Origin of the sequence: Micromonospora sp. RV43 (assembly GCF_001029515.1) — a bacterium.
GTDB lineage: Bacteria > Actinomycetota > Actinomycetes > Mycobacteriales > Micromonosporaceae > Micromonospora > Micromonospora aurantiaca.
In genome coordinates this window covers 1-50,301 of sequence record NZ_LEKG01000075.1, presented here as the reverse complement: position 1 = coordinate 50,301, position 50,301 = coordinate 1, and the positions used below count along the sequence as shown (strand labels likewise).

At 74.6% G+C, this 50,301-nt stretch carries 45 protein-coding genes and 1 pseudogene; 16 read left to right on the top strand and 30 right to left on the bottom strand.

Annotated features, from left to right (window positions below; genetic code table 11):
- Window positions 1–165: 165 nt before the first annotated feature.
- The 4 genes from ABD52_RS19095 to ABD52_RS19080 all read right to left on the bottom strand — a co-directional run bounded on the left by ABD52_RS19095 (window position 166) and on the right by ABD52_RS19080 (window position 4,443).
- On the bottom strand, window positions 166–582 hold the full coding sequence (locus ABD52_RS19095) for a protein-tyrosine phosphatase family protein (protein ID WP_013286550.1): 417 nt from the start codon (window positions 580–582) through the stop codon (window positions 166–168).
- A 98-nt stretch (window positions 583–680) separates the two neighbouring features.
- Window positions 681–1,301: a hypothetical protein gene (locus ABD52_RS19090; protein ID WP_013286551.1), complete on the bottom strand. Its 621-nt coding sequence runs from the start codon at window positions 1,299–1,301 to the stop codon at window positions 681–683.
- Window positions 1,302–1,314: 13 nt separating this feature from the next.
- Window positions 1,315–3,099 (bottom strand): DUF4012 domain-containing protein, encoded by a 1,785-nt coding sequence (locus ABD52_RS19085; RefSeq protein ID WP_047892705.1) that lies wholly within the window; start codon window positions 3,097–3,099, stop codon window positions 1,315–1,317.
- 102 nt (window positions 3,100–3,201) lie between these two features.
- The gene (locus tag ABD52_RS19080; RefSeq protein ID WP_047892704.1) at window positions 3,202–4,443 is read right to left on the bottom strand and encodes a glycosyltransferase family 4 protein; all 1,242 of its coding nucleotides are present in this window, start codon (window positions 4,441–4,443) and stop codon (window positions 3,202–3,204) included.
- A gap of 123 nt (window positions 4,444–4,566) precedes the next feature.
- On the opposite strand from ABD52_RS19080, the gene ABD52_RS19075 reads away from it, so the two are divergent.
- A complete protein-coding gene (locus tag ABD52_RS19075; RefSeq protein ID WP_235437496.1) occupies window positions 4,567–5,142 on the top strand; it encodes a low molecular weight phosphatase family protein in 576 nt (191 codons plus the stop codon).
- Here the strand turns inward: ABD52_RS19075 and ABD52_RS19070 are convergent.
- Window positions 5,123–6,571 (bottom strand): polysaccharide biosynthesis tyrosine autokinase, encoded by a 1,449-nt coding sequence (locus ABD52_RS19070; RefSeq protein WP_013286555.1) that lies wholly within the window; start codon window positions 6,569–6,571, stop codon window positions 5,123–5,125. The genes ABD52_RS19075 and ABD52_RS19070 overlap by 20 nt on opposite strands.
- Window positions 6,572–6,756: 185 nt before the next feature.
- Between ABD52_RS19070 and ABD52_RS19065 the strand changes: the two genes are divergently transcribed.
- The gene (locus ABD52_RS19065; RefSeq protein ID WP_047892703.1) at window positions 6,757–8,604 is read left to right on the top strand and encodes a nucleoside-diphosphate sugar epimerase/dehydratase; all 1,848 of its coding nucleotides are present in this window, start codon (window positions 6,757–6,759) and stop codon (window positions 8,602–8,604) included.
- Between the two features lie 160 nt (window positions 8,605–8,764).
- Window positions 8,765–9,979, top strand: a pseudogene (gene nhaA, locus ABD52_RS19060) (Na+/H+ antiporter NhaA); the annotation flags it as partial.
- 18 nt (window positions 9,980–9,997) lie between these two features.
- Here nhaA and ABD52_RS40870 read toward each other — a convergent pair.
- The 8 genes from ABD52_RS40870 to ABD52_RS19030 all read right to left on the bottom strand — a co-directional run bounded on the left by ABD52_RS40870 (window position 9,998) and on the right by ABD52_RS19030 (window position 17,048).
- Entirely contained in the window at window positions 9,998–10,201 is a 204-nt protein-coding gene (locus ABD52_RS40870; protein WP_082171327.1) for a hypothetical protein, read from the bottom strand.
- Window positions 10,202–10,333: 132 nt separating this feature from the next.
- Window positions 10,334–10,921 carry a TMEM165/GDT1 family protein gene (locus ABD52_RS38330; RefSeq protein WP_013286559.1) on the bottom strand — a complete coding sequence of 196 codons (588 nt, stop codon included), beginning with the start codon at window positions 10,919–10,921 and terminating at the stop codon, window positions 10,334–10,336.
- Window positions 10,922–11,148: 227 nt separating this feature from the next.
- Window positions 11,149–12,114 (bottom strand): L-histidine N(alpha)-methyltransferase, encoded by a 966-nt coding sequence (egtD, locus tag ABD52_RS19055; protein WP_013286560.1) that lies wholly within the window; start codon window positions 12,112–12,114, stop codon window positions 11,149–11,151.
- Window positions 12,111–12,893 carry an ergothioneine biosynthesis protein EgtC gene (gene egtC, locus ABD52_RS19050; RefSeq protein ID WP_013286561.1) on the bottom strand — a complete coding sequence of 261 codons (783 nt, stop codon included), beginning with the start codon at window positions 12,891–12,893 and terminating at the stop codon, window positions 12,111–12,113. Before egtC ends, egtD begins: the two co-directional genes overlap by 4 nt.
- Window positions 12,894–12,902: 9 nt before the next feature.
- On the bottom strand, window positions 12,903–14,210 hold the full coding sequence (egtB, locus tag ABD52_RS19045) for an ergothioneine biosynthesis protein EgtB (RefSeq protein WP_047892702.1): 1,308 nt from the start codon (window positions 14,208–14,210) through the stop codon (window positions 12,903–12,905).
- Complete coding sequence (egtA, locus tag ABD52_RS19040; RefSeq protein WP_047892701.1) at window positions 14,207–15,442, bottom strand: ergothioneine biosynthesis glutamate--cysteine ligase EgtA; 1,236 nt, start codon at window positions 15,440–15,442, stop codon at window positions 14,207–14,209. Before egtA ends, egtB begins: the two co-directional genes overlap by 4 nt.
- A 156-nt stretch (window positions 15,443–15,598) precedes the next feature.
- The gene (locus tag ABD52_RS19035) at window positions 15,599–16,411 is read right to left on the bottom strand and encodes a hypothetical protein (protein ID WP_047892700.1); all 813 of its coding nucleotides are present in this window, start codon (window positions 16,409–16,411) and stop codon (window positions 15,599–15,601) included.
- A gap of 1 nt (window position 16,412) precedes the next feature.
- A complete protein-coding gene (locus ABD52_RS19030) occupies window positions 16,413–17,048 on the bottom strand; it encodes an RNA polymerase sigma factor (protein WP_013476621.1) in 636 nt (211 codons plus the stop codon).
- Window positions 17,049–17,509: 461 nt separating this feature from the next.
- Here ABD52_RS19030 and ABD52_RS19025 point away from each other — a divergent pair, with 461 nt between their 5' ends.
- Complete coding sequence (locus ABD52_RS19025; RefSeq protein ID WP_013286566.1) at window positions 17,510–18,898, top strand: serine/threonine-protein kinase; 1,389 nt, start codon at window positions 17,510–17,512, stop codon at window positions 18,896–18,898.
- A gap of 148 nt (window positions 18,899–19,046) precedes the next feature.
- Here the strand turns inward: ABD52_RS19025 and ABD52_RS19020 are convergent, their stop codons facing one another.
- Window positions 19,047–19,742, bottom strand: a complete 696-nt coding sequence (locus ABD52_RS19020) for a DUF305 domain-containing protein (RefSeq protein WP_047892699.1) — start codon at window positions 19,740–19,742, stop codon at window positions 19,047–19,049.
- 138 nt (window positions 19,743–19,880) lie between these two features.
- Here ABD52_RS19020 and ABD52_RS19015 point away from each other — a divergent pair, with 138 nt between their 5' ends.
- Both ABD52_RS19015 and ABD52_RS19010 read left to right on the top strand, forming a co-directional pair.
- Window positions 19,881–21,332 carry an LVIVD repeat-containing protein gene (locus tag ABD52_RS19015; protein ID WP_013286568.1) on the top strand — a complete coding sequence of 484 codons (1,452 nt, stop codon included), beginning with the start codon at window positions 19,881–19,883 and terminating at the stop codon, window positions 21,330–21,332.
- A gap of 79 nt (window positions 21,333–21,411) precedes the next feature.
- Window positions 21,412–22,032 carry an HD domain-containing protein gene (locus tag ABD52_RS19010; RefSeq protein ID WP_047892698.1) on the top strand — a complete coding sequence of 207 codons (621 nt, stop codon included), beginning with the start codon at window positions 21,412–21,414 and terminating at the stop codon, window positions 22,030–22,032.
- Window positions 22,033–22,056: 24 nt separating this feature from the next.
- Here the strand turns inward: ABD52_RS19010 and ABD52_RS19005 are convergent, their stop codons facing one another.
- Both ABD52_RS19005 and ABD52_RS19000 read right to left on the bottom strand, forming a co-directional pair.
- The gene (locus tag ABD52_RS19005; RefSeq protein WP_047892697.1) at window positions 22,057–23,052 is read right to left on the bottom strand and encodes a carcinine hydrolase/isopenicillin-N N-acyltransferase family protein; all 996 of its coding nucleotides are present in this window, start codon (window positions 23,050–23,052) and stop codon (window positions 22,057–22,059) included.
- 48 nt (window positions 23,053–23,100) lie between these two features.
- Window positions 23,101–23,574: a DUF1203 domain-containing protein gene (locus ABD52_RS19000; RefSeq protein WP_013286571.1), complete on the bottom strand. Its 474-nt coding sequence runs from the start codon at window positions 23,572–23,574 to the stop codon at window positions 23,101–23,103.
- 122 nt (window positions 23,575–23,696) lie between these two features.
- Between ABD52_RS19000 and ABD52_RS18995 the strand changes: the two genes are divergently transcribed.
- The gene (locus ABD52_RS18995) at window positions 23,697–24,572 is read left to right on the top strand and encodes a transglutaminase domain-containing protein (RefSeq protein WP_047892696.1); all 876 of its coding nucleotides are present in this window, start codon (window positions 23,697–23,699) and stop codon (window positions 24,570–24,572) included.
- 6 nt (window positions 24,573–24,578) lie between these two features.
- Here the strand turns inward: ABD52_RS18995 and ABD52_RS18990 are convergent, their stop codons facing one another.
- The 5 genes from ABD52_RS18990 to ABD52_RS18970 form a co-directional block, all read right to left on the bottom strand.
- Window positions 24,579–26,189 carry an asparagine synthetase B gene (locus ABD52_RS18990; protein ID WP_047892695.1) on the bottom strand — a complete coding sequence of 537 codons (1,611 nt, stop codon included), beginning with the start codon at window positions 26,187–26,189 and terminating at the stop codon, window positions 24,579–24,581.
- Window positions 26,190–26,193: 4 nt separating this feature from the next.
- The gene (locus ABD52_RS18985; RefSeq protein ID WP_013476610.1) at window positions 26,194–27,153 is read right to left on the bottom strand and encodes a hypothetical protein; all 960 of its coding nucleotides are present in this window, start codon (window positions 27,151–27,153) and stop codon (window positions 26,194–26,196) included.
- 102 nt (window positions 27,154–27,255) lie between these two features.
- The gene (locus ABD52_RS18980; protein ID WP_047892694.1) at window positions 27,256–28,050 is read right to left on the bottom strand and encodes an isocitrate lyase/phosphoenolpyruvate mutase family protein; all 795 of its coding nucleotides are present in this window, start codon (window positions 28,048–28,050) and stop codon (window positions 27,256–27,258) included.
- A complete protein-coding gene (locus tag ABD52_RS18975) occupies window positions 28,047–29,051 on the bottom strand; it encodes a cytochrome P450 (protein WP_235437495.1) in 1,005 nt (334 codons plus the stop codon). The genes ABD52_RS18980 and ABD52_RS18975 overlap by 4 nt, the downstream gene beginning before the upstream one ends.
- A 105-nt stretch (window positions 29,052–29,156) precedes the next feature.
- Window positions 29,157–29,900, bottom strand: a complete 744-nt coding sequence (locus tag ABD52_RS18970; RefSeq protein ID WP_047892692.1) for a helix-turn-helix transcriptional regulator — start codon at window positions 29,898–29,900, stop codon at window positions 29,157–29,159.
- Window positions 29,901–30,025: 125 nt separating this feature from the next.
- Here ABD52_RS18970 and ABD52_RS18965 point away from each other — a divergent pair, with 125 nt between their 5' ends.
- On the top strand, window positions 30,026–32,221 hold the full coding sequence (locus ABD52_RS18965; protein ID WP_047892691.1) for a family 43 glycosylhydrolase: 2,196 nt from the start codon (window positions 30,026–30,028) through the stop codon (window positions 32,219–32,221).
- Between the two features lie 37 nt (window positions 32,222–32,258).
- Here ABD52_RS18965 and ABD52_RS18960 read toward each other — a convergent pair whose 3' ends face one another.
- Genes ABD52_RS18960 through ABD52_RS18950 form a run of 3 tightly spaced genes read right to left on the bottom strand, consistent with a single transcriptional unit; the run spans window position 32,259 to window position 34,584 of the window.
- The gene (locus ABD52_RS18960; RefSeq protein ID WP_047892690.1) at window positions 32,259–32,792 is read right to left on the bottom strand and encodes a 2'-5' RNA ligase family protein; all 534 of its coding nucleotides are present in this window, start codon (window positions 32,790–32,792) and stop codon (window positions 32,259–32,261) included.
- Window positions 32,793–32,836: 44 nt separating this feature from the next.
- On the bottom strand, window positions 32,837–33,442 hold the full coding sequence (locus ABD52_RS18955; RefSeq protein ID WP_013286580.1) for a response regulator transcription factor: 606 nt from the start codon (window positions 33,440–33,442) through the stop codon (window positions 32,837–32,839).
- The gene (locus ABD52_RS18950; protein WP_047892689.1) at window positions 33,439–34,584 is read right to left on the bottom strand and encodes a sensor histidine kinase; all 1,146 of its coding nucleotides are present in this window, start codon (window positions 34,582–34,584) and stop codon (window positions 33,439–33,441) included. Before ABD52_RS18950 ends, ABD52_RS18955 begins: the two co-directional genes overlap by 4 nt.
- A gap of 132 nt (window positions 34,585–34,716) precedes the next feature.
- Here ABD52_RS18950 and ABD52_RS18945 point away from each other — a divergent pair, with 132 nt between their 5' ends.
- Both ABD52_RS18945 and ABD52_RS18940 read left to right on the top strand, forming a co-directional pair.
- Window positions 34,717–35,544 carry a hypothetical protein gene (locus tag ABD52_RS18945; RefSeq protein ID WP_030272540.1) on the top strand — a complete coding sequence of 276 codons (828 nt, stop codon included), beginning with the start codon at window positions 34,717–34,719 and terminating at the stop codon, window positions 35,542–35,544.
- A gap of 118 nt (window positions 35,545–35,662) precedes the next feature.
- A complete protein-coding gene (locus ABD52_RS18940; protein WP_047892688.1) occupies window positions 35,663–37,420 on the top strand; it encodes a DEAD/DEAH box helicase in 1,758 nt (585 codons plus the stop codon).
- Between the two features lie 60 nt (window positions 37,421–37,480).
- Here ABD52_RS18940 and lon read toward each other — a convergent pair whose 3' ends face one another.
- The gene (gene lon / locus ABD52_RS18935; RefSeq protein ID WP_047892687.1) at window positions 37,481–39,817 is read right to left on the bottom strand and encodes an endopeptidase La; all 2,337 of its coding nucleotides are present in this window, start codon (window positions 39,815–39,817) and stop codon (window positions 37,481–37,483) included.
- Window positions 39,818–40,051: 234 nt separating this feature from the next.
- Between lon and ABD52_RS18930 the strand changes: the two genes are divergently transcribed.
- On the top strand, window positions 40,052–40,399 hold the full coding sequence (locus ABD52_RS18930; protein ID WP_013286585.1) for an Lsr2 family protein: 348 nt from the start codon (window positions 40,052–40,054) through the stop codon (window positions 40,397–40,399).
- A 206-nt stretch (window positions 40,400–40,605) separates the two neighbouring features.
- Here ABD52_RS18930 and ABD52_RS18925 read toward each other — a convergent pair whose 3' ends face one another.
- Together ABD52_RS18925 and ABD52_RS18920 are read right to left on the bottom strand one after the other, a co-directional pair.
- The gene (locus ABD52_RS18925; protein WP_036311104.1) at window positions 40,606–41,868 is read right to left on the bottom strand and encodes a hypothetical protein; all 1,263 of its coding nucleotides are present in this window, start codon (window positions 41,866–41,868) and stop codon (window positions 40,606–40,608) included.
- 314 nt (window positions 41,869–42,182) lie between these two features.
- Window positions 42,183–43,049: a DUF2726 domain-containing protein gene (locus tag ABD52_RS18920; RefSeq protein ID WP_047892686.1), complete on the bottom strand. Its 867-nt coding sequence runs from the start codon at window positions 43,047–43,049 to the stop codon at window positions 42,183–42,185.
- A gap of 106 nt (window positions 43,050–43,155) precedes the next feature.
- On the opposite strand from ABD52_RS18920, the gene ABD52_RS18915 reads away from it, so the two are divergent.
- Window positions 43,156–44,247: a DICT sensory domain-containing protein gene (locus ABD52_RS18915; RefSeq protein ID WP_047892685.1), complete on the top strand. Its 1,092-nt coding sequence runs from the start codon at window positions 43,156–43,158 to the stop codon at window positions 44,245–44,247.
- Between the two features lie 31 nt (window positions 44,248–44,278).
- Window positions 44,279–45,001, top strand: coding sequence for a helical backbone metal receptor (locus ABD52_RS18910; RefSeq protein WP_047892684.1), 723 nt, complete (start codon window positions 44,279–44,281; stop codon window positions 44,999–45,001).
- A gap of 24 nt (window positions 45,002–45,025) precedes the next feature.
- Here ABD52_RS18910 and ABD52_RS18905 read toward each other — a convergent pair whose 3' ends face one another.
- Complete coding sequence (locus ABD52_RS18905; protein ID WP_013286590.1) at window positions 45,026–45,724, bottom strand: CBS domain-containing protein; 699 nt, start codon at window positions 45,722–45,724, stop codon at window positions 45,026–45,028.
- A 227-nt stretch (window positions 45,725–45,951) separates the two neighbouring features.
- Between ABD52_RS18905 and ABD52_RS18900 the strand changes: the two genes are divergently transcribed.
- Window positions 45,952–46,524, top strand: coding sequence for a DoxX family protein (locus ABD52_RS18900; RefSeq protein WP_013286591.1), 573 nt, complete (start codon window positions 45,952–45,954; stop codon window positions 46,522–46,524).
- A gap of 152 nt (window positions 46,525–46,676) precedes the next feature.
- The gene (locus ABD52_RS18895) at window positions 46,677–47,045 is read left to right on the top strand and encodes an FKBP-type peptidyl-prolyl cis-trans isomerase (RefSeq protein WP_013286592.1); all 369 of its coding nucleotides are present in this window, start codon (window positions 46,677–46,679) and stop codon (window positions 47,043–47,045) included.
- Window positions 47,046–47,144: 99 nt separating this feature from the next.
- Here ABD52_RS18895 and ABD52_RS18890 read toward each other — a convergent pair whose 3' ends face one another.
- Window positions 47,145–47,606, bottom strand: coding sequence for an STAS domain-containing protein (locus ABD52_RS18890; protein ID WP_047892683.1), 462 nt, complete (start codon window positions 47,604–47,606; stop codon window positions 47,145–47,147).
- 185 nt (window positions 47,607–47,791) lie between these two features.
- On the opposite strand from ABD52_RS18890, the gene ABD52_RS18885 reads away from it, so the two are divergent.
- Window positions 47,792–48,811 (top strand): SMP-30/gluconolactonase/LRE family protein, encoded by a 1,020-nt coding sequence (locus tag ABD52_RS18885; RefSeq protein ID WP_053065416.1) that lies wholly within the window; start codon window positions 47,792–47,794, stop codon window positions 48,809–48,811.
- Between the two features lie 60 nt (window positions 48,812–48,871).
- On the opposite strand, the gene ABD52_RS18880 is transcribed toward ABD52_RS18885, so the two are convergent.
- Window positions 48,872–50,143: an Ig-like domain-containing protein gene (locus ABD52_RS18880; protein ID WP_047892682.1), complete on the bottom strand. Its 1,272-nt coding sequence runs from the start codon at window positions 50,141–50,143 to the stop codon at window positions 48,872–48,874.
- Window positions 50,144–50,301 lie beyond the last annotated feature (158 nt).

Here is a 50,301-nt window from a genome sequence, read left to right as displayed (position 1 = left end):
GTCGCCGGCCCCGCTGGCCGCACCCCGGTAGAGCGCGCCGGCGAGCACCAGCCCGGGCTCTCATGAGAAGGCACCCTACCGAGCCCGATGATCAGGTCGGGACGGCTCACCGGTGTCGTGACGCCGCGCCGACCGGACGCTCCCGGTGGGTGACCGGCCGGGATGTCAGCGCACGCCGCGCAGCCACCACCGCTGCCACGGCGTCTCCACCGCGCGCCGGTGGTAGTGGGAGCGGACCCAGGCCACTGCCCGCGCGGGCGGCAGCCCGTCCAGCACGGCGAGCGCGGCGAGTGCGGTGCCGGTGCGCCCGACGCCGCCGTGACAGGCCACCTCGACCCGCTCCCCCGCGTACGCGCGCCGCCACGCCTCCCGCAGCGCGTCGAGGGCGTCGGCGCGGTCGGCCGGGATCCAGAAGTCGGGCCAGCGGACCCGCCGGACCGGCCATTCCGGCTCGGGACCGGGCGCCAGCAGCAGGGCGAAGTCGGCGGGCGAACCGGGCTCGGCGACCCGGCGTCCGCGCACGGTGGCACCCCCGGGCAGCGTGAGCAGGCCGGCCTGGTCGGTCCACGGTGTCGCGTCCATGGCTCATTGTGTCGTGTCGGCCGGACACGTGAGTGCCCGCCGGACCGGGTCCGGCGGGCACTCACGATCGAGCCGGGTCGTCCCCGGCGCGCCTCGGATCAGCCGAGGCGACGGCGGCGCCAGGCCATGGAGGCCAGGAGCAGCACCGCACCGGCGGCGGCGAGGCCTCCACCGAGCTTCAGCGGCGTGCCGATGCTGTCACCGGTGACCGGCAGTCCACCCTTGTGCGGCGGCCGGGTCGGCCGCGGCGGCAGGACGGTGCCGGTGGCGCTGGCGATCCGTCCGGACGTCAGACCGGTGGCGGTGAACGTGTACCGGCCCGGCCGGGTCGGCCGGTAGGTGACGGTGAAGTTGCCGCTGGCGTCGGCCGTCACGGTGAACGTGGTCGGCGCCGGCTGCGGCTGGGCACGGTTGGGCGTATAGGCGACAGGCGCCATCGCCACCGTGCTGCCGTCGCTGCGCCGCGCGGTCCCCTCGGCCGGGGCGGCCGCGGGCAGGCCCGAGATCGCCACGTCGATCCGCACCGACTCGTTCGGCGCGAAGTTCGAACCCCGCAGGGTGAACGTCTCGCCGAGCCGGATGGTGGTCGGTGAGACGGTCAGCGACGCGACCTCGGGCGGGTAGACCGGGGGCTGCGGCTGCGCCGCCCCGGCCGCGGTCGGCACGGCCGCTACGGCCAGGCCCACCGTGAGCGCCATGATGATGCGGGATAGCCGCATGATGGTTTCCCTCCTACTGTTCACAGCTTGGTGCGTTGACTACTTGGGTGGTCCATGGGGTGACGGTGGGCGTGTGCACCAGCTCGGCCGTCCCGGCGCCGGTCTTGCCGGTGAGCACCGTGACGTCGAGCGTCCGGGTCTGCCCCGGGCGCGTCTCCACGTTCGCCACCGCAACCTGGCGGCGGCCGTGGGTGCCACTGCCCATCGCGGTGTCCCGCCCGTCCAGCCGGCCGGTGAGCACGGCGCCGCCGGTGGGCGTGTGGACGGAGACGAAAGTGCGTGCGGTGTACTTGTCGCCGGCCAGAGCAAGCCCGGTGACCGACTTGCTCAGGCCCGACTTCGGGGCGGTGGAGTGCACCGTGACCCGCAGCCGCAGCTCACGGCGCCCGTCCGGGTGGCATTCGCCGACCGTCACGGTGGCCGAGAACCTGAGGTAGTAGCCGAGCTTCGCGCCGCTGCCGTCGTTGAGGAACACGCCGACAGTCGGCACGGAGTCCTTCTCCGGGAGCTGACCGGCCAGTCGGCTGCCGGCCATTGCGCGTTGCTCCTCAGATCGGACACTCCAGAACAATATCCGACGTTCATTGATTGAACGGGTAAAAACGGTCAAAAGTGCGCGCGGGTCGACCGTCTTGGTGAACAGGGTGTCGAAGACGCCCGAGGCGGCCTTGGTGAAGTACTCGTCCTGGTCCTTCGTGTCCAGGTCCCGGTACGAGTCACTGAGGAGCGTCCGTACGGCGGTGGCGGCGCCCAGCGACGGCCCGTCCGGCACGTTCACCGGACCCACGACGCCGAGCAGGTACGACAGGACCACCGGGTCGACCGCCAGGACCCCGTCCACAGTGGTGCCGGTCCGGCGGCGCACCATGTCCCGGTAGAGCGCGGCGGCGGCCGGGAAGTCCGGGTTGAGGTTCACGTCCGCCGGATAGATGCCCGGCAGCTCGCCCCAGAGCCGCTGCGCCTCCGCGTCGACCTTGAGTGGCGGGTCGAAGAAGCGCAGGTCCGACGAGCTGCCCTGCTTCACGAGGCGGATCCGCCCACCCTCGGCGCGCAGGACGGCGTACGCGCCGAACATGCCACCGGTGGCGCGCAGCTCGGCCGGGTTCTGCGAGACCAGCAGATAACTGCGCGGTCCGTCCGCGCCGAGCAGCGGCGGCAGCAGCCGGGCGCCGCGGTCAGCCGCCGAGGTCAGCTCGCCGAGCTGGTCCAGCTCGGCGCGCAGCGCGGTGACCGCGTCGCGTACCTGCGTCACGAGGTCACCGGTGGGCACCTGCCGCAGCCGGTCGGCGGTCCGGCGTACCGCCTGGTCGGCGGCGGAGACCTCGGCCGAGACGGCGCGCAGGCGGGCCAGATCCAGCTTGCCCTGCTTCGGCACCAGCGAGGCGAGGTCGACGCGCAGCAGCGTGGGGAACGCCAGCCGGGCCAGATCGTCCACCGCCACCGAGATCTGCCGCACCGCGGCGAGGTTGTCCCCCGCGTACGGCGTCTGCTGGCCGACCCACCACACCGGATCCCCGGTCTCGCCGCGCGCGGCGGCGGCCTGCTCCTGCAATGCGGCGAGCGTGCGCTGGGCCCGGGCCACGTCGCCGTCGAGCACCTGGGCGCTGAGTTCCCGGGCCAGCCCGGCGGCGTTCACCAGGTGAGCGCGGGCCTGCCAGCCCCGGAACGCGACCCAGCCACCGGCGCTGAGCAGCACCGACACGACGACCAGCCCGGTCAGCAGGATCCGGCGGACCCGGGTGCGCCGGCGCCGTCGCGAGCGGCGCCGCCGGACGGGCGTGGCACCAGGTCCGCTCACGGATTCCCCCTATGCGTCGGTCGAATCAGACACAATTCGCGATCGAGTGCTTTTTAGCATGAAAAAGTGCCTGTTCGGGGCGTTATTCGATACTCTGGCGATTTAACTGCTGTGTGCGAACTTTGTTCGGTTCGACGGTCGCTCGGCCGCCTCGTGCAGCAGCGCCTCGATCCGGTCCACACCGGCCCGCATCGACATGTCCCGCAGGTACGCGTCACGTCCCCGCCTGCCCATGTCGAGCCGGGCGGCCGGCGGGATGGCGGCGGCCAGCCAGAAGCGGTCGGCCAGCGCCGCCCAGTCCTCCGGCGGGCAGGACAGACCGGCGCGGGCCCGCTCCACCACCTCCGCCGTCTCCCCCGCCGCGGAGGCGACCACCGGCGCGGCGCAGGAGAGCGCGGCCTGGAGCTTGCCGGGCACCCGGCCACGCAGCTCCGGCAGGTCGCGCTGGGCCACGAGCTGGTAGTCGGCGGCGGCGTAGAGCTGCGGCATGTCCACCGCGGACCGTCGCTCCAGGAACCGGACGTTGTCCGCGCCGAGGTCGGCGGCGAGCCCTCGCACCCGCCGCTCCTGCGGACCCGAACCCACGAGCACCAGATCCATCCGGTCGCCGAGCGCCGCCGCCGCGCGGACCGCCGTCTCCAGATCCTGGCGCCCGCCGATCGTCCCGGCGTGCATCACCACGCAGCGGTCGTCCCGGCGGACCAGCCGCCGCACGGCCGGACCGGCCTGGGTGGGCCGGAAGATCCGCTCGTCGGTCCAGTTCGGCGCGGCGCGCACCCGGGCCGGGTCGGCCCCACCGGCGCGGACGAGATCCGCCATGAACGGCGAACCGACAGCCACCACCGCCGACTCCCGGTAGAGGCGGCGGGTGGCGGCCTCCAGCCGCGCCGGCCACCCGCTGTCCTGCGCCGAGCGCCCGTCCCGCTCCGTCCACACGTCCTGCACGTGCAGCACGGTCGGCGTACGGCCGAGCAGCCGCAGCAGCCCGGTGGCCGCGAACGTGACCGCCGGATGGCCGTAGACGTAGAGCACGTCGACGTCGCGCAGCAGGCCCCGGCCGGCGAGCGCGGCGCTACCGGCGAAGGAGAGCCAGCTCGCGGCGCGGGCACGGGCGGAACCGTCGCCCGCGGCGTACCGGGGCACCCGGCGCACGGTCAGCCGCTCGCTGTGCGTCTGGTGCCGCCAGCGCTGCCGCCAGCCGGGATAGACGTGGCCGCCCGGGTAGTCCGGGAAGCCGGTGAGCACCCGTACCTCGTGGCCCCGGGCCACCAGCTCCTCGGCCAGGCTGCCCGGGACGAACGCCGGCTCCGGCGGGAAGTGGTAGGTGAGGATGCCGACCCTCATGACCGCGCTCCCGGCGCGGCTTTCCGGACGGCCGGGCACCGCAGCGCGTACCATTCCCGCATCCCCTCTGCGTCCGGCCGCGACCGCCGGAAGAACGCCGTCGCGGCACCCTCCGTCGCGACCGTGCCGACGAGAGGGGTGCAGATGGTCGACGAGGTGCTCTTCGTCTGCCACGCGAACATGTGCCGGTCACCGATGGCGGAGTTCATCGCCCGCCGGATGCTGGCCGGCCTGCCGCTGGCGGTGGCCAGCGCGGGGACCGACGCGATCGACGGTGCTGCCATGCACCCGTACGCGGTCGAGGTGACAGCGGCCACCGGCGCGGACCCGGCGGCCTTCCGCACCCGCCGGCTGCGCGCCGAGCACCTGACCGGGGCGGCGCTGGTGCTGACCGCGACCCGCCGGCAACGCTCGGCCTGCACCTCGCTGGCGCCGGCCGCGCTGACCCGGACGTTCACGCTGCGGCAGTTCGCCCGGCTGGCGGCCGAGGCCCGCCCCGCCGAGGCGGAGGCGGGCACGCCGTTGCGGGCAGCGGTGTCGGCCGCGGTCCGCGCCCGGGGGCGGCTGCAACCCGCCGCCCCCGACGCGGAGGACCTGCGCGACCCGATCGGCGGTTCGCCCGCCGACTTCCGGCGCTGTGCCGAGGAGATCGAGCGGTCGATCCGGCCCGTGCTCGCACTCATCGCGACAGCCGGGTGAGTTCCTGCGTCCGGTCGCCCACGGCCTTCGCGCCCCGCCGGGTGCCGGCCCGGTCGGCCGGTACGGAGGGCGCCGCTGGCGGCACGACCACCTTGTACGCCTCGTACTGGTAGGCGTCCGACTTGGCCACCTTGGCCATGTTCAGCACGCAGCCGAGCAGGCGCACCGAGACCGAGCTGAGCGCGTGCGCCGCCGCCGCGACCTGGCTGCGGGAGGTACGCCCCTGCTGGGTGACCAGGAGCGCGCCGTCGGCCTGCACGGCCACCACCACGCCGTCGGTGACCGCCAGCAGCGGCGCGGTGTCGATGACCACGATGTCCGCCGAGTCCCGCAGCGCGACCAGCAGGTCCGCCATGGACTTGGAGCCGAGCAGCTCGCTCGGGTTGGGCGGGGTGGCGCCGCTGGGCAGCACCAGCAGGGACTTCTCCCCCCAGCGCTGCACCACGTCACCGACCTGGACGTCGCCGACGAGCACGTCGGTGAGGCCGACGCCGCCGTCGAGCCCGAGGTAGTCGGCGACCTTGGGGCGGCGCAGGTCGGCGTCGATCAGCAGCACCCGCCAGCCCGCCTCGGCCAGCGCGATGGCGGTGTTGCAGGCCATCGTGGTCTTGCCCTCGCCCTGCAACGCGCTGGTCACAGCGATGACCCGGGCCGGCTCGTGCACGTCCACGAAGCGCAGGTTGGTACGCAGCTTGCGGACCGCCTCGGCCCGGGCGGAGGTGGCCGCGTCGCCGACGATCAGCGGCGCCGACCGCGCGCCGGTCTCGTACGGGATCTCGCCGAGCAGCGGACTGCCGGTCACCCGTTGCAGCCCGGCGCCGTCGCGCATCCGGACGTCGGCCACCCCGCGCAGCACTGCGAGGCCGACGCCGAGCAGCAGGCCGAGCAGACCGCCCAGGACCAGGTTGCGGGTGGGCTGCGGCGAGACCGGGTTGGAGGTGACGCGGGGACCGCTGACCACCTCGATCTTGATCGGCGGGGCCTTGCCGTCCGGCGGCGTCTCGACCTTGCGGACCAGATCGGTGAACTTCGTCGCGAGCGTCTCGGTGGTCTTCAACGCCCGGGTCTGGTCGGTGTCGGTGATCGTCGCCTGGAGCAGGACCGTGCCGGCCGTGGCGGTGGTGTGGATCCGGCTGCGCACCTGGTCGGCGGTGAGGCCGAGCGGCGCGTCGGCGACCACGCTCTGCGCCAGCCGGTCGCTGGTGAGCAGGTCACCGTAGGACTTCACCCGCTGCTGGAGGAAGAGGCTGCCCTGGTAGGCGTCGGTGACCCCCTGGCTGGGCGTGGTGACGAAGAACGTCACCGAGGCCTCGTACCGAGGCGCCGTCCGGACCGTCACCAGCGCGGCGGTGCCCAGACCGAGCATCACCGTCACCAGCACGATCCACCAGTGGCGTCGGACCAGGCGCAGGTAGCCGAGAACGTCCATCACGCTCCCCCTCGCGACACGCCGGTCTGCCGATGAAACTGCACGAAAGCCCCCTAAAAACACCAGTCGCCGTGCCAGGATCGAATCGCCTATTCACGACGTTACGTGACTGGACGACAGTAAACGACCGAACAGGCACAGACGGTCTAATCCTTTCAATACGGATAGGACGTAGAGGGCAGCCCATGGATCGTGACGCGATCACAGCCGTTCGACCCGCCGGCCGGATCACCCACCGCGCCGCCACCCTTTCCCTGTTAACGCTGGACACGGCCGCGTGGTGCGGAGGTTTTCTCGGCGCCGCCTGGACGCGGTACGAATTCGACCTCACCGCCGCCGCCAGCGCCCGTACGCTCGGCATGGCGCTGGCCTGCGCCGCGCTGTACGCCGTGCTCACGCTGCTGCGGTCCCGGCTCTACGGCCGGTATCCGATCGGCAGCGCCGGCGACGCGCAGGGCCTGGCCACCACCGTCGCGCTCGTCGCGGCCGTCGGTTTCGTCGCCCTGCTGCCGTGGACGCAGCACCCGGTGCCGGCCAGCACGCCGCTGATCGGCGGCTCGGTCGCACTCGTGGTGATGGCGACCGCCCGGGGAATCTGGCGGGCCCACGCCGACCGCCGGCCGCCCGCCGCACGACACGCCGAGCGCTGCCTGATCTACGGGGTGGACGCGGCGAGCGAGCGGCTCGTCCGGGTGCTGCTGCACGACCCGGACAGCAGCTACCGGCCGGTGGGCCTGCTCGACGACGCGCCCGACAGCCGCGGACTGCGGCTGGAGCGGCTGCGCGTGCTCGGCGGCCGGGAACAGATCGCCGCCGCCGTCCGTGCCACCCGGGCGAGCACAGTCATCTTCTCGATGAGCGGCTCGGATCCGCAGCTGCTGCGCGACGTCCGGACCCGCACGCTGGAGGCCGGCGCGGCGTTCAAGGTCCTGCCGCCGGTACGCGAGGTCCTCGACCGCCCGGTCGCCGCCACCGACGTACGCGACCTCCAGCTCACCGACCTGCTGGGCCGCGCGCACCGGGTGGCGGAGCTGAGCGTGGAGCGCGGCGGGCTGGCCGGGCGCCGGGTGCTCGTCACCGGCGCCGGCGGCTCGATCGGCTCGGAACTGTGCCGGCAGATCGCCCGCTGCGAGCCGGACGAGCTGATGATGCTCGACCGGGACGAGTCCGCGCTGCACGCCTTGCAGATGTCCCTGCACGGGCGCGCGCTGCTGGACGGGCCGGAGCTGATCCTCGCCGACATCCGCGACGCCGAGGGCATCGCCCGGGTGATCGCCGACCGGCAGCCCGACGTGGTGTTCCACGCCGCGGCGCTCAAGCACCTCACGCTGCTCCAGCGCCATCCCGGCGAGGCGATCAAGACCAACATCCTGGGTACGCTGAACGTGCTGGAGGCGTGCCGGGATGTCGCCGAGTTCGTGAACATCTCCACCGACAAGGCGGCCAACCCGGCGAGCGTCCTCGGCTACTCCAAGCGGATCACCGAACGGCTCACCGCCTACCACGCGCAGCGCCTGGACGGCCGATACCTGAGCGTCCGGTTCGGCAACGTGCTCAGCAGCCGCGGCTCGGTGCTCACCGCGTTCCAGGCGCAGATCCGGGCCGGGGTGCCGATCACCGTCACCCACCCCGATGTGACCCGCTACTTCATGACCGTGCAGGAGGCGGTGCACCTGGTGCTCCAGGCCGCGACGATCGGCCGGGGCGGCGAGGCGCTGGTGCTCGACATGGGCGAGCCGGTCCGGATCGCCGACGTGGCGCGCCGGCTGGCCGCCGAGGCGGACCGCCCTACGGAGATCGTCTTCACCGGCCTGCGACCGGGCGAGAAGCTGCACGAGCACCTGTTCGGCGCCGACGAGGTGGACAGCCGGCCGCTGCACCCACTCATCTCCCACGTCCCCGTGCCCGAACTGGACCCGGACGAGGTGCGCGGGCTCGACCCGTACGCCGACCCGGACGAGCTGATCAAGCGGATGGCCGCGTTCTGCGACCCGGTCGGGGCCACCCTGCCGGCCCTGCCCGGACAGCGCTGACCCGCCGGCCGACGGGACGCCCACCCAGGTGGTGAGACGGGCGTCCCATCGGCCGGCTCGGCTCGCCGCCGGTGGCGGCGCCCGTTAGGGTTGATCCAGGTGTGCCGGGAAGCCTGGTCGGCGATGGTTCCGCCGACCCCAGCTTCCGAACGGACGCCGCATGCCCCAGCACACCCCGCACCGCTCCCGCCTGCTGTCCCGCCGCTCCTGGCCGGAGGCCCGCTTCCTGGCCGACGTGCTGCGCACCGAGACCGTCGGCGGCGGCCTGCTGCTGCTCGGCGCGGTGCTCGCCCTGATCTGGGCCAACTCGCCGTGGCGCGCCACGTACGCCGAACTGAGCCACTGGGTGCCCTGGCCCGGCGGCGCCGGCCTGCACCTCGACCTCGACCTGCGCACCTGGGCCGCCGACGGGCTGCTGGCGATCTTCTTCTTCGTGGTCGGCCTGGAACTCAAGCGCGAGTTCGTCGCCGGTGACCTGCGCGACCCCCGGCGGGCCGCATTGCCGGTGGTCGCCGCGCTCGGCGGCATGATCGCGCCCGCGCTGGTCTACCTCGCGGTGACGCTCAGCGCCGGCGGCACCGGCCTGCGCGGATGGGCCATCCCCACCGCCACCGACATCGCCTTCGCGCTCGCCGTGCTCGCCGTCATCAGCTCCCACCTGCCGCAGGGGCTGCGCGCCTTCCTGCTGACCCTCGCCGTGGTCGACGACCTCTTCGCGATCACCATCATCGCGGTCTTCTACACCGACGGGTTCCACCCGCTGCCGCTGCTCGCCGCGCTGCTGCCGATCGCCGCGTTCGGGCTGCTCGTGCAGCGGCGGCGGACCTGGTGGTGGGCGCTGATCCCGCTCGCGGTGACCGCCTGGGCGCTGGTGCACGCCTCCGGTGTGCACGCCACGGTGGCGGGCGTGCTGCTCGGCTTCACCGTGCCGGTGCTGCGCGGACGCGACGGCGCACCCGGTCTCGCCGAGCGGCTGGAGCACCGCTGGCGGCCGGTCTCCGCGGGCCTGGCCGTACCGGTCTTCGCCTTCTTCGCCGCCGGGGTGACGCTGGTCGGGGTGGACCTGGGCGGCGTGCTCACCAGCCCCGTGGTGCTCGCGGTGGCCGCCGGGCTGGTGCTCGGCAAGGTGATCGGCGTGTTCGGCTCGACGTACCTGCTCGCCCGGTTCACCAGGGCCGAACTGGACGAGGAGATCACCTGGGCCGACCTGGCCGGGCTGGCGCTGCTGGCCGGAATCGGGTTCACCGTGTCGCTGCTCATCGGCGAGCTGGCGTTCGGCGCCGGCAGCCCGGAGGAGGACGGCGTCAAGGTGGCGGTACTGCTCGGCTCGCTCACCTCCGCGCTGCTGGCCTCGGTGGTGCTGGTCCGCCGCAACGGGTCGGCGCGGTACGCCTCAGCGCCGGCGCTCGGCCGGGCGCGGCTCGCGCCTGCGCTCCGGTTCCTCGAGCGCCTCGGCGGCCGGGGCGGTGAGGTCGTCACCGGGCACGGCCACCTGCTCGGCGCGGTCCTGCTCGTCCTCGCGCCCGCCCGGCGGCGGCTCCGGCGCGGTGGCGCCCCCGGCGAAGCCGTACTCGTTGGGCTCGTCGTGCCTGCTCATGGGCGGAACCTCCCGGTCGTGCCGATTCGTCCTCCGCCGGGCGGTCACCGCCACGGCGCTCACCCGGGCTACTTACCCACCGATGCGCTCTCCGATCATCGGGCGCCGCCGCACTACTCACGTCGGTTCCGCTCACGTCAGCTCGGAGACCGCCTCGAAGATCAGCCAGAGGCCGCAGATGGCGAACAGCACCGCCGCGCCGTAGCGGATGGTCCGCTCCGGCAGGTGCCGGCCGAGCATCCGGCCCACCAGGATCGCCAGCGCGTCCGCTGCGACCATGCCGAGCGTCGACCCGAGCCAGGTGCCGAACCAGCCGTACTTGGTGGCCAGCGTGATGGTGGCGAGCATGGTCTTGTCGCCCAGCTCGGCCAGGAAGAACGCCACACCCACGGCGATGACGGCGGACCGGCCGCCGCGCTCGGCCTTGCGCTTCTCCTCCTCGGTCAGCCGGTCGCCGCGCAGCGTCCAGGCGCCGAAGCCGAGGAACGCCAGACCGGCGATGAGCGAGATCCAGTCGGTGGGCAGTGCGGCGTTCAGGCCGTACCCGATGGCCACCGAGGCCAGGTGGACGACGGCGGTGGCGATCGTGATGCCGATGAGCACCGGCACCGGCTTGAACCGCGTGGCGAACGTCAGTGCCATGAGCTGGGACTTGTCGCCCAGCTCGGCGACGAAGATGACGCCGAAGCTGACCACCAGCGCGACGAGGAAACCCTCCATGTGAACCTTCCCGATCAAGCCGGGAGGAGGAACGGGGGCGCCCTCGACCCGGCTGCGACAGCCTGAGTCGAAGGTCTCGCCCGCCCCGGAGACCGGGGCCGCGTGGCCGGATGCGGAACGCACCAGTGTGTCGACCACGACATTGGGGGCTACTCCCCTTCGCGCCGCCAGCCTAGCCGATCACCGGCCGCCCCGGTCACCGGGTGTGGGCGGGGCCACGGCGGCCCTCAGTCGGCCCGGGCCAGGCTCACCCCGAACAGCCCGTCCGGGTCGGTCCAGAACGCCCGCCGGTCGAACCCGGCGGCGGTCAGCTCGGCTGCGATCCCCTCCGGCCGGAACTTGGCCGACACCTCGGTCCGCAGTTCCTCGCCGGCGGCGAACACCACGTCGGTGTCCAGGACCCGCACCCGGGCCGGGTGCTCGGCGCGCAACCGCATCTCGATCCACTCCCGGTCGGGATCCCAGACCGCCACGTGCCGGAACGCGTCGACGTCGAAGTCCGCGCCCAGCTCACGGTTGATCACCCGGAGCACGTTGCGGTTGAACTCGGCGGTCACGCCCGCCGCGTCGTCGTACGCGGGCACGATCACGCCCGGGTCCTTGACCAGGTCGGTGCCGACCAGCAGCCAGTCGCCGGTCTCCAGCGCCGCGCGCATCGCGGTGAGGAACTCGGCCCGCTCCACCGGCAGCAGGTTGCCGATCGTGCCGCCGAGGAACGCCACCAGACGACGGCCGCCGGTGGGCAGCCGGTCCAGGTGACGGGTGAAGTCACCGACGATCCCCCGCACCCGCAGCCCCGGGTACGCGGCGGCGATCTGCTCGGTGGACGACCGCAACGCGCTCACCGAGACGTCCAGCGGCACGAACGTGCCCAGGTCGCCGTGGCGGGTGAACGCGTCGAGCAGCAGCCGGGTCTTCTCCGACGAGCCCGAACCCAGCTCGATCAGCGTCTTCGCCCCGGTCATGGTGGCGACGTCGTCGGCGTGCGCGGCCAGCACCGCCCGCTCGGCCCGCGTCGGGTAGTACTCCGGCAGGCGGGTGATCTCCTCGAACAGCTCGCTGCCCCGAGCGTCGTAGAACCACTTCGGCGGCAGCCACTTCGGCGTCGCGGCCAGCCCGACCCGCACGTCCTCCCGCAACCCACGGTCGAGGTCCTGCTGCTCCAGGTGGATCTCCAGCGGCTCCGCGCTCATCGAGTGTCCTCTCTTGCGGTGGGTACGGATCGTCGGACGGCGGTCGTCTCCCGCACGTCGAGCCCGCCCGTGGTCGCCACCACGAGCCGGCCGTCCGGCACGGCCCGCCAGGCCGGGTCGTCGTCGAACGGTTCGGACGCCAGCAGCACCGAGTCCGGGCCGCGGCGCACCGACAGCGCGTGCCCGGCCGTGCTCGCCACCACAGTCGTACCGTCGGTGAGCAGCAGGTTCAGCCGCGAGCCGGGAGCGGCGGCGGCGACCGCCGCGACGGTGTCCGCCACCGCCTCGTCGGGTGGCGCGCCGGCCCGCAGCCGGTGCCGGACCAGCGCCCACAGCAGCGCCGAGTCGGTCGGCACGTCGAGTGTGATCAGGTCGCGCACGGGCAGGCCGGCGGCGAGCGGGACCAGGCTGTCCGGCCAGCCCTTCACCACGCCGTTGTGGCTGAACAGCCACCGCCCCTCGGCGAAGGGCGCCGCGGCGGTCTCGTGCAGCGGCATGCCGACGGTGGCGGATCGGACCGCGGCCAGCACCGCCCGCACCCGCGTCACGGCGGCCAGCTCCGGCAGCGTGGTGTCGCTCCACATCGGCTGGGCCCGCCGGTAGCGGACCGGGTCGCCGTCGTCGGGATACCAGGCGACGCCGAAGCCGTCGGCGTTTATCGTGCCGCCACCACGCATGTCACGCGGTGCCCACGACTGGCGCAGCAGCCCGTACGGCGGGTCGGACAGCAGGCTGCGCAGGAGCACGGGTGGACCGAGGTACGCGAGGTGACGGCACATCGGGCCGGCTCACTCCTCGGGTCCGGTGTCACGGGCGCAGCGGAAACCGCTGAAGATCTGCCGCCGGATCGGGTAGTCCCAGTTGCGGAACGTGCCCCGGCAGGCGGACCGGTCGGTGCCGAACGAGCCGCCGCGCAGCACCCGGTGGTCGTCGCCGAAGAAGACCTCCGAGTACTCCCGGTACGGGAACGCGGTGAAGCCCGGGTGGCCCCGGAACGGCGAGGAGGTCCACTCCCACACGTCGCCGACGAGCTGGTGCACGCCCAGCGGCGAGGCGCCCGCCGGGTACGCGCCCACCGGCGCCGGCCACAGGTGCCGCTGGCCCAGGTTGGCGTGCTCGGTGGCCGGGTCCTCGTCGCCCCACGGGTAGCGGCGGGACCGGCCGGTCGCCGGATCCCAGCGGGCCGCCTTCTCCCACTCCGCCTCCGTCGGCAGCCGCTTGCCGGCCCACGCCGCGTACGCCTGCGCCTCGTACCAGCAGACGTGCACCACCGGCTCGTCGTCGCGTACCGGCGACCAGCGGCCGAACCGGCGGTACGCCCAGCCGTCCCCGTCGCGCCGCCAGTGCATCGGCGCGCTCAGGTCCGCCTCGATCCGGTGCCGCCAGCCGGCCTCGCTCCACCAGCGCGGCTCGTCGTACCCGCCGTCGGCGATGAACGCCCGGTACTGCCCGTTCGTCACCGGCGCGGCGTCGATGACGTACGCGGGCAGGTCGACGGTGTGCGCCGGGCGCTCGTTGTCCAGCGCCCACGGGTCGGTGGAGGTGCCCATGGTGAACGGCCCGGCCGGCACCCGCACCTCCCCGCCGACCCGGGCCCGGGGCTCCGGCGGGGGCGGCGCGTCCAGCACCGGGGCGCCGGCACGCAGCTGGTGGGTGGCGAGCATGGTCTCGTCGTGCTGCTGCTCGTGCTGCACGATCATGCCGAACGCGAACCCGTCGGCGACGAGGGGACGCTCGGTGAAGCGGATGCCGTCGAGCAGGTCGAACACCTTGTCCCGTACCGTACTCACGTACGCGCGGGCCTCGGCCGGGGGCAGCAGCGGCAGCGCCGGCCGGTCCTTGCGGGGCTGCTTGAACGCGTCGTAGAGGTCGTCGATGTCGTGGCGCACCGGGTCGCGGCCGCCGACGTCGCGGACCAGCCACAGCTCCTCCTGGTTGCCGACGTGCGCCAGGTCCCAGACCAGCGGCGACATCAGCGTGGAGTGCTGCCGGACCAGGTCGTCGTCGTCCACCGCGCCGGTCAGCAGCGCGGTACGGGCCCGGGTCCGCTCCAGTTCCGCGGCGATCCGGTCGCGTAGTCGCTCGGTGGTGGTCACCGGTGTCCCCTCTCCGCGGCGGCGCGGTGCCGCCGGATCGCTCGCTGGGTCTCGTCGTGGATGCCGGCCGGCAGGTCGAGCCGGGGCAGGGCTGTCAGGGCCAGGTCGAACAGCGCCGCCGCGGCGGTGGCCAGCGGACGCTCGGCCAGCCCGCACCGGGCCGCCGCGCGCCACCGGTCGGCGACCGGGCCGGCCGCCGCCAGCGCGTCCCGGGTGGTGGCCGGGTCGGCGAAGAGCGCCGCCAGCACCGCCAGCGGCACGGTCCACTCCGGGCCGGGCTGGGTGTCCAGGTAGCGCAGCTCCAGGTAGCCGCGCGGGCGTACCGGCGGGAACAGCGTGCTGAGGTGGTATTCCAGGTCGTCGGTGGTCGGTGGGCGGGGCAGCGCCCCGGCCAGCCAGTCGGCGAACGTGACACCGGGCGGCGCGGTCCAGTCCGGGCCGTCGCCGCGTACGCAGAGCAGCGGCGCGGCCAGCGCGTACCCGGTCCAGGCCGCCACCGGGTCCTCGTCGGCACGCTCGGGCGACCAGACCGGACGGGTCCGGGCCGGATCGATGGCCAGCCAGGTGGCCATCCGGGCGGAGGCCCAGCCGGTGCGGCGGCCGGCGTGCCGGTCGGCGGTGGCGAAGGCGGCGAGCAGCGGCGGGCCGACGGCGTGCGCGGCGGCCCACCGCTGCGCCACGTGGTCCGGTTCGCCCGCGTCCAGGCAGACCTGGAGGCCGGCGGTGCTGTACATCATCGCCCGTCCCGCCGGGCCGCGCCGGTCGAAGGCGCACCGCATGGCCCGGTAGCGCGGGGTCTCCACGACAGGCCGGGGAAGGCGCCAGGGGTCGATGCCGCTGCGGCCGAGCACCAGGCCGGCGGCGTCCAGCCGGGCCCGCAGCTCGGCGACGTCGGCCTCGGTGGCCAGGATGAGCGCGGCGACCGACGATCGCGGTGTCGCGGAGATCTCCACCTGCCCGCCGGGCTCCACGGTCACGGCGCCGCCGCGCCGGAGCTCGTCGGCCGGGCTGGTGGGGTCGAGGGTCACGGGGCTGTGCCGCCCCAGCGCCTCGCGTAGTCGCTCGCGGTCGACCGGCCGGGCCGGGTCCGCGGCGTCGTGCACGGTCCATTCCAGTTCGACGCCGACGAGTGCGGGTGGCCCGGTCTTGAAGCAGATCCGGGCGAGGTGGCCCCGGGCCGCCTCCTCGTCCCCCAGGACGACTGCCCGGTCCAGATCCGGCGACATCACCATGGGACGGCTCCTCCTCGGCGATGGGCGACGACGTCGTGGCGACGCGCCCGGCCGGGACGGCACGGGACGCCGCCCCACCATCCTCTGTCTAGCAGACGAGATCCGCTTGCCCGGGGAGATGAAATTTTGTCCGGAATCTGATTGCGCCGCGGCGGCTCAGCCGTCCGCTGCCGGGCCCGGGGGCGCCGGCTCCGGCGCGTCGGCCGGGTCGTCCGCCGGCACGCCCAGCAGGTTCCGGCAGTAGCTCTCCACCTGCTCGGGGCCGCCGGCGGCAGCCACCAGTTCGGCGTAGCCCGGCTTGGTGAGCGCCTTCTCCCGCTGCCGCTCCGACTTGGCCAGGTAGGCACGGCAGTGGCCGGCCGTCTGCGGCCCGCCGGGCGGGGGTGCAGATTTCCCGGCCGCGGCGCTCGGCGTTCCGGACGGCGCCGGCGTCGGCGACGGAGCCGGTGGCGACGCCGCACCGGACGCGTCACCGGCCGGGGTGCTCGGCGCCGGCCGCGACGGCCCGGTGACGGCCGGGCCGGTGCCGGTCGGGCCGGTGCCGCTCGGTCCGGCGCTGCTGGGCCCGGCCGTCGTCGCGGGCGGGGCCACCGGCTCCGGCTCGCGGTCCAGGCGCACCGCGGCGAACGCCACCCCGGCGACAGCGGTGGCGGCGAGCCCGGACAACGCGGCGGCGATGCGCAGGCGCCGCCGCGCGCGCGGTGCGGCCACCGGTGCGGGCACCGATCCGGCCGCCGGCTGCGTTCCCCGCGCCGCGCGGGCCGCCCGGAAGGCGGCGAGCGCCCGCTCCTCCCCGGCGACCTCGTCCGGGGCGGCCGGCCCGGCGGCGGCGGACAGCAGCCGGGTCAGCGGGTCGGCGTCGGCCACCGGCGGCGTGCCGGCGCGCGCGGCGTCGAGCAGGCGGTCGGACTCCGCCCGGTCGGCGGGCCCGCCGGACCGGCGAGCGTGCATGCCGTCGTCTCCCCTCACGTCAGCCCTCCGCCGGCTCGGCCTCGGGCGCGTGCGGCACCTGGCGGTCGGTACGGGGACGCGGCGCGACGGCGTCCCGGGTGTCGTCCGGCGCGGCCTGCGCCGCCGAGCGCTCCAGCATCGCGGCCAGCCGGCGCAGGCCCCGGTGCGCGGCGGTACGGACCGCGCCGGCCCGCCGGCCCAGCACCCGCCCGGCGGTCTCCGCGTCCAGGCCGATGACGGCCCGCAGCATCACCGCCTCGGCCTCGGCCGGTGGCAGCGTACGGATCAGCGCCAGCGCGCTCTCGGTGGCGATGGCCTCACCGGCCCGGTCGGCGGTGTCGACGTCGGCGGCCAGGTCGTTGAGCGCCTGCACGGGCACCGGCACGGAGGGACGCCGCCGCTGCCGGCGCAGGTGGTCCATGGCCCGGTTGCGGGCGATCGTGACCACCCAGGCGCGGAACTCGCCACCGGTGAACGACGGCAGGTCGCGCGAGATCTGGAGCCACGCCTCCGAGGCCACGTCCTCGGCGTCCGCGCCGACGAGCGCGGTCAGGTAACGCAGCAGCGCGGGCTGCAGGCTGCGGTAGAGGAACCGGAACGCCTCCTCGTCGCCCGCCTGCGCCCCGGCGACCGCCTCGTTCAGTTCGGCCGTCACGCGCGCCGCCCCACCCGAATGACGGCCCGGAGCCGGGCGTCAACGGGTGCCAGTGACCACACCGCCATCCGCACTCGGCCCCCCGGTGAGCTGATCGGGCACCCGCACGAGGGTGCGGTGCGCCGTGGAAACTGCCGCGCGCGGCACGGGCGTCGGCGGGACATACCGTACCGGCGTCCGGGGGAGGCCGGGAGTCGGGCCGACGCCGGGGCGGGCGGGATGCGTCGGCAAGCCTCCGCACGGCGGAGAAACAGAGAGAAATGTCTACCTGCGCCACCGGCGTGTCGGGGTAANCGGTACGGCGGTCCGGGAGCGCGGGGGCGCGTCACTTTCTGGCCGATCGTACCGGGTCGATCACGATCAGCCGATCGGCGTCCCGGGTGCCGGACACCCGGCCGAACGGCCGGCCGGACCGGCCGCCGATATCGCGGGAAATACTTCAGGCCTGCTGTGGGTACGGTATGGGGGTGCTGTCCTCAGACGTCGTACTCAGCGGTCGGTACCGCCTTGATGACCGTGTCGCCACCGGCGGCATGGGCGACGTCTGGCGTGCCACAGACCTTGTCCTCGGTCGCCCGGTCGCGGTGAAGGTCCTGCTTCCCGCCCTGGTGTCCGACCCCGACTTCATCGCCCGGTTCCGTTCCGAGGCCCGGATCATGGCCTCCCTGCGCCACCCCGGCGTGGTCCAGGTCTTCGACTGCGGTGAGGACGACCTGCCCAGCGGCGGCCGGGCCGACTACCTGGTGATGGAGTTCGTCGCCGGTGAGCCGCTGTCGCGGCGGATCGAGACCGCCGGGTGCCTCGAGGTCGCCGAGACCATGTCGATCGTGGCCCAGGTGGCGCAGGCCCTGCACGCGGCGCACGGCCGGGGCATCGTGCACCGGGACGTGAAGCCGAGCAACCTGCTCGTGCAGGACGACGGCACCGTGGTCCTGGTCGACTTCGGGGTGGCCCGCTCGACCAACGTCACGAGCATCACCAGCACGAACGCGGTGCCCGGCACCGCCCTCTACATGGCGCCGGAGCAGGCCGCCGGGCGGCCCGTCTCGGGCGCCACCGACGTGTACGCGCTCGGCGCCGTCGCGTACTGCTGCCTCACCGGCAGCCCGCCGTTCACCGGCGACAACCCGCTCCAGGTGGCCGTACGCCATCTCGACGACGAGCCGCCGGAGCTGCCGGCGGAGATCCCGGCGTCGGTGCGGGAGCTGGTGTCGCGGGCGCTGGCCAAGGATCCGGCCGACCGCTACCCGAGCGCGGCGGCGATGGCCGACGCGGCGCGGGCCGCGCGTACCGACTCGCCGACCGCGACGGTGGCGCTGCGCGGTGCGGCGGGCCAGGCGCGGTCGCGGGACGACCAGCCGGCGGTCCGCCCGGGTGCCGCGGTGGCGACGTCGCGGCGGCGGGGCCGGCGCGGCACGCTCGTCGGTGCGCTGGGCGCGGTGCTGGTGGCGATGGGCGCGCTGGGCGCGCTCGTGGCCGCCGCGAACGACACGGCCGAACCGGCCACGAAGATCGACAAGACGGCGCCCGCGGTGGCGCCGAGCGATCCGGCCGCGGAGCCGGTCGCCGACGAGCCGTCGGCGGACGACGAGTACACCTACCGCCCGGTCGGTCCGGGCGGCCGGCCGTCGGCCACACCGTCGGTGACGCCGAGTTCCTCCCCGACCCCGTCGGCGCAGCCGAGCGTGACGGACGAGCCGGCCCCGTCGGCCGAGCCGAGCAGCACGCCGTCCAGCGCGCCCACGACGACGGCACCCACCACGCCGCCCGCGCCGGACCCGACCACCGCCGACCCCGGCACCGGCACCGGCGGCGGTGACACCGGCGGACAGCCGGCCACGCAGCCCTGACCCACGCACCCACGAGCCGGCCCCGCCCACGGCGGAGCCGGCTCGTCCGTGTCCGGGCGGCGGTGCTCAGTCCGCGCCGAGCGCCCGGTCTGCCCGGCGATCCCCCAGCCTAGGCCCCGCCCTTGTGTCCTCCCCCGCCCGCTTCAGGTCAGGGGGTCAGGAGGGCCTGCATGCGGGTGATCTCGGCGGACTGCTCGACCGCCACCGAGGTGGCGAACTCCTGCATCGGCTGGTCGACGCCGACCTTCAGCAGGTCGGTGGACATGACGATCGCGCCCCGGTGGTGGTCGGACATCATCTGCACGAACAGCCTGTCGAACGCCGCGCCGCGGGCGTCGGCGAGCCGCCGCATCGCCTCGGCGGACTGCATCCCGCGCATGCTGCCGTGGTCGTGCCCGGGCACGTCGGCGGGCAGGTCGCGGGTGCTGAGCCAGGCGCGCAGCAGGCCGACCTCCGGGCCCTGTGCGGCGCGGATCCGCTCGGCCACGGCGCGGATCCGCGCGTCGGCGGCGCGCTCGGGCGCGAGGGATGCCATCTCCAGGGCCTGCTCGTGGTGCGGGATCATCATTCGGACGTACCAGACGTCGAGGCTGTTCCACCGCGGCGTGGTGGCGCCCCGGACCTGCTCGGCGGGGCGGGTCGCGGCGGGCTCCCCCGGCCGCCCCGGCACCACCACGGGTGGCGCCGACGCGGCGGCGCTCGCGCTCGGCGCGGCCGCCGCGGCGGTTCCGGCCGCCTCCGGGGTACGGGCGTCCTCGCGCCCGGCCAGCGTCAGCGCCCCGACCACGACGAGGGTCACCAGTGCTGTGACGCCCACCCACACGCGCGCCTGCCGGCTGGTCATACGACGCCTCCTCCGGTCAAGGTGACAGCGATCCTATCCATAGACGAAAGTTCCCCAGTGTGACCCAGATCACATTGATGGCCGTCTCCAATAGGTAAGGTGTGGCGAATCATGACCCCCTTTCGAAGGGTGTTGCCGATGATCAACATCCGCACGTCTCGTATCCGGATCGTCAGCCTGGCCGCCGCCGGCCTGCTGCTCGCCGGCGTCGTCACCGCGCCGCCGAGCAGCGCCCAGGAGATCCCCCGCGCCCAGGCCGCGCCGGCCACCGTGGACAACGCCGTCCCCGGTGTCGACGAGATCTCCAGCAGCCCCAACCTGCGCCAGGTGGCGAACCTGCCGAAGCAGGCGCCGTTCGACACCACGGCCGCCCTCGGCACCGACATCGCCTTCCAGGGGCGGTACGCGTTCGTCGGCAACTACGACGGGTTCGTCGTCTACGACGTCTCCCGCCCGAGCCGCCCGGCGATCGTGTCCCAGGTGCTCTGCCCCGGCTCACAGAACGACATCTCGGTCCACGGCAACCTGCTGTTCCTGTCGACCGACTCCTCCCGCAGCGACGACTCCTGCGCCAGCACCAGCCAGCCGGCGTCGGTGAAGGAGTCCTGGGAGGGCATCAAGATCTTCGACATCCGGGACAAGCGCAACCCGCGCTACATCAAGTCGGTCGAGACGGCGTGCGGCTCGCACACCCACACGCTGGTGCCCGGCAAGGACAAGCGGAACGTCTACCTGTACGTCTCCTCGTACAGCCCGCGGGCCGAGTTCCCGGACTGCCAGCCGCCGCACGACTCCATCTCCATCGTCAAGGTGCCGGTGAAGAACCCCACCACGGCCTCCGTGGTCGCCACGCCGAACCTCTTCCCGGACGGCGGCTACCCGGGCATCCCGGGCCAGTCGTCGGCCACCACCGGCTGCCACGACATCACCGCGTACCCGTCGAAGGACCTGGCCGCGGGCGCCTGCATGGGTGACGGCGTCCTGCTGGACATCAAGAACCGCGAGGCGCCCCGGGTGATCGAGCGGGTCACCGACGCGGAGAACTTCGCGTTCTGGCACTCGGCCACGTTCAACAACGCCGGCACCAAGGTCGTCTTCACCGACGAGCTGGGCGGCGGCGGCGCAGCCACCTGCAACGAGGTGGTCGGCCCGAACCGCGGCGCGGACGCCATCTACGACATCACCGGCCGCGGTGACGCCCGCAAGCTGGAGTTCCGCAGCTACTACAAGATCCCCCGCGTCAACGCGGACACGGAGAACTGCGTGGCCCACAACGGCTCGCTGATCCCGGTGCCCGGCCGCGACATCATGGTCCAGGCGTGGTACCAGGGCGGCATCTCGGTGTGGGACTTCACCGACTCGCGCAAGCCCAAGGAGATCGCCTACTGGGAGCGCGGGCCGCTGGACGCCTCGCAGCTGCGTACCGGCGGGTCCTGGTCGGCCTACTGGTACAACGGCCACATCTACTCCAGCGACATCCAGAAGGGACTGGACGTGCTGGAGCTGCGTGACCCGCGCACCTGGCTGGCGCAGTTCCTGCTGGTGCCCGAGCTGAACGTGCAGACGCAGGCCGGTTACCTGAGCTGGTGACCCGCTGACCGTGGCCGGGCCCGGCGTTCCCCTCACGGGGGCGCCGGGCCCGGTGCTGTCCCGGGAGGGAAACGGACACATGCCGGTGACGATCGACGACCGGACGGCGGTGCCGAGCGACGCCCGGATCCGGGCTCTGCACGAACGGCTCGCGCCGTCCCGGGAGGCGTTGCACCTCGTCTGGACGCACTGCCGGATCGTGTGCGACATTGCCGGACAACTGCTCGACAGCAGCGGTGCGGACGCGGACGCCGCCCTCGTGCGGGCCGGCAGCCTGCTCCACGACATCGGGGTCTACCGCCTCTACGACGAGGCCGGGCGGCTCGACGAGCGGAACTACGTACGGCACGGCGTGCTGGGCCACGCGCTGGCACGGGAGGCAGGGCTGCCCGAGGTGATCGCCCGGTTCTGCTCCCGTCACACCGGCGTCGGGATCACCCGGGCGGACGTGCGCCGGCAGGGCCTGCCGATCCCGGCCGACGACTACACGGCCGTCACCGCCGAGGAACACCTCGTGATGTACGCCGACAAGTTCCACAGCAAGACCACGCCACCGGCGTTCGTCTCCGCCGCCTCCTACGCGGTCGCCGTGCGGCGCTTCGGCCCGGACAAGGTCGACCGGTTCGCGGCACTCGTCGAGCGGTTCGGCGAGCCGGACCTGCCCACGCTCGCCGCCAGGTATCGACAGCCGATCGTCTGAGGGGGCGCGGCGCCGCAGCCGTGGTCAGTCGCTCATCGGCAGCCGGTAGTCGCGGGTGCCGCCGCCCGCCGTGACCACCCGCACCTCGCCGCTGCGCAGCCCGTACGTCACCGACCAGCGGGTGTGCGACTGGCGTACCGCGTTCAGCAGCCGCAGCGCACCGGCCGCGTCCACCACCCCGCCGGTACGGTCGAGTTCCTTCGCCAGCACCCCGTACCTGTGGTCCTGGCGCAGTTCCCGGTCCGGCACGCCGACCGCGGGCACGTTCGTCAGCGCCTGCCACGGGCCCTGCCGCCGGTCCACGGTGAGCTTCCCGTCGACGAACTCCACCACGGCGGACGCGCCCGTCGCGTCCGCCAGCAGGTAGTGCAGCGGCGGCCCGCCGTCGAAGTCGAGGTTGTAGCGCCGGAACACGGCGACCGCCTCGTCCACAGTGGCGGCCGAGTCGAGCACCAGGCGCAGGATGCGCACCGAGCCGACCTTCGGCAGGCCGGGCACCGGCTCGGCGCGGGCCCCGTCGTCGGCGGCCAGCCCGACCGCGAGACCCCGCTCGTTCATGCCGTCGAACGGCAGCAGCGGCGCGTCCAGCAGCCGCCGGTCCCCGGTCGGGTCGGCGGACACGCCCAGGTACGAGATGTCGACGAGGGAGATCGAGGCGTACCCGTCCGGCGGGTCGGTGCGCAGCACCAGCGCGGGATTGGGCTCCCAGTCGAAGTTGCGGGCGAACAGCGGCCGGTCCCGGTCGGCCAGCGCGGCGAACAGCGAGCAGCCGAACGGGCTCGGCGGCGTGGACCCGGCCAGCCCGGCGGTCGGGTCGTAGTCGCCGTCGTACGTCATCTCGTACATCGGCAGGTCGTCAATCTTGCGGAGGCTGGCCAGGGTCCGCTCGACCTGCGCCGGGTCCTGCCGGGACGCGGTCGGTGAGCCGGCCGCGGCCGGTGGGCCGGACCGGCGGCTCTCCCCGCAGGCCGTGGCGAGCAGGAGCAGCGCGAGCCCGCCGGCGATGAGGGTCCTCCGCATGACTGCGACGCTAGAAGAGGCGTCCGCCGATGTCCATCCGGGACTCGGTCAACTCCGCACGATCGCGAACATCCAGCAGCCGTACACCACGTTGCGGCTGTGCAGCTGGTCCACCGCCGGGTCGGCGAACAGCTCCGCGATCACCGCCTCCGGGTCGCCGCCGTCGTGTCGCCGTCCGCCCACGATGCGGCCCCGGCTGTCGTACGCGCGCAGCACCTGCTCCCGTCCGCGCCACTGCGACGGGTACGCCGTCACGTCGTCCGGGCCGGCGCAGCCGGCGGCGTGTGCGAACACCGGCCCCACCTCCCGGTACGGGCCCGGCGGCAGCGGCGGGGCGTACCCGAACAACAGCAGCTCCTCGTCCGGCCGGGCGTCGCGCAGGCAGCAGCGCAGCGGCTCGCCGCCGGTGGCGCGCCGGTGCTCGGGCGGCTGCCCGGTGGCGTCGCGGCCGGTGCGACGCAGCTCGGCGAGCGTCCCGGCGGGCAGTGGGCGGATCAGAAACGCGGTACGGGTGGTCGTCACGGTCCCAGCCTGGCGCCGCCCGGACCGCGGCGCTGGCGGTGATCGGACCTGGCGTTCGGGTACCGCGAAAATGCGCGCCGAGCGGGCACCCGCGGGCCGCATCCGGCGCCGACAATGACCGGATGGACGTCGACGACTACCGGACCCACTCCCCGTACAGCGATCCCCGCCACCACGCGGCGCTGCTCGACGCCGTTCCCGCCGACCTGCCCACCGTCGCGGCGACCGCCCGCAACGTGATCGTCCACTACCGCGCCGGTGGCGTGGAGCTGCCGGACGTCCGCCGGGCCGAGGTGAACCTGCGCTGGCTGGACCGCATCCTCGACACCGACCAGTCCCGGTTCCCGCTGCCGCTGACCGCCGAACGCCCGGCCGTCGAGCGGGTCGCCGGCTGCTGCCGGGACCACACGGTGCTCACCGTCGCGGCGCTGCGCCAGCACGGGATCCCGGCCCGCAGCCGGATCGGGTTCGTGAGCTACTTCTCCCCGGACTGGCACCACGACCACGTGCTCGCGGAGTGGTGGGACGGCGAACGCTGGGTCTGGTCCGACCCGGAACTGGACCCGGCCGTCGACCGGCCGTTCGACGGCTACGACATCGACCCGGAGGCGGGGCACTTCGACTCGGCGGCCCGGGTGTGGCTGGCGTACCGGGCGGGCCGGATCGACCCCGGCACCTACGGCGTGGACCCGTCGCTGCCGATCCGGGGCGACTGGCTCGTCCACGACTACGTGCTGCTGGAGCTGGCCCACCGGCACAAGGACGAGGTGCTGCTCTGGGACGGGTTCGGTGCGATGACCGAGGATCTGACCGGTGCCGACCTCACGCTCGTCGACGAGGTCGCCGCGCTGCTGGTGGCAGCCGACCGCGGCGACGCCGCCGCCGGGCGGGAGCTGGCCCGGCGGTACGCCTCGGACGCCCGGTTGCGTCCGGGCCCGACTGTGCACTGCGTCGACCCGGTCTCCGGCATGGCCGCCGACGTGGACCTGCGACGCTGACCGGGCTCACCCGGGCAGGGGCGCCTCGTCGCCTCGGGTGCGGCGCGGGTTGACCAGCCGGCGGACCATCGGGGCGGCGTTCCAGCGGGCCGCGCCGACCAGGTCCCGGGCGTGTTCCAGCACCGTGTAGTCGGGCCGGGCGATGCCCTCGGCGATGGCCCGGTCGAGGTCGTTGCCGCAGCGGGTGAGCACGCTGTCGAAGTCCCGGCGGACCGGTTCCAGAAGGTCGTAGCCGAAGGAGCGGTGCAGCCGGGCGAACAGCGGTTTGTAGAGGCGGGCCCGCTCGTGCAGCCCGGACGAGTACGACATCGGGTTCTTCGGCCGCTGCCGGACGTAGGAGGGCAGCACGTCCGCGAAGGCCCGCCGGACGATCCACTTCTCCTGCCCGTCGCGCAGTTTGACGTCCAGCGGCAGCCGCATGGCCAGCTCGACGACGCTGAGGTCGAGGAACGGCACCCGGGCCTCCACGCCGTGCGCCATGCTGGCCCGGTCCACCCGTTGCAGCTCGGTCCGGCACAGGTTGCGGATCTTGTGGAGGAACAGGCGGCGGGACCGCTCCGGGCCGACCCGGTGATACATCGGGTACCCGCCGAACAGCTCGTCCGAGCCGTCGCCGGTGAGCACCACCCGGACGCCCAGCTCGCACAGCCGCCGGAAGATCGGCACCGAGACGACCGCGTTGATGATGTCGCCGTACTCGGTCAGCTCGGAGACCCGGATCGCCTCGCGCACGTCGGCGAGCCGGATGTCGCGGGGCCGCAGCTCGATCACCTCGTGCGGTACGCCGAGGTCGGCGGCGAGCCGCCGGGCGTACGCGACGTCCGGGCTCTCCGGCACGCCGATGGTGACCGCCACGCAGTCCGGGTGCAGTTCCCGGGCGTGCAGCAGCGCCAGTGAGCTGTCCAGACCGCCGGAGAGCACCACGCCGACGGTGAGGTCGGTGTCCAGCCGGGCGCGCATGGCGTCGGTGAGCGCGACGCGGACCAGCAGGGCCGCCTCGTCCGGGTCGTCGATCACCGGCAGGCCGTCGCCGAGGGTGAGCAGGTCGACGTGCGGACCGACCCGGACCGGGCGGCCGGGCTCGACCCAGCCGTGGTGCCCGGGCGCCACCTCGCCGATCGGCGCGCCGTGTCCGACCAGCGCCTTGACCTCGGAGGCGAGGTGCAGGCAGCCGGGCAGGCGGGACCAGTAGAGCGGCTTGACGCCGAGCGGGTCGCGGGCCAGGTACGTCCGGCCGGTGTCGCGCTCGACGATCACGAACGCGTACTCGCCGCGCAGCCGGCGGACCGCGTTCTCGCCCCACTGGCGGAACGCGGTGAGCACCACCTCGGTGTCGCCCGCGGTGATGAACCGGTGGCCCAGCCGGGTCAGCTCGGCGCGCAGCTCGTGGTGGTTGAAGATCTCGCCGTTGAAGCAGAGCAGGTGCCGCTCGTCCGGCGACATCCACGGCTGGACGGACCGTTCCCGGTCCACGATCCTCAGCCGCCGTACGCCGGCGAGCAGGCCGTTCTCCTGCCGGGTCTCGGTGACCTCACCGCGCGGCGCGAGCGCGGCGAGCATCCGCCGGAAGGTGGCCGGATCCGCCTCGGGGCCGATGCTCAGCGCGATGCCGCACACCGGGTCACACCCCCATCTCGGACTCGTACGCCCGCCGGTACCGGCGACGGGCGGCCGGGGCGAGACACACGTGCCAGGCCTGTCCCTCGTCGACCACGTTCACCTCGCCGGCGTCCTGGCGGGCCAGCAGCAGCCCGGCGAGCGCCGGGCGGGCGCCGAAGCGGTCGTACCACTCCAGTTCGACGTCGGCGGCCCAGCCGAGGCAGTGCCCGCTGGGCACCATCGCGGCGTACCCGAGGCGGCGCAGCCGGTACTGGTGCTCGGCGCTGCGGGCCAGGCTGGTCACCCAGAGCGGCGGCGTGCCGTCCGGCGCGACGGCCGTGAACTCCCGGGCCAGGTCGTTGAGGAACGCGATCATCTCGCGGCGGGCCCGGCGGAACAGCAGCCCGGCGGTACGCGGGGTGGCGTCCGGGCGCAGCCGTCGCCGCACCGCCCGCAGCCCGCGTCCCACCACTGTGGCGGGCTGTTCCTGGTAGCGGAACTCGATCAGGCCGCGGCGGCGCAGCCACTCCAGGTCGACCAGTTCGGTGCTGGTGCGGACCTGGTCGTCGGTGAGGAACGTCGGGCTGTCCCGCCACCAGAGCACGTCGACGCGGGAGAGCAGGTAGATGCGGACCAGCGCGGTGAGGTCCTGCGCCGAGCTGCGCGCGTTGGGCTGGTAGCGGGCCATCTCCAGCAGCAGCGTCTCCCGGGCGCCGATCAGGCCCTGCGGCGTGGCGTCGAGGACGGCGGCGATGGCCGGTTCGCGCAGCCGCTGGTCGAGCAGCACCTGGCGGGCGGTGGTGGACGGCGCGTCGGCGAGCGCGCCCACCTCGACCAGGAGTTCCGCCACCGCCGCCCGGTACGCGGACAGGTCCGGCTCGGTGCCGGCGCGCCGGCCACCGGCGGGCACCCGCCGGGCGGGAGCGGTGGACGTGACGGCGGGACCGGGCTGGCGACCGGGGCTGCGGCTGGGCACTCGCATGGTCTCCGTCCCCTCTCGGTCAGGACACGGCGTGATTGGGCCTGCACACACCGTAATGAGCCGAGAGGGCGGCAATCGCCCCATCTCCCCCGATGCGCCCGATCAGGTGGCGGACGGTGGCACCAGCGCCTGCACCTCCTCGTACGTGGGCGGTGCCGGCAGGCCCGCGTCGCGCCCGGCGCCGATCGCGTCGGTCAGGCGCAGCGCCGTTCCGAGGGCCGCCCGGAACAGCAGTGAGCCGGTGCTGACCCGGGCCACGCCGAGCCGTCCGAGGGCGGCCAGGTCCGGGCCGCCCGGCCGGTACAGCACGTTGAGCGGCAACCCCGCCTCGGCGGCGAGCACACCGACCAGTTCGTCGGGCGCGCCCGGCACGAACAGGCAGTCGGCCCCGGCGGCCCGGAACAGCGCCGCCCGCCGCCACGCCTCGTCCAGCGGCGACGGCACGCCCAGCCACCAGGCGTCGGTGCGGGCGTTGACGAAGATCTGCGGTACGGCGGCGCGGACCGCCGCGATCACGGCGGCGACGTGCTCCGCCGGGGCCAGGCGCCCGTCCGGGCGGCCGTCCTCCACGTTCACGCCGACCACGCCGAGCGCGGCCAGCTCGCCGACGAAGCGCGCCACCTCCGCCGGGTCGTCGTGGAAGCCGTCCTCGACGTCCACAGTCAGCAGCGCCGGCAGGTTCCGCAGCCGGTACGCCAGCTCCAGCGTCTCGGTGCGGGTGGCGCGGACCGCGTCCGGCCGCCCGGCCGCCGCCGCCACGCCCAGGCTCGTCGTGCCGATCGCCTGATGTCCCCGGGCGGCGAACGCCGCGGCGGAGGCGTGGTCCCAGGCGTTCGGCAGGAGCAGCGGTTCGCCGGGCCGGTGCAGGTCACGGAATGCGCGGTACCGGTCGGTCATCGCAGGATCACCTCGAGTCGGGTCGTCGGAACGTCAGGAGTCGGGCGGGCGGGACGGCAGCGGCGGCGCAGCACGCCGACCACGCCGGCGGCCAGGGCGAGCGCGTGCCGCTGCCCGGGGCAGCCGCGGGGACCGGCGCCGAACGTCAGCGCGGCGTTCGCCCGGCCGGCGCGGAAGCGGTCCGGCTCCGGGAAGGCCGCCGGGTCGCGGTTGGCGGCGTCGAACCGCAGCAGCAGCCGCTCCCCCGCGCGCACCGGTTGGCCGCCCAGGCTCAGCGGGTCGGCGGCGACCCGGCGGGTGACCCGTACCGGCGGGTCGAGGCGCAGCACCTCGGCGAGCAGCGCGTCGGTCCCGAGCCCGTCCGGCGCGGCGAGCCCGTGCCGGACGGCGGCCACGATCAGCCCGGCGGTGGCGTCGGCGGCCTGCACCAGCAGCCCGAGCCGGTTCGCTGTCACCTCGGCCGGAGCGGGCGGCGACATGGCCAGCAGCGCCGCCACCGCCCGGTCCGCCCGCCGCACCGCCGCCGGTTCGGCGCCCGGGTGGTAGGCGGCGGCCACCGCCGTCACCTCCGCGACGGCCGCCGCCGGGTCGGCCAGGCCGAGCCGCTCCGCCAGCACCACGAGGGGTACGCGCCGAGCCAGGTCACCGGTCACGTCCACCCGGTCACCGCCGTTGTCCCCGGTCGCGGCGCGGTCGAGGATCCGCCCGGTGAGCCGTTCCGCGGCCACACGCAGTTCCCGCGGGTCGAGGGCGTCGAGCGCCGCCACCCCGACGGCTCGCCGCGCGGCATGCCGGTCCGGCGGACTGAACCGGCTCACCGAGGCGCGCAGCCATGCCAGGCCACCCTCCGGCGCCTGCCCGGCGGGCGGCACCACGCAGCGGGGATCAGCCAGGACGGAGACGACGTCCGCGTACCGGGTGACCACCCAGCCGCCGTCGTCCGAGGTCGGCGGCCCGCAGGGCGGTGTGCCCGGAGCAGCCGTGATCGTCGGTGAATCCATCGTCCGACCGTAGGGCGCCGACAGTTCGGTCCGAACCGAACGATCCGGCCGGGCACATCCGGCGGCCCGGCGCGGGCGGGACGGGTGCCGCGGGGCACGGGCGGGTCAGGCGCGCGCCGGGCCGGTGTCGCGGGAGGCGGGCGGGGCCAGCAGCGCCGGGTCGACGGCGAGCGTCTCGGCCAGCGCGTCCCGCCCGGCGGCGGTGAGCCGTACCGCCCGGCCGGTGCCGCGCGCGGTCCAGCCGAGGTCGAGGAAGCGCCCGCACAGCGCCGCCCCGACCGCGCCGGCCAGGTGCGGGCGCCGTTCGGTCCAGTCCAGGCAGTCGCGGACCAGGGGTCGCCGGGTGGCGCGCAGCGGTTCGACGGGTACGCCGAGACGGTCCAGCCAGGTCATGCCGGCCCCGGTCAGCGCGAGGCCGCCGGTGCGGTCGAGGACGCCTCGGTCGAGCAGGGCGTCGTGCAGCAGCACGCCGAGCCGCCCGGCCAGGTGGTCGTAGCAGGTGCGGGCGTACGCCAGGGCGGCGCCGGCCGACGCGGCGCGCAACGTGCGGGGCGGGGTCGCCGGTGCGGGCGCCCGCGCGGCCAGGTCCTCGACGATCTGGGCGACGCCCGGGTCGGCGAGGCGGACGTACCGGTGGCGGCCCTGCCGCTGCTCGACGAGCAGGCCACCGGCGACCAGCCGGGTGAGGTGGTCACTCGCGGTGGACGCGGCGACCCCGGCGGCGCGGGCCAGTTCCCCGGCGGTCCAGGCGCGGCCGTCGAGCAGGGCCAGGCAGAAGCCGGCCCGGGTGGGGTCGGCGAGCAGCGCGGCGAACCCGGCGAGTCCGCGGCCGTCGGCACCGGTGGTCATCAGCCCATGCTGACACGGGCACGGTTCGGGCCGCGCCGAACGGTCAGGGGGTTCTTTACAGCACTCTCTCCAACGTTGTAGAAACGGTGGCACCGCACCTCCGTCTATCCCCGAGGGCAGGCCCGATGGGACACCTCCGCCGCGGTGGCGCGCTCGCCGCCGTACTCACGCTTCTGCTCGCCGGCGCGGCCCCCGCGTCCGCCGCCGGGCCCGACCGCTACCGCAACCCGGTCTCCGCCGGGTTCGCCGACACCTTCGCCGACCCGGTCGTGGTGCGCGGCGACGACGGACTCTGGTACGCCTTCGGCACCTCCGACCCGCTGCGCGAGGGCGAGGGCCGCACGCATCGCGTGCCGATCGCCCGCTCCGCCGACCTGGTCGACTGGACCTACGCCGGCGACGCGTTCGCCCCGGACCAGCGGCCCGCCTACGCCGCTCCCGGCGCCGCATTCTGGGCGCCGGACGTGCGGCGGGTGGCCGGCCGGTGGGTGATGTACGTGACGGTCACCGACACAGGCGTCTCCGACGACACGTTCGACACCGCGGTCGGCGTGGCCACCGCGCCGAGCCCGGCCGGGCCGTGGACGTTCGCCGACACACCCGTGGTCGCGCCGCGACCGGGCGCCGGCGGCGGTTACCTGTGGACGATCGACCCCAGCCAGCTCACCGGCGCCGACGGCCGCCACTGGCTCTACTACGGCAGCTACTACGGCGGCATCTCGGTCACCGAGCTGTCCCCGGACGGGCTGCGCGCGGTCGGCACGCCCACGCCCGTCGCTATCGACAACAAGTTCGAGGGCGCGTACGTGCTGCGCCGCGACGGCTGGTACTACCTGTTCGCGTCCACCGCGAACTGCTGCGCCGGCCCGGCCACCGGCTACTCCGTCCAGGTCGGCCGGTCCCGTGACCCGCGCGGCCCGTTCACCGACCGCGACGGGCAGCGCCTCGACGTCTCCCGGGCCGGCGGCACGCCGGTGCTCACGCAGAACGGCAACCGCTGGATCGGCACCGGGCACAACGCGGTGCTCACCGACCTGTCCGGGCAGGACTGGATCGCCTACCACGCGATCGACCGCGCCGACCCGTACCTGGACGAGCCGTTCGGCGTCAACGAGCGGCCGATGCTGCTGGACCGGCTCGACTGGATCGGCGGATGGCCCACTGTGAACGCGGGCGCCGGCCCCTCCGACACCGCCCGGCCCGCGCCGGTCACCACCGGCCCGGTCGACGCCCGCTTCGCCACCGCCGACCTGCGCGGCTGGCGGGCCGGGCACGGCCGCTGGCAGGCCACCGGCGGGGTGCTGACCGGCAGCGGCACGCTCACCTCGCGTACCCGGATCGGCGGTGACCTGCGCGCGGAGACCGACCTGCGGCTGACCGGCGCGGCCACCGCCGGGCTGCGGCTGGGTGGCGTGGACGTCCGCGTCGGGCGCGGCCGGCTGAGTGCGGGCGGCGCGACCACCGTGCTGCCCGCCGGCCTCGACCTGGGCGACCGGCACAATCTCGCCATCGAGGTACGCGGGCGGCAGCTCGTCGCCACGCTCAGCCCGTCCCGCCTCGGCGACCCGGTCGCCCAGGTGTCGCTGCGGCTGCCTCGCCCCGGCACCGGTGAGGTGTCAGTGCGCGCCGAGGGCGGCCCGGCCGAGTTCGACAACGTCAGCGCCGTCCGGCTGTACCGTCCGGCGCGGCACACAGTCCCCGACCTCCGGGTCGGTCCGGTGCTGCGCGGCTACTCCGACGAGTTCACCGGCGGGCTCGACCCGGCGTGGCGGTGGGTACGCCAGGACCCGGCCGCCACCGTGTCCGGCGGCGCGCTGCGCTGGCCGGTGCAGGACGCCGACCTGTCCGGGACCGGCAACACCGCAGGGGTGCTGCTGCGCGACGCCCCGGCCGGGAACTACGTCGCCGAGACCAAGGTGACGCTCGACCTGGGCGAGGACAGCGTGCGCAACTACCAGCAGGCGGGCCTGGTCGCGTACGTCGACGACGACCGGTTCGCCCGGCTGACCCAGGTGGCCATCTGGAACACCCGTCAGGTCGAGTACGGCTACGAGCTGCCGTTCGCCGGTCAGCCGGTGTACGGCGGCAGCATCGTCGGCACCCCCGGCACCACCACCTGGCTGCGGCTGGCCCACCGGGTCGACCCGGTCAACGGCGAGCACGAGTTCCGGGCCGGGTCCAGCCGCGACGGCAAGCACTGGACGTGGGGCGCGGTGTGGACGTTCCCGGCGGACACGACACCGCGGATCGGGCTGGTGGCGCACGGCGGGGCCACACCAGCGGTGACCGCCGAGTTCGACTACCTGCGCTTCCACCGCTGACGTCCGGGGCCGTCCCCTCCCCGGGGGGCGGCCCCGCTCAGCCGCCGGAACGAGGGCAGGCGGTGGTCAGCTCGCTGACGGTGCGGGTGTCGCCGTCGTAGCTGCGCGCCGCCACGAACGCCCCGGCCGGCGGATGTGCCCCGGCGACCGCCCGGGCCCGGCGCCGGTCCGCCGCGCCGAACCGCAGCGCCAGGCTCAGGTGCGGCACCCACCGGCCGGGCTGGTGCCACGAGTGCCCGCCGGACGCCTCGGCGAGCACGTCCCAGACCGCGCCGTGCAGCGCGACGAGCTGCGGGGTCGGGCGGACCAGCCACACCAGTGGCGCGCTGCCGTCGAGCACCGTCACCCGGCCCAGCCGCACCGGCAGCGGCAGCGCCGCGTCGCAGAGGTCGGCCAGGCGCTGCTCGACGCCGGGCGGGAACTCCTCGACCGAGGCGAGCGTCAGGTGCGGCCGGTTCGTCGGGTGCGTGTTGCGGGCCAGGCTGGGCAGCCCGGCGGCGGCGAGCCGGTCCCAGGCGGCGCGAACCGCCGCTTCCAGTTCGGGCGAGCAGAGCAGTTCGACCGTCCGCACGTGATCAGGCTAGTCGGCGTCAGCCGCCCGCGACGCCCCGTACGTCAGAGCCAGCCGGCCTCGCGCGCCCGCCGTACCGCCTCCGCCCGGTCGGCGGCGCCGAGCTTCTGCACGCAGGCGCTGAGATGGTTGCGGACCGTTCCGGCGGCCAGATGGGTCCGCCGGGCGATCACCGCGACCGGCGTGCCCAGCTCGGCCAGCCGCAGCGTCTCCAGCTCGCGCGGCGTCAGCGGGCACTCCGGCAGGGTGAGCGCGTCGGCCGCGAGCGCGGGATCGACGTAACGCGCCCCGGAGTGCACCCGGCGGATCACGTCGGCCAGCGCGCCGCCGGGGGCGCCCTTGGCGAGGAACCCGCGTACCCCGGCGGTGAGCGCCGGCCGGAGCTGGGCGGGCCGGCCGTGTCCGGTGAGGATCACCGGCGCGCAGCCGGGCAGCGCCCGGGTCAGCTCGGCGGCGACCTCGACGCCTCCGGGCGGCGGCATCTCCAGGTCGAGCACGGCGACGTCGGGGCGGTGGGCAAGCGCCGCGTCCAGGGCGCTGCGCCCGTCGCGGGCGTGCGCGACCACCTCGATGTCCGGTTCCAGGTCGAGCAGTGCGGCCAGGGCGAGCCGGATCAGCTCCTCGTCGTCGGCCAGCAGCACCCGGATCACGGCGTCACCGGCACCGTCGCCACCAGGCTGAACACGCCGTCGGCGGCATCGGCCCGAACCCGTCCGCCGGCCGGGGCGAGCCGGTCGGCCAGGCCGCGCAGGCCGCCGCTGAGCCGGTCCGGTCCGGCGTCGTCGCGGACACCGTCGTTGCGTACGGTCAGCGTCACCACGCCGTCCTCCCGGGTGATCTCGATCCGGCACCAGCCGGCCCGGCTGTGCCGCAGCACGTTCGTCCCGGCCTCGCGCAGCACGGCGGCCAGGTCGGCGGCGACCGCCGCGGGCACCTCACCGACGGGCGGGACCACTGTCGTGCGGACCCCGCTGGAGCGCAGCACCTCCCCCACCGCCGCGGCCTGCTCGGCCAGGTCGACGGCGCGGTAGCCGTGCACCGCCGCCCGGACCCGGGTCAGCGCCGAGCCGGCCAGCCGCCGGGCCTCGGCCGCCTCCCGGGCGGCCCGGCCGGCGTCGCGCGGCGCCAGCCGCTCCGCCAGCTCGGCCTTGAGCGCGATCACCGTCAGGTCGTGGCCGAGCAGATCGTGGACGTCCCGGGCGAAGCGCAGCCGTTCCTCGGCGGCGGCGAGGCGCGCCTGGGCGGCCTGCCCCTGCCAGGCCTCGACGAGCAGGTCCCAGAACCAGACCTGGACCCAGGTGAGCGCGGCGATCCCGGCGCCCACCACGCCGGTGACCAGCAGCGCCGTGGTCACCGGCCCGCCCGTCGACCAGGTGACGACGGCCGACACCGCGAGGACGCCGGCCGCCGCCACCACCGCGACGACGGGCCGGAACAGCAGCGGCGTCATGCCGACCAGGGACGCGCCCAGCCACGCCCAGGTGGGCCAGGTTCCGGCCGCGACCGGGCCGAGCAGCGGCAGGCTGAGCAGCGCCGCCGCGATCAGCGCGGCGTGCCGGCGACGACGGGCCGGTACGGGCAGCCACGGCGTGACCGCGGCGTGCAGCACCGCGATCTGGGCGACCGCGAATCCGAGCAGCCCGGCGGCGCCCAGCGCGACGCGTACCGGGTCGGGCTCGCGGGCCAGGCCGACGACGGGCAGCAGCACCGTGGTCCACACGTTCGTGGCCAGCGACAGCAGGGTGACCCGCCGGACCCGGCGCAGCCGGTGGTCGGCGGAATCGACTGTCATGCCCGCCGATCCTAGGGCGTGCGGCGCCCCGCCCACCCCTGAGAAACGTCACGGCCGGACCGTGCGATCCGCACGGTTTCCCGATGACTGACGCGTCTTCTCCGGTGCGCCGGGCGGCGGCAGGGTCGGGGCATGACGGAGATGACTGTGGGCGTACCCCGGCGGTGGGCCGGGTGGGCGCGGACCCGGCACCTGGCCGGGATGGTGGTGGCGATGGTGGCCGGGATGGTGCTGCTCGGGCCGCTGTGGCAGGTGGGCGGGAACCTGCTGGGGGGTGCGGCGGTGCTGGCGCGGCCGGACGTGGCCGCGCTGGTGATGGCGACGAACATGGCGGCGGGCATGGCCGCGTGGATGTGGTACCGGGGGGACGGCCGGGCCGCCACCGCGGAGATGTCGGCGGCCATGTACGTGCCGTTCCTGCTGCTGCTCCCGCCCTGGTGGGCCGGGTGGGTCGGGGACGACACGCTGCTGCTCGGCGGTCACCTGCTGATGGTGCCGGCGATGCTGCTGGTGGCGCTGCGGCACCGGCACACGCCCGCCGCGCCGCCGCGCCGGCACCCGGTCGCCGCGGCCGTGGCGCGCGGGTGGCCCGCCGGGCTGGGGCTGCTCATGACGGTGGACATGTGGTTCGCGCCCAGCGTCTTCGCGCCGTGGACGCTGCTGGTCCTGCCGGCCGGCTACCTGCTGATCGGCACCTGGCGGCGGCAGTGGGGCGACCGGCGCGCGCTGGCGGCGCAGCTCGCCGGGGCGGCCGTGTGGGGCGGCCTGGCGGTCGTGGCGATGATCGCGTCCGCCGACGTCGCCGGGGTGCTCGTCGGGGTGGGCTGGCTCGTCCACGCGGCCTGGGACGGCTGGTACCACCGCACCGGCGCTGTGGTACCGCGCGGGTACGCGCTGTGGTGCGCGGTGTTCGACGTCGGAGTGGGCCTCACCACGCTGCTGGCCGTCCTGTCCCGGTGATCCGGCGGGGGCACGGGGCCACGCCGGATCACCCGGAGGGGACGGCACACAGGTGGCGCGGCGAACGTTTGACCCGGTCGCCGCGACCGCCGCGCGGCGGTGATGAAAAGCTTGTCGCATGAACGCCGCACCGACCCCGACCGACCCCGCCCTTCCCGCCGACGCCGAGGACGGCATCGCCTTCGCCGATCTCGGGCTGCGCACCGAGTTGCTGGGCGCGCTGTCCGCGCTCGGTTACGAGGAACCGACGCCGATCCAGCGGGAGGCCATCCCCCCGTTGCTGGCCGGGCAGGATCTGCTGGGCCAGGCGGCGACCGGTACGGGCAAGACCGCCGCGTTCGCGCTGCCGCTGTTGCAGCGGATGCCGGTGGGGCGGGCCGAGGGCGACCCGGTGTCGTTGGTGCTGGTGCCGACGCGGGAGCTGGCCGTGCAGGTCTCCGAGGCGTTCCACCGCTACGGCAAGGACCTGGGCGCCCGGGTGCTGCCGATCTACGGCGGGCAGCCGATCGGCCGGCAGCTGCGTGCGCTCGACCACGGGGTGGACGTGGTGGTGGCGACGCCGGGCCGGGCGCTGGACCACATCGCCCGGGGCACGCTGCGGTTGGGCGCGCTGAGCACGGTGGTGCTGGACGAGGCGGACGAGATGCTCGACATGGGCTTCGCCGAGGACATCGAGGCGATCCTGGAGCACGCCCCGGCCGGCCGGCAGACGGTGCTGTTCTCGGCCACCATGCCGGCCCGGATCGACGGGCTGGCCCGGCAGCACCTGACCGACCCGGTCCGCATCCGGATCGAGCGGGAGCGGCCGGTCGCCGGGGAGGCGCCCCGGGTGCGGCAGAGCGCGTACATCGTGGCCCGGGCGCACAAGCCGGCCGCGCTGGGCCGGGTGCTGGACGTGGAGTCGCCCACCGCGGCGATCGTGTTCTGCCGCAGCCGGGAGGAGGTGGACCGGCTCACCGAGACGATGAACGGCCGGGGCTACCGGGCCGAGGCGCTGCACGGCGGGATGAGCCAGGAGCAGCGGGACCGGGTGATGGGCCGGCTGCGCGCCGGTACGGCGGACCTGCTGGTCGCCACCGATGTGGCCGCCCGTGGCCTGGACGTCGAGCAGCTCACCCACGTGGTCAACTACGACGTGCCGTCCGCCCCGGAGTCGTACGTGCACCGGATCGGGCGGGTCGGCCGGGCCGGGCGGGAGGGTGTGGCGATCACGCTCGCCGAGCCGCGTGAGCACCGGATGCTCAAGACCATCGAGCGGGTCACCGGCCAGCGGATCGCCATCGACAAGATCCCCACTGTCGCGGACATGCGTACCCGGCGGCTGGAGCTGACCCAGGGCGCGCTGCGGGAGAGCCTGCTGGAGGACGACCTCGACCCGTACCGGGCGATCGTGGAGTCGCTCACCGACGAGTTCGACCTGGTCGAGGTGGCGCTGGCGGCGGTGAAGCTGGCGCACGAGGCGACGTCGCCGGGCTCGGACGACGAGGAGGAGATCCCGCAGGTGCCGGTCCGGGGTCCGCGCGAGGGCCGCCCGGAGGCCGGCGGGCGGGGTGAGCGCCGGGGTCCGGCGCGCCCGCGTACCGGCGGCACCACCCAGGTCTTCATCGGTCTGGGCCGCCGGGCCGGGGTACGGCCGCAGGACCTGGTGGGCGCGATCACCGGGGAGACCCGGATCAGTGGCCGGGACATCGGCTCGATCGAGATCGCCGACCGGTTCTCCCTGGTCGAGGTGCCGCAGGCGGTCGCCGACGAGATCATCGCGGGGCTGCGCGGCACCACCATCAAGGGCCGCAAGGCGACGGTACGCCGGGACCGGGACGGCGACGGGCCGGGCGAGCGCCGCGACCGGGGGTACGAGCGGCGCGACCGCCGCTGAGCGCGGGCGGACACGACGACGCCCCGGCCACCGTGCGTACGGTGACCGGGGCGTCGGCCGTCAGGCGGCGGCGAGCGCCGGCCCGTCCAGCGCCTGGGTGCCGAGTTCGGCCGGGCGCAGGGCCAGCGCGAGCACGTCCGCCACGTCGGACAGGGTGTGCACGGTCAGCGCCTCCCGCACCTGCGCCGGCAGGTCGTCCAGGTCCGGCTCGTTGCGCTTCGGGATGATCACCTCGGTGAGACCGGCCCGGTGCGCGGCGAGCAGTTTCTGCTTCACCCCGCCGATCGGCAGCACCCGGCCGGAGAGCGTCACCTCGCCGGTCATCCCGAACTCCGGCCGCACCGGACGCCCGGTCACCAGGGAGGCCAGCGCGGTCACCATGGTGATGCCGGCGCTCGGGCCGTCCTTCGGTACCGCGCCCGCCGGGACGTGCAGGTGGATCCGCCGCCCGGCCAGCGCGTTCGGGTCCAGCCCGTAGCGCCGCCCGTTCGACCGCAGGTACGACCACGCGATGTGCGCGGACTCCTTCATCACGTCGCCGAGCTGGCCGGTCAGCGTCAGCCCGGGTTCACCCTCCATCGTGGTGGCCTCGATGAACAGCACGTCACCACCGGCGCCGGTGACCGCGAGTCCGGTCGCCACGCCGGGTACTGCGGTGCGTTCGGCCGACTCCGGGGTGAACTTGGGCCGGCCCAGGTAGCGGGCCAGGTTGCCGGCGTCGACGTGCACCGGCGCGGAGTCCGTGGCGAGCGCGACCGCGACCTTGCGCAAGATCTTGGCGAGAGCGCGTTCGAGCTGCCGGACGCCGGCCTCCCGGGTGTACTCACCAGCGATCAGCGCCAGCGCCTCGTCGGCGACGCTCACCTCCTCGCCGGTCAGCCCGGCCCGCTCCCGCTGCCGGGGCAGCAGGTGGTCCCGGGCGATGGCGACCTTCTCGTCCTCGGTGTAGCCGTCCAGCGCGACCAGCTCCATCCGGTCCAGCAGCGGGCCGGGGATCGCCTCCACCACGTTGGCGGTGGCGAGGAACAGCACGTCGGACAGGTCGAGGTCGACCTCCAGGTAGTGGTCGCGGAACGTGTGGTTCTGCGCCGGGTCGAGCACCTCCAGCAGGGCCGCCGCCGGGTCGCCGGAGTAGCCGGCGGCCAGCTTGTCGACCTCGTCGAGCAGCACGACCGGGTTCATCGAGCCGGCCTCGCGCAGCGCCCGCACGATCCGGCCGGGCAGCGCGCCGACGTAGGTGCGCCGGTGGCCGCGGATCTCCGCCTCGTCCCGGACACCGCCGAGGGAGACGCGGACGAAGTTGCGGCCCAGCGCCCGGGCGACCGACTCGCCGAGGCTGGTCTTGCCGACACCGGGCGGGCCGGCCAGGGCCAGCACCGCGCCGGAGCCGCGTCCGCCGACGACGCCGAGGTTGCGCTCCGCGCGCCGGTTGCGCACCGCGAGGTACTCCAGGATGCGGTCCTTCACGTCGGCCAGGCCGGCGTGGTCGGCGTCCAGCACGGCCCGGGCCGCGGCCAGGTCGGTGTCGTCCTGGGTACGCGTGCTCCAGGGCATCTCCAGGACGGTGTCCAGCCAGGTACGGATCCAGCCCGCCTCGGGTGAGGCGTCACTGGCCCGCTCCAGCTTGCCGACCTCACGAAGCGCCGCCTCACGGACCTTCTCCGGCAGGTCGGCGGACTCCACCCGGGAGCGGTAGTCGGCGGAGCCGTCCGGCTCGTCCTCGCCGAGTTCCTTGCGGATCGCGGCGAGCTGCTGGCGGAGCAGGAACTCCCGCTGGGACTTCTCCAGCCCCTCGCGGACGTCGCTGTTGATCTGCTCGGTGACCTCCTGCTCGGCCAGGTGTTCCTTCACCCAGCCGACGAGCAGTTCCAGCCGGGCGGTGACGTCCGGCGCGGCGAGCAGTTCGGTCTTCTGGGTCAGGCTGAGCCAGGGCGCGTAGCCGGCCGAGTCGGCCAGCTCGGACAGGTCGGTCATCCGCTCCATCGCGTCGATCACCTGCCAGGCGCCGCGCTGCTGCAGCACCGAGGTCATGAGCGCGCGGTACTCGCGGGCGAGTTCCCGGGCGCGGCCCGCCGGTGCGGGTTCGTCGAGTGTGGCCGCCTCCACCCAGAGCGCGGCGCCGGGACCGGGCACGCCGGAGCCGATGCGGGCGCGGGTGAGACCGCGGACGACCGCCGCCGGTTCGCCGCTGGGCAGCCGGCCCACCTTCTCGATCGTTGCGACCACGCCGACGGAGCCGTACTCGCCGTCGATGCGGGGCACGGCCAGGAGTTCCTTGTCGCCGGTGGCGCGGGCCGCGTCGACAGCGGCCTGGGTGGTCGGGTCGAGGGTCACCGGGACGACCATCCCGGGCAGCAGGACGGCGTCGGTCAGAGGAAGTACCGGAAGAGTTGCCATCGAACACCTGCCATCACATTGGTTGAGCGTGTCTGGCTCAAGTAACAAAACGTTCCCCTTGTTCCGGGTTGTGACCCACGCCACTACGAAGCGCCGCGTTCCCGCGCTCCGCACCCAATGGCGGCACCCTTTACCGCGACCCGCCGAATGGAAACAGTCGGCTATTGTTGCGGAATTACCGCGCGGTAGGTCAAACTCTTAGCCACACCCCGCCCGACACAGGGAGTAATGGCGATGGCAAGGAAAGTAATCACCGTTCTGACCGACGACCTCGACGGCGGAAAGGCCGATCGGACCGTCGAGTTCAGCCTGGACGGCGTGGCGTACACGATCGACGTCTCCGACGAGAACGCGGGCGTCCTGCGCAAGGCGCTGGATCCGTACATCAGCGCTGGCAGGCGAATCGGCCGGGGAGCGACCGAGGTCGCCCGCGGCGCCCGTCGCACCGCCCGGCCGAGCACCTCGGGAATGGACCGCGAGCAGAACCGCGCCATCCGGGAATGGGCCGCCAAGAACGGGTTCGAGATTTCCGAGCGCGGACGCATCCCGGTGTCGGTGGTCGAGGCGTACAAGAACCGCTGACCGCCACCGGTTCACCGTCGGGCATCCCGGGGTCACGCTGAGAAATCGGCGGGGCCCCGATCGGCTTTCTACGGTCAGCGCTTTTCATCCGGCCGGATACCGCCGGCACGAAATTTCTTCCGGGATCACCTTCCACCGTGCACGTACGCGGGAACGGCAGCGGCCGCCCGGAGGAGTCCCCCGGACGGCCGCTGCCGTTCGCCCGCTCAGTTGACCCGGATGCGCACCACGTCGATGGCGGGAGTCTGGTTGGCCCGCTCCATCATCGGGATGCGGTGCGAGCCGTCACCGGCCCAGACCGCGCACTGCGCCACGCCCGACTGCGCCAGGCCCGGAATCTGGATCAGCACGTCGTCCGGCTGGTTGCCGCCCCGCCCGTCCTCGGTGGCCACGAAGAAGGCCGGCACGTCCTGCGGGTTCGGAGGCTGCCGGGTGCTGCCGAGCATGCGGCAGGCGGTGTGGAAGTGGCCGCGCACCAGGCCCTGGCCGTTGAGCAGCGAGCTCTCCAGGTAGTAGCCGCCCTGGCCGGCGGCGAGGAAGCGGTCCCGCACCAGGTTCTTGGTGGTGACCCGGAGGGTGAACGGCTGGTTGCGCCGCACCTGGTTCGGGAACTGCGTGATCAGCAGCGACGGGTTGTTCGCCGCGGCGCCCACCTCACCGAACGCGGTGCTCACGCACCGGTTGCCGTTCTGGAAGCCGTCGTGGGCCTGGAGCTGGCTGCCGGAGCAGTCCTTGGCGAGCACGTTCAGGCCGTTGCCGCCACCGTTGTTCTGGCCGCCGCCGTTGTTGTTCCCGCCGCCGTTGTTCCCGCCGTTCTGACCGCCGTTGTTGTTGCCGCCGTTCTGGCCCCCGTTGTTGTTGCCGCCGTTCTGACCGCCGTTGTTGTTCCCGCCGTTCTGGCCGCCGTTCTGCGGGGTGTCGGTCACCGCGCACTGGGCGAGCTGGTCCAGGCCCTGCGGGCGCTGGGCGACCCGGCCGATGGCGGTGGCGATCCGGTTGAGCGCCGCGGTCCGCTTGTCCGCGAGCGGACGCAGGATCGCGTTGTTGATGAACTCGCCGCCGTTGCGGCCCTCCGCCGCGAGCCGCCGGTTCGCGTCGGCGATCTGCGACTCCAGCAGCGCCAGGGTGCGGTCCACCTCGGCGCGGGCCTGACCGGGCACCTGCGGCAGCCGGCCCCGGACGTCCGGGCAGGCCACGGTCGGGGTGCCGGCGCCCGCGCCGCCCGCGTTGGTCTGCTGGCACTCGGCCGGCGACATCTGCCCGTCGCCCCAGTGGTTGCGGACCCAGCGGCCGTTCTGCCACGTACGGGTGGTGCTGCCCTGGCCGTCCGGGGCGGTCGCCCCGGGGCTCGCGGGCACGCAGGACGCCGAGGCGGCGCGGGTGGTCGTCCGCCGGTCCTGGGCGGACGAGATCTGGGTGACGGCGACGATGCCGCCGAAGACCGCGAGCGTGCCGACAACCGCCAGCATCCGCTTGCTCCGCGCGTTACCGGATGACCGGCGCGCCCGTGTGGACCTGCGCATCGAATTGCTCTCCTTCACGATCCGGTAGTTGACTGGTGATCCCGGCGGACCGACGAATTCGGGGTGTGAGATCACTGCGACGCTCAGTCGCGCGTCAATGGCCGACGATGCCCTTTCCGCACCGTCTCCGCGCCGTCCGGGCGCGGCGGGGAAGATCTGCGTCCATTCCCGATGAGGTACGGAGCGCCGTCGGCGAAGGTTCAACCGGAGATCGGAAAAAAATCGAAAAGTCGCCGTCCTCGCCGGCGAGGACGGACGGCTCAGTCGGCGCAGAGGTGATCGAAGGCGAACCCGCCGTCGAAGGAGTCCCGCCGGGCGGCCAGCGCGCGTACCCGCCGGAGAAGCTCGTCGCGGTCCAGCAGGGACGGCGCGGCGCCGTGGAGGTCACGCAACCGCTCCCCCAGCGCCACAGCCGCCAGGTCCTCGGCGAGCCGCCCCGGGTCGACGCCGCAGGAGAAACCGCGCGAGGTCAGCCGTACCCGCTCCAGCAGGCAACGGCCGGGCCGTACCTCGGCCCAGGCCCAGCCCTCCGCCGGACCGTCGGTCCAGCGCACGTGCAGGCCGCGCACGATCGGGTCGGCGATCCGGCCCGCCACGTACGCCTCGACCGCCTCGACCCGGGCCAGCGCGCCCAGGTCGTTCACCGGTCCGCGCCGGCCGTCCGGCAGCCGGCCGATGATGTCCCGGAAGCCGACCGTGTCACCGCCGTCCGGGTCGGTGCCGTCGGCGTAGGCCCGCGCGTCCAGCACGTACTCGACGAACCGGCGGACCTGCTCCGCGCCGCCCAGCGTCGGCGACTCGACGCGCACCAGCGGCAGGCCGACGGCGACGCAGACCGCGTCGGTCAGCCGTTCGGACCGTCGCGCGGCCGATCCGTCGGGGGCGGGCACGGTGAACCGCACCGCGAAACGCGGCAGTCCGGTGTCGGCCGCGCAGACCACCAGGTCGAGCGACGCCCGCCCGGCGGTGCTCCACTGGCTGCCGGTGACCCCGGGCGGGCGGCCCTGCACCAGGTCGCCGAGCCGCCGCCCGGTGTGGCCGAGGTGGCCGGCACGGACCAGGGACGGCGCGGCGCCGGGCGGGATCGGCCGCAGCCAGGAGGCGGTCACGCTGCCTGTGCTCGTCATCTCGCCCCGATCCCCCTCGTCCGGTCGACGCCCGAGTGTAGGCCGTGCGGCACGACCGGTCCGGCCGACCGGTGCGCTACCGCGCCCGTCCCTCTAGGCTCTGCCCGTGCCCAGCGGACGGACCCCGGAACAGTTCACCAAACGCAGTCTCGTCACCGTCTCCCACGCCATCGAACGCGCGGCGCTCGCCGAGGCCGAGGACGGCCCTCTCGTCGTGCTCGCGCTGTTCCAGCGGCTGCCGTACTTCGCCCGGGAGCGCGAGGTCTACCGGCGCATCGCCGGCCGCGCCGCCGTGACGGTGGTGGCGATGGTCGACGGACCGCCGCCCGACCTGCCGGACGGTACCTACGGCGTGGCGCTGGACGAGGCGGAGGCGCTTGCCCGGGAGTGGACGGTGGTGGCGCTGAGCCCGCGTTTCGGCGCCACACTCGTCGCGCACGACCGGGCCGAGGTGGCGCCCGCGCCGACGCTGGAGTCCGGCCGGCTGTTCGAGGGACGCTGGGGCTTCCGCCGCGACGAGGCGCTGCACGAGGCGATCCGGCTGCGCGAACAGCTCGCCGAGCGGCTGCCCGCCGCGGCGCGTACCGCGCTGGACGAGGCGATCGCCCGGGTGCGGGACATCCCGGCCGGGCCCGGCGAACCGCGTGCCGAGGCGGCGCTGCGGCTGCTGGCCCGCCGCGGCGACCGGAACAACCAGCCGGTCGAGCCGGCCGAGACGATGCTGGACGAGCCCGGCCTGGCCCGGTGGTCCGGCGCGGACGGGGTGACCGCCTCCGGCACGCTGCCGGTGGCGCTGGTCGGCCTGCGGGTGGACGCGCCGCCCGGCTCGCCGGAACGCTTCGGCCGCCGCGGCGTCGCCCGCGAGGGACACGCCGTGCTCACCGCGATCACCGCCGTGCTGCGGCCGGTCGACCGCGCGCTGCGCGTCACCGAGAACGAGTTCCAGCTCCTCCTGCCCGGGCTCGACGAACCGGCCGCGCTGGAGGTGGTACGCCGGCTGCACGACGCGATCGGCGCGTTGGCCCGGTCGTACCCGTTCATGGCGTACACAGTGCACGCGGCGGTCGGGGTGACCACCCGGCGGCCGCTGCCCACCGCGGACCTGCGCGCCGCAGTCGACTGGGCGGTACGCAAGGGCCTGCCGGTGGCGGGCCTGCCGCCGGAGACCGCCGACGCCGTGACCGCGGCGGCCCGCTGACCGGCGGTCCGGCTCAAGGAGAGGAGACGCGGTGCGGGTGGTGTCGCTGGTGCCGTCGCTGACCGAGGCGGTCGCGGCCACCCGCCCGGAGGTGCTGGTCGGCGCGACCGACTGGTGCACCCACCCGGCCGGGCTGGACGTCGCCCGGGTCGGCGGGACGAAGTACCCGGACCTGGACCAGGTGCTCGCCCTGGAGCCGGACCTGGTGCTGCTCAACGAGGAGGAGAACCGGCTGGCCGACGCCGAGGCGCTGCGCGCGGCCGGGGTGCCGGTCCGGGTCACCTTCCCGCGTACCGTGCCGGAGGCCCTCGACCAGCTCGGTGAGCTGGTGGTCGCGCTCGGCGCGCCGGCCGAGCCGCAGTGGCTCCGGGAGGCCCGCCACGCCTGGGCCGCGCTGCCCGCGCCGGGACGCGTCCGCACCGCCGTGGTGCCGGTGTGGCGACGGCCGTGGGTGGTGCTGGGGCGGGACACGTTCGCCGGGGACGTGCTGGCCCGGCTCGGTGTGCGCAACGGCTGGGCCGACGACGCGGAACGCTATCCCCGGCCGAGCCTGGACGAGCTGCGCGCCCGGGCGCCGGAACTGGTGGTGCTGCCCGACGAGCCGTACCGGTTCACCGCCGACGACGGGCCGGAGGCGTTCCCCGGTGTGCCGGCGGCGCTGGTGTCCGGCCGGCACCTCACCTGGTACGGGCCGTCGCTGGCCGAGGCCCCCGCGCTGCTGGCCGCCCAGCTCGCCACCGAGGGCCCCACCTGACCGGCGGGGCCCGGGTGGCGGCGCTCAGGCGACCGGGGTGGCGTGCACCGGGTCCAGCTCCATCAGCGTGGTGTCGTCCACGTCGTACCCGATCGCGTTGTGCACCGCGACCACGCCCGCGACCTGGGCGGCGAGACGGCCGGCCAGCTCGACGGCGCTACGCCGGTCCAGCCGCCCGTCCATGGTGACCTCGCCGCCGCGGACCTGGACCGTGACCAGGCCGTCGCGCACCGACAGCACCCGCCGCAGCACCTCGTGCACGACCTCCTCGCGGATCTCCGCGTCGGAACGCAGGTGCACGCGCAGCAGGTCACCGCGGGTGACGATGCCGGCGAGCCGGCCCAGGTCGTCCAGCACCGGGAGCCGCTTGACGGCCTCGTGGTCCATCAGCCGGGCGGTCGCCGCGAGCGACGCCCGCTCGTGGGTGGTGACCGCGGGCGCGGTCATCAGGTCCCGGGCGACGAGCGCGCCCGCCTTCTCCCGCGCGGTACGGCGGCGCCGTCCCTCGAAGACCCGCCGCTCGTCCGGGTGACCGGACCGCTCCACCTTGTGCAGCAGGTCCGCCTCGGAGATCACCCCGAGCACCCGGCGGAACGAGTCCACCACCGGCACACCGCTGATCCGCTGCCGCACCAGCACGTCGACGACCTCGCGGTACGGGGTCTCCTCCGTCACCGTGGCGACATCCCTGGTCATCACGTCGGTAACCTGCCACGTCCTCATCACGACCTCCTCGTGCCGGGTCTCCACCTGCGACGGTAGGCCGGCGGCGTACGGCCTGGTCAGGGGCGGCGGACCGGCTGCGAGGGGCCGACCGGACCGGGTACGGACGGGACCAATGACCCGGTCACGAGGGCACCTCTCGGCCCTGCTCCCGGGCGCCGCGCGGCGGTGGAATGAATGTGCCACCGGGAAGCGCGGTGCGAGGCACAGGAAGGGACGTGGAGACCATGACCGCGACAATCGAGCGGACCCCCGCCGTCAAGCGGACCCCCGCCGCCACCATCGCTCCGGCGGCGCACACCGAGACCACCCGCCAGAAGGCCACCCGGTACGTCTGGGCCGGGCTGCGGCTCGCCCTGGGCTGGGTGTTCCTCTGGGCCTTCCTCGACAAGATGTTCGGCCTCGGCCACGAGACCCCGGCGAAGAACGCCTGGATCAACGGCGGCAGCCCCACCAAGGGCTTCCTCGGACACGCCGTCGAGGGACCGTTCGCGGGCATCTACCAGAACCTGGCCGGCGCGGCCTGGGCGGACTGGCTGTTCATGGTCGGCCTGCTCGGCATCGGTGTCGCCCTGATGCTCGGCATCGGCATCCGGGTCGCCGCCGTCGCGGGCGGTCTGCTCCTGGTCCTGATGTGGACGGCCGTGCTGCCCCCGGCGAACAACCCCTTCATGGACGACCACCTCATCTACGCGGGCCTGCTGGCCGGCCTGGCCCTGGTGGGCGCCGGCAACACCCTCGGCCTCGGCCGGGCCTGGGCGAGGCTCCCCCTGGTCCAGCGTCTCCCCTGGCTGAAGTGACCAGCTCGCCCCGGGGCGGGCGTCGCCGACAGGCGACGCCCGCCTCTTTCGTGTCCCCGCCACGCCGGTGTGCGGGGACCGGCGCGTATCGGCCGGTCGCGATCCGGCAGGATCGACTGTGACCACACCGTCAGCACCGAGGAGACCCGCTCATGGACAAGCCCCAGATCGGCCCGATCGAGGGCGCGCCGCCCGCCGATCTGGTCGTCGAGGACATCACCGTCGGCGACGGCCCGGAGGCCCGCGCGGGCCAGCTGGTGAGCGTGCACTACGTGGGCGTGGCCCACTCGAACGGCCGCGAGTTCGACGCCTCGTGGAACCGGGGTGAGACGTTCGAGTTCCCGCTCGGCGGCGGCCAGGTCATCGCCGGCTGGGACCAGGGCGTCGTGGGCATGAAGGTGGGCGGCCGGCGCAAGCTCACCATCCCGCCGCACCTGGGCTACGGCGCCCGGGGCGCGGGCGGCGTCATCAAGCCGAACGAGACGCTCGTCTTCGTGGTGGACCTGCTCGGCGTGCGCTGAGCGCAACGCCGTTCACATCGGGCCGTCGGCTTCCGCGCCGGCGGCCCGGCGTGCGCCCGGGCTGCGTGCGTCCCCGCGTGCGCTCGGGCCGCCGGCCGTTCAGGCCGCGCAGGCCATCAGCTCGTGGGCGCGGCCGGACGGATCCTGGGCGCGGCCGGGCAGGTCCGGCGCGCGGCCGGGCAGGTCCGGCGCGCGGCCGGGCAGGTCCTGGGCGCGGCCGGGCAGGTCCTGGGCGCGGTCGGAGCAGCGCACCGGGAGCACGCGGTGCAGGCCGGTCACCCGCAGCACCCGGGCCACCACCGGGTCGGGGTCGGTGAGCACCAGCTCGCCGCCGCGGGCCCGCACCCGCAGGTGGGTGGCGACGAGCGCGCGGACTCCGGCGGCGGAGAGCAGCCGCACACCGGACAGGTCGACCCGCAGCACCGGCCGGGCCGGCGCCGCCCAGAGCGCCGCCCGGAACGCCGTCACGGAGGCGATGTCGATCTCGCCGACCGGGCGCAGCTCGACCACGTGATCGTGCACGTCCGTCACCACGTGGAAGCGCTCACCGCTGTGTACCATGCGGCCAAACCTACCCGGGCCCACCGACATTTCCGGACCTCGCGGCAGGGGTTCCGGGTAGTGTCCGGGAACCGACCCCGAGCCGTCTCAGGGTCATCCCGCAACCGCCACGCCACGTCGCGCGGGAAACGGCGAAACGCCGTCGGGGGCTGCCCAGCGCGACGCCGCCGGGCCACAATGAGCCGATGGTCGTCCCCCGTCCGCGAGCCCCACTGCTGATCCGGCCGGTCCGCGAGCCGGCGACGGTGCCGCCGCCGCTCACCGGCCCCTGGTCGCCCGCTGACACCCGGCTCGACCGGGCCGACCTGCTGCCGCTGCCGGCCGGCGGCCACGGCCCGGAGGACGTGGTGGTCGACGGCGACGGCCGGGTGGTCAGCGGCGACGAGGACGGCCGGCTCTGGTGGTGGCCGGCCGACTCCCCGCCCGGCACGCCGCCCACGCTGCTGGCCGAGACCGGCGGACGGCCGCTGGGCATCGAGCGGGATCCGGTCGACGGCGGGCTGCTGGTCTGCGACGCCTACCGAGGGTTGCTGCGGGTCGACCCGGCCGGCCGGGTGCACGAGCTGACCGGGACCGCGCCGCCGGTGCACTTGGCCGACAACGCGGCGGTGGGGCGCGACGGCACCGTCTACTTCACCGACTCGTCCGACCGGTTCCCGCTCTCGCACTGGAAACGCGACCTGCTGGAGCATCGGCCCAACGGGCGGGTCCTCGCGTACGACAGGCGCACCGGGCGCACCGACGTGGTCGCGGAGGGGCTCTACTTCCCCAACGGGCTCGCGCTCACCCCGGACGAGTCGGCGCTGATGCTCGCCGAGACCGCCACCCACCGGCTGCTGCGGGTCGACCTGCCCAGCGGGCGGGCCACGGTGCTCACCGACCTGCCCGCGTACCCGGACAACATATCCGGCGTCGGCGACGGCACCTACTGGGTCGCGTTGCCCAGCCCGCGGCTGCGGGCCATGGAACGGCTGCTGCCGCATCCCCGGGTGCGGCAGATCGTGGCCCTGCTGCCCGGCGCGGTGCAGCCGCAGCCGCGCCGCTACGGGCTGGTCGCGCTGGTCGACGGCGACGGCCGGGTGCTGCGCACGCTGCACGGCCCGAGCGGGGCGTACCCGATGGTCACCGGTGTGCGGCAGCGCGGCCGCCACCTCTGGCTGGGCAGCCTGACCGCCACCGGGGTGGCCCGCGTCGGCCTGGACTGAGCGCGACGGGGGCCGGCCCGCGCGGACGCGGGCCGGCCCCGTGGCCGTTCCTCCCCAGGTTCAGCCGCCGCTGTTGCTCCGCGAGGGGGCCGGGGCCGGTGACGACCCGCCGGCCACCGCGCCCGGGTGCGGCGTGGTGCTCTGCGTGGGCTTCAGCCCCGCCGGTACGGGCAGCGCGCTGCCCTTGGCGAACTCGTCCCAGCCGACGTTCCAGGCGGTGAATCCGTTGCCCTGGTCGAGCTTCACCTCGGTGCCCTTGACCGTCACCAGGTCACCGACCTGCGTGAAGCCCATCAGCCAGTCCGCGGCGGTGGCCGAGACGTTGGTGCAGCCGTGCGAGACGTTCGTGCTGCCCTGGTCGCCCTCCGACCACGGCGCCGAGTGGATGAACTCGCCGCCCCAGGTCAGCCGCTGGGCGTCGTCCACGTCGACCACGTAGCCACCGTTGGGCTCACCGCGGGTGTCGAACGTGGTGTGCTCGTGCTTCTCCATGATCACCATGTTGCCGCTCGACGTCGGCGTGCTCGGCTTGCCGAGGCTGACCGGGATCCTCTTGACCACCTTGCCGTCCTGGTAGACGGTCATCTGCTTGGCCTCGTTGTCGATGTCGAGCGTCACCTGCCGGCCGACCTTGGCGCTCGCGACCCGGTCGGAGTCACCGATCGCCTCCTTGCCGATGGGCAGACCCTGCAACGCGCTGCGCACGCTGATCTTCGTGCCCGGCTTCCACCGGTCCGGCGCCCGGTACTCGGCCTGCTTGCCGTCGGCCACCCACGACCAGGTGCCCGGCTGCGGCGGGTCGGTCTTCACGAACAGCCGGCGCTGGACGTCCGCGCGCGCCTCCTTCGGAATCGGCGGGTCGAATCCGAGCACGACCGGCATCGCCGTCCCGTACGTCTGATTCGGCCGGAAATACAATTCGCTGGTGACTGCCGGTTTGGTGGATTTGGCCATTGTCGTGAACGTCGTCTTCTGCGTGGCGGTCCTGCCCGAATCGCCGGTCGCGGTCACCTCCGCGGTGTACGTCCGGGAATTGGCGAGCGGCCGGTCCGGCACCCAGCCGGAGCCGTCCTCACGCGGCTGGGCCGGCACCGCGTTGCCCTTGTCGTCGGTCAGCTTGACGGCTGTCACCTTGCCGTTGCTGACCTTCGTCCCCACCTCCGCGCTGATCGGCACGTCCCGGGTGCGGTCGGCCGGCGTCACGGCGACCGACGGCGGCGCGGCCTCGGCCCGCTTCGTCACCGACTTCGGGCCGGCGGTACACGCGCCGACCGCCAGCGGCGCGGCTGCGACGGTCATCGCGAAAAGCGTCAGTCGGCGCCTCGCAAACATATTTCGCCCCCCATTTCCGAACCCTCTCGCCCACATTCTGTAGGCCTGGGATCGCGCCGTGGCACCTTCGGCGGAATTGCTCGGAAACAGCTGCGCGAATTGTGCCGGACAGGTAATTCCCGTCCCCGGTTGCGCCCCACGCGCCCTCCGCCCGGTTC

Bases quoted from the DNA above. Each gene is read 5' to 3' on its own strand.
- egtD (WP_013286560.1), bottom strand. From the start codon at position 12,114: ATGAGCGCGGAGCCGCTGGAGATCCACCTGGAGCAGCAGGACCTCGAC.
- ABD52_RS18890 (WP_047892683.1), bottom strand. From the start codon at position 47,606: ATGGTACACAGCGGTGAGCGCTTCCACGTGGTGACGGACGTGCACGAT.
- ABD52_RS18880 (WP_047892682.1), bottom strand. From the start codon at position 50,143: ATGTTTGCGAGGCGCCGACTGACGCTTTTCGCGATGACCGTCGCAGCC.
- ABD52_RS18965 (WP_047892691.1), top strand. From the start codon at position 30,026: ATGGGACACCTCCGCCGCGGTGGCGCGCTCGCCGCCGTACTCACGCTT.
- ABD52_RS18940 (WP_047892688.1), top strand. From the start codon at position 35,663: ATGAACGCCGCACCGACCCCGACCGACCCCGCCCTTCCCGCCGACGCC.
- ABD52_RS18895 (WP_013286592.1), top strand. From the start codon at position 46,677: ATGGACAAGCCCCAGATCGGCCCGATCGAGGGCGCGCCGCCCGCCGAT.
- ABD52_RS18970 (WP_047892692.1), bottom strand. From the start codon at position 29,900: ATGACCACCGGTGCCGACGGCCGCGGACTCGCCGGGTTCGCCGCGCTG.
- ABD52_RS19095 (WP_013286550.1), bottom strand. From the start codon at position 582: ATGGACGCGACACCGTGGACCGACCAGGCCGGCCTGCTCACGCTGCCC.
- egtC (WP_013286561.1), bottom strand. From the start codon at position 12,893: ATGTGCCGTCACCTCGCGTACCTCGGTCCACCCGTGCTCCTGCGCAGC.
- lon (WP_047892687.1), bottom strand. From the start codon at position 39,817: ATGGCAACTCTTCCGGTACTTCCTCTGACCGACGCCGTCCTGCTGCCC.
- ABD52_RS19005 (WP_047892697.1), bottom strand. From the start codon at position 23,052: ATGCGGAGGACCCTCATCGCCGGCGGGCTCGCGCTGCTCCTGCTCGCC.
- ABD52_RS19015 (WP_013286568.1), top strand. From the start codon at position 19,881: ATGATCAACATCCGCACGTCTCGTATCCGGATCGTCAGCCTGGCCGCC.
- ABD52_RS18945 (WP_030272540.1), top strand. From the start codon at position 34,717: ATGACGGAGATGACTGTGGGCGTACCCCGGCGGTGGGCCGGGTGGGCG.
- ABD52_RS18995 (WP_047892696.1), top strand. From the start codon at position 23,697: ATGGACGTCGACGACTACCGGACCCACTCCCCGTACAGCGATCCCCGC.
- ABD52_RS18920 (WP_047892686.1), bottom strand. From the start codon at position 43,049: ATGACGAGCACAGGCAGCGTGACCGCCTCCTGGCTGCGGCCGATCCCG.
- ABD52_RS18985 (WP_013476610.1), bottom strand. From the start codon at position 27,153: ATGCGAGTGCCCAGCCGCAGCCCCGGTCGCCAGCCCGGTCCCGCCGTC.
- ABD52_RS38330 (WP_013286559.1), bottom strand. From the start codon at position 10,921: ATGGAGGGTTTCCTCGTCGCGCTGGTGGTCAGCTTCGGCGTCATCTTC.
- ABD52_RS18905 (WP_013286590.1), bottom strand. From the start codon at position 45,724: ATGAGGACGTGGCAGGTTACCGACGTGATGACCAGGGATGTCGCCACG.
- ABD52_RS18930 (WP_013286585.1), top strand. From the start codon at position 40,052: ATGGCAAGGAAAGTAATCACCGTTCTGACCGACGACCTCGACGGCGGA.
- ABD52_RS18885 (WP_053065416.1), top strand. From the start codon at position 47,792: ATGGTCGTCCCCCGTCCGCGAGCCCCACTGCTGATCCGGCCGGTCCGC.
- egtA (WP_047892701.1), bottom strand. From the start codon at position 15,442: ATGGTGATGTCGCCGGATCTGGACCGGGCAGTCGTCCTGGGGGACGAG.
- ABD52_RS19070 (WP_013286555.1), bottom strand. From the start codon at position 6,571: ATGGACGTTCTCGGCTACCTGCGCCTGGTCCGACGCCACTGGTGGATC.
- ABD52_RS18980 (WP_047892694.1), bottom strand. From the start codon at position 28,050: ATGACCGACCGGTACCGCGCATTCCGTGACCTGCACCGGCCCGGCGAA.
- ABD52_RS19080 (WP_047892704.1), bottom strand. From the start codon at position 4,443: ATGAGGGTCGGCATCCTCACCTACCACTTCCCGCCGGAGCCGGCGTTC.
- ABD52_RS18950 (WP_047892689.1), bottom strand. From the start codon at position 34,584: ATGACAGTCGATTCCGCCGACCACCGGCTGCGCCGGGTCCGGCGGGTC.
- ABD52_RS19090 (WP_013286551.1), bottom strand. From the start codon at position 1,301: ATGCGGCTATCCCGCATCATCATGGCGCTCACGGTGGGCCTGGCCGTA.
- ABD52_RS19065 (WP_047892703.1), top strand. From the start codon at position 6,757: ATGGATCGTGACGCGATCACAGCCGTTCGACCCGCCGGCCGGATCACC.
- ABD52_RS18975 (WP_235437495.1), bottom strand. From the start codon at position 29,051: ATGGATTCACCGACGATCACGGCTGCTCCGGGCACACCGCCCTGCGGG.
- ABD52_RS40870 (WP_082171327.1), bottom strand. From the start codon at position 10,201: ATGAGCAGGCACGACGAGCCCAACGAGTACGGCTTCGCCGGGGGCGCC.
- ABD52_RS18925 (WP_036311104.1), bottom strand. From the start codon at position 41,868: ATGCTGGCGGTTGTCGGCACGCTCGCGGTCTTCGGCGGCATCGTCGCC.
- ABD52_RS19025 (WP_013286566.1), top strand. From the start codon at position 17,510: ATGGGGGTGCTGTCCTCAGACGTCGTACTCAGCGGTCGGTACCGCCTT.
- ABD52_RS18900 (WP_013286591.1), top strand. From the start codon at position 45,952: ATGACCGCGACAATCGAGCGGACCCCCGCCGTCAAGCGGACCCCCGCC.
- ABD52_RS19020 (WP_047892699.1), bottom strand. From the start codon at position 19,742: ATGACCAGCCGGCAGGCGCGCGTGTGGGTGGGCGTCACAGCACTGGTG.
- ABD52_RS19010 (WP_047892698.1), top strand. From the start codon at position 21,412: ATGCCGGTGACGATCGACGACCGGACGGCGGTGCCGAGCGACGCCCGG.